Annotated in this window: 52 protein-coding genes and 5 tRNA genes (2 of these 57 cut by a window edge); 21 read left to right on the top strand and 36 right to left on the bottom strand. The window is 70.5% G+C overall.

What is annotated here, in order from left to right; genetic code table 11:
- The 4 genes from ACZ4UU_RS08095 to recG all read right to left on the bottom strand — a co-directional run.
- A protein-coding gene (locus ACZ4UU_RS08095; protein WP_468037553.1) for an ATP synthase F0 subunit B crosses the window boundary here: on the bottom strand, positions 1–312 show its 5' end (the start). 771 nt of this gene lie to the left of the window's left edge; the window shows 312 of its 1,083 coding nt (coding positions 1–312); it begins with the start codon at positions 310–312; the stop codon falls past the left edge of the window.
- A gap of 58 nt (positions 313–370) precedes the next feature.
- Positions 371–850 carry a pantetheine-phosphate adenylyltransferase gene (coaD, locus tag ACZ4UU_RS08090; protein WP_468037900.1) on the bottom strand — a complete coding sequence of 160 codons (480 nt, stop codon included), beginning with the start codon at positions 848–850 and terminating at the stop codon, positions 371–373.
- A 26-nt stretch (positions 851–876) separates the two neighbouring features.
- Positions 877–1,464, bottom strand: coding sequence for a 16S rRNA (guanine(966)-N(2))-methyltransferase RsmD (rsmD, locus tag ACZ4UU_RS08085; RefSeq protein ID WP_468037551.1), 588 nt, complete (start codon positions 1,462–1,464; stop codon positions 877–879).
- A 109-nt stretch (positions 1,465–1,573) separates the two neighbouring features.
- A complete protein-coding gene (recG, locus tag ACZ4UU_RS08080; protein ID WP_468037549.1) occupies positions 1,574–3,790 on the bottom strand; it encodes an ATP-dependent DNA helicase RecG in 2,217 nt (738 codons plus the stop codon).
- A 191-nt stretch (positions 3,791–3,981) separates the two neighbouring features.
- Between recG and ACZ4UU_RS08075 the strand changes: the two genes are divergently transcribed.
- A complete protein-coding gene (locus ACZ4UU_RS08075; protein ID WP_468037547.1) occupies positions 3,982–5,820 on the top strand; it encodes an HSP90 family protein in 1,839 nt (612 codons plus the stop codon).
- Entirely contained in the window at positions 5,817–8,789 is a 2,973-nt protein-coding gene (locus tag ACZ4UU_RS08070) for a tetratricopeptide repeat protein (RefSeq protein ID WP_468037545.1), read from the top strand. Before ACZ4UU_RS08075 ends, ACZ4UU_RS08070 begins: the two co-directional genes overlap by 4 nt.
- 6 nt (positions 8,790–8,795) lie before the next feature.
- Here ACZ4UU_RS08070 and ACZ4UU_RS08065 read toward each other — a convergent pair whose 3' ends face one another.
- Positions 8,796–10,457 (bottom strand): DAK2 domain-containing protein, encoded by a 1,662-nt coding sequence (locus ACZ4UU_RS08065; protein ID WP_468037543.1) that lies wholly within the window; start codon positions 10,455–10,457, stop codon positions 8,796–8,798.
- 256 nt (positions 10,458–10,713) lie between these two features.
- On the opposite strand from ACZ4UU_RS08065, the gene rpmB reads away from it, so the two are divergent.
- A complete protein-coding gene (rpmB, locus tag ACZ4UU_RS08060; RefSeq protein WP_003993230.1) occupies positions 10,714–10,899 on the top strand; it encodes a 50S ribosomal protein L28 in 186 nt (61 codons plus the stop codon).
- Positions 10,900–10,998: 99 nt separating this feature from the next.
- On the opposite strand, the gene thiD is transcribed toward rpmB, so the two are convergent.
- Together thiD and ACZ4UU_RS08050 are read right to left on the bottom strand one after the other, a co-directional pair.
- On the bottom strand, positions 10,999–11,805 hold the full coding sequence (thiD, locus tag ACZ4UU_RS08055; protein ID WP_468037541.1) for a bifunctional hydroxymethylpyrimidine kinase/phosphomethylpyrimidine kinase: 807 nt from the start codon (positions 11,803–11,805) through the stop codon (positions 10,999–11,001).
- On the bottom strand, positions 11,802–12,770 hold the full coding sequence (locus tag ACZ4UU_RS08050; protein ID WP_468037539.1) for a thiamine-phosphate kinase: 969 nt from the start codon (positions 12,768–12,770) through the stop codon (positions 11,802–11,804). The genes thiD and ACZ4UU_RS08050 overlap by 4 nt, the downstream gene beginning before the upstream one ends.
- Positions 12,771–12,976: 206 nt before the next feature.
- Between ACZ4UU_RS08050 and ACZ4UU_RS08045 the strand changes: the two genes are divergently transcribed.
- Both ACZ4UU_RS08045 and ACZ4UU_RS08040 read left to right on the top strand, forming a co-directional pair.
- On the top strand, positions 12,977–13,210 hold the full coding sequence (locus tag ACZ4UU_RS08045; protein WP_003997603.1) for an Lrp/AsnC family transcriptional regulator: 234 nt from the start codon (positions 12,977–12,979) through the stop codon (positions 13,208–13,210).
- Positions 13,211–13,230: 20 nt separating this feature from the next.
- The gene (locus ACZ4UU_RS08040; protein ID WP_468037536.1) at positions 13,231–13,764 is read left to right on the top strand and encodes a DUF3515 domain-containing protein; all 534 of its coding nucleotides are present in this window, start codon (positions 13,231–13,233) and stop codon (positions 13,762–13,764) included.
- On the opposite strand, the gene ACZ4UU_RS08035 is transcribed toward ACZ4UU_RS08040, so the two are convergent.
- From ACZ4UU_RS08035 to ACZ4UU_RS08025, 3 genes are all read right to left on the bottom strand, one after another.
- On the bottom strand, positions 13,757–14,914 hold the full coding sequence (locus ACZ4UU_RS08035; RefSeq protein WP_468037534.1) for a D-alanine--D-alanine ligase family protein: 1,158 nt from the start codon (positions 14,912–14,914) through the stop codon (positions 13,757–13,759). The genes ACZ4UU_RS08040 and ACZ4UU_RS08035 overlap by 8 nt on opposite strands.
- A 180-nt stretch (positions 14,915–15,094) precedes the next feature.
- A complete protein-coding gene (locus ACZ4UU_RS08030) occupies positions 15,095–16,105 on the bottom strand; it encodes an NAD(P)H-dependent glycerol-3-phosphate dehydrogenase (protein ID WP_468037532.1) in 1,011 nt (336 codons plus the stop codon).
- The gene (locus ACZ4UU_RS08025) at positions 16,102–16,902 is read right to left on the bottom strand and encodes a lysophospholipid acyltransferase family protein (protein ID WP_468037530.1); all 801 of its coding nucleotides are present in this window, start codon (positions 16,900–16,902) and stop codon (positions 16,102–16,104) included. The genes ACZ4UU_RS08030 and ACZ4UU_RS08025 overlap by 4 nt, the downstream gene beginning before the upstream one ends.
- Positions 16,903–17,117: 215 nt before the next feature.
- Here ACZ4UU_RS08025 and cofC point away from each other — a divergent pair, with 215 nt between their 5' ends.
- Together cofC and ACZ4UU_RS08015 are read left to right on the top strand one after the other, a co-directional pair.
- Positions 17,118–17,756: a 2-phospho-L-lactate guanylyltransferase gene (gene cofC, locus ACZ4UU_RS08020; RefSeq protein WP_468037528.1), complete on the top strand. Its 639-nt coding sequence runs from the start codon at positions 17,118–17,120 to the stop codon at positions 17,754–17,756.
- 87 nt (positions 17,757–17,843) lie between these two features.
- On the top strand, positions 17,844–18,047 hold the full coding sequence (locus ACZ4UU_RS08015; protein ID WP_468037526.1) for a hypothetical protein: 204 nt from the start codon (positions 17,844–17,846) through the stop codon (positions 18,045–18,047).
- 72 nt (positions 18,048–18,119) lie between these two features.
- Here ACZ4UU_RS08015 and ACZ4UU_RS08010 read toward each other — a convergent pair whose 3' ends face one another.
- From ACZ4UU_RS08010 to leuC, 4 genes are all read right to left on the bottom strand, one after another.
- On the bottom strand, positions 18,120–18,767 hold the full coding sequence (locus tag ACZ4UU_RS08010; RefSeq protein WP_468037524.1) for an HU family DNA-binding protein: 648 nt from the start codon (positions 18,765–18,767) through the stop codon (positions 18,120–18,122).
- A 137-nt stretch (positions 18,768–18,904) separates the two neighbouring features.
- A complete protein-coding gene (locus tag ACZ4UU_RS08005) occupies positions 18,905–19,135 on the bottom strand; it encodes an SCO5555 family protein (RefSeq protein ID WP_019755408.1) in 231 nt (76 codons plus the stop codon).
- A gap of 287 nt (positions 19,136–19,422) precedes the next feature.
- The gene (leuD, locus tag ACZ4UU_RS08000) at positions 19,423–20,016 is read right to left on the bottom strand and encodes a 3-isopropylmalate dehydratase small subunit (RefSeq protein ID WP_468037521.1); all 594 of its coding nucleotides are present in this window, start codon (positions 20,014–20,016) and stop codon (positions 19,423–19,425) included.
- Between the two features lie 6 nt (positions 20,017–20,022).
- Entirely contained in the window at positions 20,023–21,453 is a 1,431-nt protein-coding gene (gene leuC, locus ACZ4UU_RS07995) for a 3-isopropylmalate dehydratase large subunit (protein ID WP_468037519.1), read from the bottom strand.
- 201 nt (positions 21,454–21,654) lie between these two features.
- On the opposite strand from leuC, the gene ndgR reads away from it, so the two are divergent.
- The gene (gene ndgR, locus ACZ4UU_RS07990) at positions 21,655–22,371 is read left to right on the top strand and encodes an IclR family transcriptional regulator NdgR (protein WP_217215073.1); all 717 of its coding nucleotides are present in this window, start codon (positions 21,655–21,657) and stop codon (positions 22,369–22,371) included.
- A gap of 222 nt (positions 22,372–22,593) precedes the next feature.
- On the opposite strand, the gene ACZ4UU_RS07985 is transcribed toward ndgR, so the two are convergent.
- A complete protein-coding gene (locus ACZ4UU_RS07985; protein WP_468037517.1) occupies positions 22,594–23,103 on the bottom strand; it encodes a DUF4188 domain-containing protein in 510 nt (169 codons plus the stop codon).
- Positions 23,104–23,191: 88 nt separating this feature from the next.
- Here ACZ4UU_RS07985 and ACZ4UU_RS07980 point away from each other — a divergent pair, with 88 nt between their 5' ends.
- The gene (locus ACZ4UU_RS07980) at positions 23,192–23,845 is read left to right on the top strand and encodes a MerR family transcriptional regulator (RefSeq protein ID WP_468037515.1); all 654 of its coding nucleotides are present in this window, start codon (positions 23,192–23,194) and stop codon (positions 23,843–23,845) included.
- Between the two features lie 37 nt (positions 23,846–23,882).
- Here ACZ4UU_RS07980 and ACZ4UU_RS07975 read toward each other — a convergent pair.
- The 6 genes from ACZ4UU_RS07975 to ACZ4UU_RS07950 form a co-directional block, all read right to left on the bottom strand.
- Positions 23,883–23,955: transfer RNA gene (locus ACZ4UU_RS07975), tRNA-Glu, on the bottom strand.
- A gap of 28 nt (positions 23,956–23,983) precedes the next feature.
- A tRNA-Gln gene (locus ACZ4UU_RS07970) sits at positions 23,984–24,055 on the bottom strand.
- A gap of 20 nt (positions 24,056–24,075) precedes the next feature.
- Positions 24,076–24,148, bottom strand: a tRNA-Glu gene (locus tag ACZ4UU_RS07965).
- Between the two features lie 29 nt (positions 24,149–24,177).
- Positions 24,178–24,250: transfer RNA gene (locus ACZ4UU_RS07960), tRNA-Glu, on the bottom strand.
- Positions 24,251–24,271: 21 nt separating this feature from the next.
- Positions 24,272–24,343, bottom strand: a tRNA-Gln gene (locus ACZ4UU_RS07955).
- A gap of 91 nt (positions 24,344–24,434) precedes the next feature.
- The gene (locus ACZ4UU_RS07950; protein ID WP_468037512.1) at positions 24,435–25,166 is read right to left on the bottom strand and encodes an HAD family hydrolase; all 732 of its coding nucleotides are present in this window, start codon (positions 25,164–25,166) and stop codon (positions 24,435–24,437) included.
- A 79-nt stretch (positions 25,167–25,245) separates the two neighbouring features.
- Here ACZ4UU_RS07950 and ACZ4UU_RS07945 point away from each other — a divergent pair, with 79 nt between their 5' ends.
- Positions 25,246–25,530 (top strand): hypothetical protein, encoded by a 285-nt coding sequence (locus ACZ4UU_RS07945; RefSeq protein WP_468037510.1) that lies wholly within the window; start codon positions 25,246–25,248, stop codon positions 25,528–25,530.
- Between the two features lie 61 nt (positions 25,531–25,591).
- Here ACZ4UU_RS07945 and gltX read toward each other — a convergent pair whose 3' ends face one another.
- The 3 genes from gltX to ACZ4UU_RS07930 all read right to left on the bottom strand — a co-directional run bounded on the left by gltX (position 25,592) and on the right by ACZ4UU_RS07930 (position 28,169).
- Complete coding sequence (gene gltX / locus ACZ4UU_RS07940; protein ID WP_468037508.1) at positions 25,592–27,076, bottom strand: glutamate--tRNA ligase; 1,485 nt, start codon at positions 27,074–27,076, stop codon at positions 25,592–25,594.
- Positions 27,060–27,845: a fumarylacetoacetate hydrolase family protein gene (locus tag ACZ4UU_RS07935; protein WP_468037506.1), complete on the bottom strand. Its 786-nt coding sequence runs from the start codon at positions 27,843–27,845 to the stop codon at positions 27,060–27,062. The genes gltX and ACZ4UU_RS07935 overlap by 17 nt, the downstream gene beginning before the upstream one ends.
- A gap of 138 nt (positions 27,846–27,983) precedes the next feature.
- Entirely contained in the window at positions 27,984–28,169 is a 186-nt protein-coding gene (locus ACZ4UU_RS07930; protein WP_383454235.1) for a hypothetical protein, read from the bottom strand.
- 598 nt (positions 28,170–28,767) lie between these two features.
- Between ACZ4UU_RS07930 and ACZ4UU_RS07925 the strand changes: the two genes are divergently transcribed.
- The 8 genes from ACZ4UU_RS07925 to ACZ4UU_RS07890 all read left to right on the top strand — a co-directional run bounded on the left by ACZ4UU_RS07925 (position 28,768) and on the right by ACZ4UU_RS07890 (position 39,302).
- A complete protein-coding gene (locus ACZ4UU_RS07925) occupies positions 28,768–32,532 on the top strand; it encodes a sensor histidine kinase (protein ID WP_468037504.1) in 3,765 nt (1,254 codons plus the stop codon).
- Between the two features lie 9 nt (positions 32,533–32,541).
- Complete coding sequence (locus tag ACZ4UU_RS07920; protein ID WP_030051302.1) at positions 32,542–32,955, top strand: roadblock/LC7 domain-containing protein; 414 nt, start codon at positions 32,542–32,544, stop codon at positions 32,953–32,955.
- A 114-nt stretch (positions 32,956–33,069) separates the two neighbouring features.
- Complete coding sequence (locus tag ACZ4UU_RS07915; RefSeq protein ID WP_003997626.1) at positions 33,070–33,468, top strand: DUF742 domain-containing protein; 399 nt, start codon at positions 33,070–33,072, stop codon at positions 33,466–33,468.
- On the top strand, positions 33,449–34,024 hold the full coding sequence (locus tag ACZ4UU_RS07910; protein ID WP_030051303.1) for a GTP-binding protein: 576 nt from the start codon (positions 33,449–33,451) through the stop codon (positions 34,022–34,024). Before ACZ4UU_RS07915 ends, ACZ4UU_RS07910 begins: the two co-directional genes overlap by 20 nt.
- 390 nt (positions 34,025–34,414) lie before the next feature.
- A complete protein-coding gene (locus ACZ4UU_RS07905; protein WP_468037501.1) occupies positions 34,415–37,642 on the top strand; it encodes a nitrate- and nitrite sensing domain-containing protein in 3,228 nt (1,075 codons plus the stop codon).
- A 10-nt stretch (positions 37,643–37,652) separates the two neighbouring features.
- Complete coding sequence (locus ACZ4UU_RS07900) at positions 37,653–38,066, top strand: roadblock/LC7 domain-containing protein (protein WP_004983065.1); 414 nt, start codon at positions 37,653–37,655, stop codon at positions 38,064–38,066.
- 95 nt (positions 38,067–38,161) lie between these two features.
- The gene (locus ACZ4UU_RS07895) at positions 38,162–38,740 is read left to right on the top strand and encodes a DUF742 domain-containing protein (protein ID WP_234765771.1); all 579 of its coding nucleotides are present in this window, start codon (positions 38,162–38,164) and stop codon (positions 38,738–38,740) included.
- Positions 38,721–39,302, top strand: coding sequence for a GTP-binding protein (locus ACZ4UU_RS07890; protein ID WP_026248371.1), 582 nt, complete (start codon positions 38,721–38,723; stop codon positions 39,300–39,302). Before ACZ4UU_RS07895 ends, ACZ4UU_RS07890 begins: the two co-directional genes overlap by 20 nt.
- Positions 39,303–39,556: 254 nt before the next feature.
- Here the strand turns inward: ACZ4UU_RS07890 and ACZ4UU_RS07885 are convergent, their stop codons facing one another.
- From ACZ4UU_RS07885 to ACZ4UU_RS07875, 3 genes are all read right to left on the bottom strand, one after another.
- Positions 39,557–39,751, bottom strand: coding sequence for an acyl-CoA carboxylase subunit epsilon (locus ACZ4UU_RS07885; protein WP_468037499.1), 195 nt, complete (start codon positions 39,749–39,751; stop codon positions 39,557–39,559).
- A gap of 57 nt (positions 39,752–39,808) precedes the next feature.
- A complete protein-coding gene (locus tag ACZ4UU_RS07880; RefSeq protein WP_468037497.1) occupies positions 39,809–41,392 on the bottom strand; it encodes an acyl-CoA carboxylase subunit beta in 1,584 nt (527 codons plus the stop codon).
- Positions 41,393–41,546: 154 nt separating this feature from the next.
- Positions 41,547–43,877 carry a polysaccharide lyase 8 family protein gene (locus tag ACZ4UU_RS07875; RefSeq protein WP_468037495.1) on the bottom strand — a complete coding sequence of 777 codons (2,331 nt, stop codon included), beginning with the start codon at positions 43,875–43,877 and terminating at the stop codon, positions 41,547–41,549.
- 140 nt (positions 43,878–44,017) lie between these two features.
- Here ACZ4UU_RS07875 and ACZ4UU_RS07870 point away from each other — a divergent pair, with 140 nt between their 5' ends.
- A complete protein-coding gene (locus ACZ4UU_RS07870) occupies positions 44,018–44,572 on the top strand; it encodes a YceI family protein (RefSeq protein WP_468037493.1) in 555 nt (184 codons plus the stop codon).
- A 33-nt stretch (positions 44,573–44,605) separates the two neighbouring features.
- On the opposite strand, the gene ACZ4UU_RS07865 is transcribed toward ACZ4UU_RS07870, so the two are convergent.
- The gene (locus tag ACZ4UU_RS07865) at positions 44,606–45,175 is read right to left on the bottom strand and encodes a YdeI/OmpD-associated family protein (protein WP_468037491.1); all 570 of its coding nucleotides are present in this window, start codon (positions 45,173–45,175) and stop codon (positions 44,606–44,608) included.
- Positions 45,176–45,227: 52 nt separating this feature from the next.
- A complete protein-coding gene (locus ACZ4UU_RS07860) occupies positions 45,228–45,797 on the bottom strand; it encodes a TetR/AcrR family transcriptional regulator (protein ID WP_468037898.1) in 570 nt (189 codons plus the stop codon).
- Between the two features lie 134 nt (positions 45,798–45,931).
- Here ACZ4UU_RS07860 and ACZ4UU_RS07855 point away from each other — a divergent pair, with 134 nt between their 5' ends.
- Entirely contained in the window at positions 45,932–47,017 is a 1,086-nt protein-coding gene (locus tag ACZ4UU_RS07855; protein WP_468037896.1) for a DMT family transporter, read from the top strand.
- A 114-nt stretch (positions 47,018–47,131) separates the two neighbouring features.
- Positions 47,132–47,914: a S1 family peptidase gene (locus ACZ4UU_RS07850; RefSeq protein ID WP_468037489.1), complete on the top strand. Its 783-nt coding sequence runs from the start codon at positions 47,132–47,134 to the stop codon at positions 47,912–47,914.
- Between the two features lie 102 nt (positions 47,915–48,016).
- On the opposite strand, the gene ACZ4UU_RS07845 is transcribed toward ACZ4UU_RS07850, so the two are convergent.
- The 7 genes from ACZ4UU_RS07845 to ACZ4UU_RS07815 all read right to left on the bottom strand — a co-directional run.
- A complete protein-coding gene (locus ACZ4UU_RS07845; protein ID WP_468037487.1) occupies positions 48,017–49,360 on the bottom strand; it encodes a hypothetical protein in 1,344 nt (447 codons plus the stop codon).
- 67 nt (positions 49,361–49,427) lie between these two features.
- Positions 49,428–49,862, bottom strand: coding sequence for a VOC family protein (locus ACZ4UU_RS07840; RefSeq protein WP_468037485.1), 435 nt, complete (start codon positions 49,860–49,862; stop codon positions 49,428–49,430).
- A gap of 55 nt (positions 49,863–49,917) precedes the next feature.
- Complete coding sequence (gene cimA / locus ACZ4UU_RS07835) at positions 49,918–51,522, bottom strand: citramalate synthase (protein WP_468037483.1); 1,605 nt, start codon at positions 51,520–51,522, stop codon at positions 49,918–49,920.
- Positions 51,523–51,997: 475 nt separating this feature from the next.
- Entirely contained in the window at positions 51,998–53,092 is a 1,095-nt protein-coding gene (locus ACZ4UU_RS07830) for a TolB family protein (RefSeq protein WP_468037481.1), read from the bottom strand.
- 62 nt (positions 53,093–53,154) lie between these two features.
- Positions 53,155–54,369: a hypothetical protein gene (locus tag ACZ4UU_RS07825; protein WP_468037479.1), complete on the bottom strand. Its 1,215-nt coding sequence runs from the start codon at positions 54,367–54,369 to the stop codon at positions 53,155–53,157.
- 26 nt (positions 54,370–54,395) lie between these two features.
- Entirely contained in the window at positions 54,396–55,448 is a 1,053-nt protein-coding gene (locus ACZ4UU_RS07820; protein ID WP_468037477.1) for a protein TolB, read from the bottom strand.
- A gap of 141 nt (positions 55,449–55,589) precedes the next feature.
- On the bottom strand, positions 55,590–55,804 hold the end of the coding sequence (locus ACZ4UU_RS07815) for a TetR/AcrR family transcriptional regulator (RefSeq protein ID WP_468037894.1). 334 nt of this gene lie beyond the right edge of the window; only the last 215 of its 549 coding nucleotides appear in the window; its start codon lies beyond the right edge, outside the window — the gene reads right to left on this strand; the stop codon is at positions 55,590–55,592.

Here is a 55,804-nt window from a genome sequence, read left to right as displayed (position 1 = left end):
GGCCTCGGCGAGGATGCGGTCGGCCTCGGCCTGGGAGCGGCGGGCGACCTCGGTGTCGGAGATCAGGGAGCCGCGCTCGGCGTGCGCGCCCTGGATGATCCGCTCGGCCTCCTGGCGGGCCTGCTCGACCATCTGCTCACGGCCGCCGATCAGCTCCTCGGCCTGGGCGAGGGAACCGGGCAGGGCCGCGCGGACCTCTTCCAGCATCGAGAGCAGTTCGGCGCGGTTGACCACGCACGAGGCCGACATGGGCATCGACCGGGCACCTGAGACCGCCGAGACGATCTCGTCGAGCTTCTTCTGCACGTCCACCGTGTGCTCGCCACTCTCTACAGCTGTGATGGAGACGGACGGGACGACTGTAGCCCCATCAGTCCTTGCGCAGGCGCTCGTTGAGGGCCTCCAGTACCACCGGCGGCACGAGGTGGGAGACGTCGCCGCCCCAGGTCGCCACCTCCTTGACGAGGGAGGAGGACAGGAAGCTGTAGGTGGGGTTGGTCGGGACGAAGAGGGTCTCCACGCCCGAGAGGCCGTTGTTCATCTGGGCCATCTGAAGCTCGTAGTCGAAGTCGCTGACCGCGCGCAGGCCCTTCACGATGGCCGGGATGTCGCGCTGCTTGCAGAAGTCGACGAGGAGGCCGTGGAAGGCCTCGACCCGGACGTTCCCGTACTCCGCCGTGACCTGGCGGATGAGGTCGAGTCGCTCGTCGACCTCGAACAGGCCCTTCTTGGCCTTGTTGATCATGACGGCGACGTAGACCTCGTCATACAGCCTTGAGGCGCGGGAAATGATGTCGAGGTGTCCGTTGGTGATCGGGTCGAACGACCCGGGACAGACGGCGCGGCGCACTGGTGATCCCTCGCTCTCGGGTCCGGTCATCGTGCGTCTTCGCACGTGGAGGCGGCGCGACCGTACCAAAACGTTCCCTCGCCGTAACGACGGGCCCGGATCGCTTCGAAACCGTCCGGCCACCGGAATTCGCCACCTCTGGTGCTGCGCTCCACGGTGACGAGTGCCTCGGGCGCGAGCCAGCCCTCTGAGCGGAGTGTGAGCAGAATCTCGCGAAGATCGTGATCTGTGACTCGGTACGGGGGGTCCAGGAAGACGAGGTCGTACGGCTCGGTCGGCGCCGGGGTCTGGATGATCTGTTCGGCTTTGCCCGATCTCACCTCGGCGCCGGGGAGGCCGAGGTTCTTGACGTTCTCGCGGACGGTGCGTGCCGCTCGCGCGTCGGCCTCGACCAGGAGGGTGTGGCTCGCGCCGCGGGACAGGGCTTCGAGGCCGACTGCGCCCGAGCCCGCGTAGAGGTCGAGGACACGTTCGCCGTCCAGGGGGCCGCCCAGGAGGGACTGCCAGGTGGAGAAGAGACCTTCGCGTGCGCGGTCGGAGGTGGGGCGGGTTCCCGTGCCGGGGGGCACGGCCAGGCGACGTCCGCCGGCTGCGCCGGCGATCACGCGGGTCATCTTTGGTCCTTGGTTGTGAGCGGCTTTAGGTTCAGTGTGGCTGGTCGCGCCCCCGCGGCGGTAGCCGCATGGTCCATACAGCCCCGCGCCCCTTGAGGGACGTTATCGCTCACCCCTTTTCCAAGTACTGCTCCCTCTCCTCGTCCAGGAGGGCGTCCAGGGCCGTGCGTAGGCCGGGGAGCTGCTCCAGCTCCGGGTCCGCCGCCACCACGGCCGCCGCCTCGTCCCTCGCCTCCGCGATGATCTCCTCGTCCTCGATGACGGCGAGGACCCGCAGCGAAGTACGGGCTCCCGACTGGGCCTGGCCCAGGACGTCGCCCTCGCGGCGTTGTTCGAGGTCGATGCGGGAGAGTTCGAAGCCGTCGAGGGTGGAGGCGACCGCGTTCAGGCGCTGGCGGGCGGCGCTGGCCTCCGGCATCTCGGTGACCAGGAGGCAGAGCCCGGGTGCCGAGCCTCGGCCGACGCGGCCGCGGAGCTGGTGGAGTTGGGAGACGCCGAAGCGGTCGGCGTCCATGATGACCATCGCGGTGGCGTTGGGGACGTTCACGCCGACCTCGATGACGGTCGTGGCGACCAGGACGTCGGTCTCGCCGGCGGCGAAGCGGCGCATGACGGCGTCCTTGTCGTCGGGGTGCATACGGCCGTGCAGCACCTCTACGCGCAGGCCTTGGAGGGGGCCCTTGGCCAGCTGGTCGGCCACCTCCAGGACGGCGAGGGGCGGGCGCTTCTCGGCCTCGTCCTCCGGGGACTTCTTCTTGCCGGACTTCTTCGGGTCGTCCTCCTCGTCGCCGATGCGCGGGCAGACGACGTACGCCTGATGACCGCCCGCGACCTCCTCGCGCACCCGCTCCCAGGCGCGGGCCAGGAAGTGGGGCTTGTCGGCGGCGGGGACGACATGGGAGGCGATGGGTGAGCGGCCGGCCGGGAGCTGGTCGAGGACCGAGGTCTCCAGGTCGCCGAAGACGGTCATGGCGACGGTGCGCGGGATGGGCGTGGCCGTCATCACGAGCAGGTGCGGAGGCTGTTTGCCCTTGCCGCGCAGGGCGTCGCGCTGCTCCACGCCGAAGCGGTGCTGTTCGTCGACCACGACCAGGCCGAGGTCGTGGAACTGCACCTTGTCCTCGATCAGCGCATGGGTGCCGATCACGATCCCCGCCTCGCCGGTGACCAGGTCGAGCAGGGCCTGGCGGCGGGCTGCCGCGCCCATGGAGCCGGTCAGCAGCACCACCTTGGTGGCCTGCTCGGCGCCGCCCAGCATGCCGCCCTCGGCCAGCTCGCCCATCATCTCGACGATCGAGCGGTGATGCTGCTGGGCGAGGACCTCGGTGGGCGCGAGCATGGCGGCCTGACCGCCGGCGTCGACCACCGCGAGCATGGCGCGCAGCGCCACCATGGTTTTTCCGCTGCCCACCTCTCCTTGGAGCAACCGATGCATCGGATGCTCGGTCGCGAGGTCGTCGAAGATCTCCTTCGAGACCTTCTGCTGGCCCTCGGTGAGGGTGAACGGGAGACGGTCGTCGAAGGACGTCAGGAGGCCGTCCGGCTTGGGCCTGCGGGCCACCGCGGGGAGTTGGGCGTCCGCGTGGCGGCGGCGGGCCAGGGCGACCTGGAGGACGAAGGCCTCGTCCCACTTGAGGCGGGAGCGGGCGTCCTCGATGTCGGCCTTGGTGTGCGGGCGGTGGATCTTGAGGAGGGCCTCGGGGAGGGTGACCAGGCCGCGGCCCGCGCGGAGGGTGTCCGGGAGGGGGTCGACGGCCTCCTGGGCGCTGGGCAGGACCGTCTGGATGGCCTTGCCGATCTTCCAGGACTCCAGTTTGGCGGTGGCGGGATAGATCGGGATCAGGGCGCCGGCCCAGGTCTCGACCGTCTCCACCGCCTCGTTGTCGGCGCCGCGCAGCAACTCGTACGCCGGGTGTGCCAGTTGCAGTCGGCGGTTGAATACGGAGACCTTGCCCGCGAACATCGCGCGGGTGCCCGGCAGGAGCTCCTTGTGGGGCTTGTGAACGCCGGCGCCGAAGAAGACCAGTTGGAGGCGGCCGCTGCCGTCCGTGATCGTGACTTCGAGGCGCTGGCCCTTGCCTCGGGGGGCCTTCGAGGAGGCGAAGGAGTGCAGGCGGGCGTCCGCGACCATGGCGACCACCGTGACGTGCTCGTCCATGGGGAGGTCGGCCAGGTGCGTGAGCTGGCCGCGCTCCTCGTATCTGCGCGGGTAGTGGTGCAGAAGGTCGCCGACGGTGTGCAGGCCGAGGTGCTCGGCCATCACCTTGGCGGTGGGAGGGCCGAGCACTTTCTTCAGTGGTTCTTCCAGTGCGGGCACGAGATCCATTCCACACCACGGCACTGACAATGCCGTAGAGGTCGCGGCGCCCGTCCCGGTAAACGTCCCGGAAACCCCTGGTCAGACGTTTGGTTTCGGCTCTAGGATGGCGCGCTCCGGCCATCCTTTCGCGGTCACCGCCTCACCGGGACCGCCCGACCCCGCGCCGTCCGCCAAGTCCCCCCAACGGCGCCGTGACGATGGACTCCCAGACCTCACAGTCATCCCAGGTACCTCAGCCGCCCCAGTCACCTCATACGTTCCAGGTCGACCTGCGTGGTCTGGTGGACCTGCTCTCCCACCATCTCTACTCCAGCCCGAAGGTCTACCTGCGCGAACTGTTGCAGAACGCCGTCGACGCCATCACCGCCAGACGCGCCGAGGAGCCGGACGCGCCGGCCAAGGTGTGGTTGCACGCCGCGGCGGGCGCCCTGCGGGTCGAGGACTCCGGGGTCGGGCTCACCGAGGCGGACGTGCACAGCCTCCTCGCGACCATCGGGCGCAGCTCCAAGCGTGCCGAGGGACTTCAGGAGGCGCGGTCCGACTTCCTGGGGCAGTTCGGCATCGGTCTGCTGGCCTGTTTCGTGGTCGCCGAGCGGATCCGGGTGGTCAGCCGCAGCGCCCGTACGCCGGACGCGGCGCCCGTGGAGTGGACGGCGACGGACGACGGTTCGTACACCGTGCGGACGCTGCCGGACGACGCCCGTACCGAGCCGGGCACGACCGTGCACCTGGTGGCGCGGGCCGGGGCCGCCGAGTGGCTGGCCGAGGACCGGGTGCTGGCGCTGGCGCGGGACTTCGGCTCACTGCTGCCGTACGACGTCCGGGTCGGCGGCGAGGCGGTCACCGACCTGCCCGCGCCCTGGGACCGGCCGTACGCCTCCCCCGCCAACCGCAGGGTGGCCCTGGCGCGGCACTGTCACGACCTGTTCGGCTTCACCCCGCTGGACTCGATCGACCTGGACGTGCCGCTCGCCGGGATCCGTGGCGTGGCGTACGTCCTTCCCTCGTCGGTCAGCCCGGCCCAGCGGGCGGGTCATCGCGTCCATCTCAAGGGCATGCTGCTGACCGAGCGCGCCGAACAGCTGCTGCCCGACTGGGCGTTCTTCGTGCGCTGTGTGCTCGACACGGACAGCCTGCGGCCCACCGCCTCGCGCGAGTCGCTGTACGAGGACGAGACGCTGGCGGCCGTACGGGAGGCGCTCGGCGAAAGGATTCGGTCCTGGCTGACCGGGCTCGCTGCGGGTGATCCGGAGCGGCTGGCCGCCTTCCTGGCCGTGCACCATCTGGGCGTGAAGTCGCTCGCGCGGCACGACAAGGAGATGCTGCGGACGATGCTGCCGTGGCTGCCGTTCGAGACGACCGACGGGCGGCTGTCCCTGGAGGAGTTCGCGCAGCGGCACCCGGTGGTGCACTTCACGCGGACCGTCGAGGAGTACCGGCAGGTCGCGCCGATCGCGTCCGCGCAGGGCGTCGGGGTGATCAACGGCGGTTACACGTACGACAGCGAGCTGGTCGAGGCGCTGCCGTCGGTGCGGCCGGGGACGGTCGTCGCCGAGCTGGACGCCGACACCGTGACCGCGCATCTGGACGCCGTCGACCCGGCCGAGGAGCTGGCCCTGGCCGGCTTCCTGGCGGCCGCGCGGGCGAAGCTCGACCCGCTGGGCTGTGACGTCGTGCTGCGCGCCTTCCACCCGCTGTCCGTGCCGGCGCTGCACCTCGACGACCGCGCGGCCCGCCACGAGCAGGCCCGCGCGGAGGCCGAGGAGCAGGCCGACGACCTGTGGGCCGGCATCCTCGGCTCGCTGCGCGGCAGCGCGCCACGCGCGCGTCTGGTGCTCAACCACCTCAACCCGCTGATCCGGCGGATCAGTTCCCTGGGCGACCCGGAGTTGATCGGCACCGCCACCGAGTCCCTGTACGGGCAGGCCCTGCTGATGGCGCAGCGCCCGCTCAGGCCCGCGGACTCCGCGCTGCTGAACCGGGCCTTCATCGGCCTGCTGGAGTGGGCCACGAACGGCGAGGAGGGCCGCCGATGAGCGACGTCACGGACTTCGACTCGCTGCGCCGGGCGATGGCGGACAACTCCGAGGAGCCGGAGGGTCCCGCCCGCAACGCGCGCGCGGAGCAGCTGCTGGCCGAGGCCGAGAAGCTGAACGTCCCGCTCGCCGTGATCGAGGCGCTCGGACACCAGCTGAAGGTCTACAACTACAGCTCCGAGAAGGACAAGATGTTCGTCCCGTTCGCGCGTCTGCTGCGCATGTGGGACGAGCGCCCCGAGGACTTCGACGAGTACGAGACGCACTCACTGCACTGGGTCTTCAAGTGGATGTCGTCCGGCATGCTCGACCAGCCGCACGTCCCGCTGGCCTCGATCGAGAAGTGGCTCGGCGAGATGGAGCACCGCTACCGGCTCGCCGCGCACTCCGAACGGGCCGTGCGCAGCGCCGAGTTCAGCGTGGCCGCGCATGTCGGGGACGTGGCGCGGGCCGAGCGTGCCTACGCGGCCTGGCTGGCGGCCGACCGGGACAGCATGGCCGACTGCCACGCGTGCGAGCTGCACGTGCAGGGCTGGTGGCAGGCCGAGCGGGGCCGGGACGCCGAGGCGATCCGGCTGTGGGGGCCGGTCCTGGCGGGCGAGTTCACCTGCGCCCACGAACCGCACACCGTCCTCGCGTCCTCCCTGGCGCCGCTGCTGCGCCTGGGCCGCCTGGACGAGGCCCGCGCCCACCATCTGCGGGGCTTCCGGCTCGTACGGGCCATGGAGAGCATGCGCGGCGCCTACGCGGACCACGTGGAGTTCTGCGCGCTCAGCGGCAACGAGGCACGCGGCCTGGAGCTGCTGGCGGAGCGGCCCGCGTACTTCACGGACGACGGGCATCCGCGCAGCAAGCTGGAGTTCATGGCGGTGGTGGCCCTGCTCATGGACCGCCTGAGTGAGCTGGGACTGGGCGATCAGCGGGTGCCCGGCCCGGCGGGCCGTGACTGGACCGCCCGTGAACTCGCCGCACACGCGCGTGGGGAGGCCCTCGCGCTGGCGGCGGGCTTCGACCGGCGCAACGGCACGGCACACGTCAGTGAGCGGGCACGCGCGCGCATGGACCAGCGGCCGCTGGTGGAGCGGCTGCCGCTGGGAGTGCGTACGGCGGCGGCGCGGCCGACCGGGGTGGCGGAGCCCGCGCCGGCCACGGCCAACGTCGCCGGCGGTTCCGAGGGCGCGTCGGCGGAGCCCGACCTGGCCGCGCTCCTCATCGAGGCACGTCGGCTGTCTGACACCTTGCAGCCCCACGCCATCGCGGCCTGGGCGGCCGTCTCGCGAGCCGCCGAGGGCGTTGAGCTGACCGCCCGAGACCGCGCGGAGATCGCCGACCACCAGGCGATGGACCTGGGCCCGCAGGGCATCGTCCTGTTCGAGGAGGCCGCCGGGCTGTACGCGGAGGCCGGCGACCCCGGGGAGGCCCTGGCGGCACACGCGCGTGGGGCGTACGTACGCGCTCTCACCGGCGATGTGCCCGAGGCCCTCGCGGTGGTCGCCGACCTGTACGACCGGGTCCTCGCGCTGTACGCCGAGGACGGCACGGGCGTACGGCAGACGGCGGCCGTGCTGATGAGCCGGGCGCGGATCCTGATGCGGCGGGCGCACGAGGCGGAGGGCGCGACGCAGGAGGCGGCCCTGGCCGACGCCAGGGCCGCCGCGGGTGAGGTGCTCGCGCTCGTCGACGGACGGGCCGGGGACGACGTACGGCTGGCTGCGCGGGCCGCGGAGGGGCAGGCCATGCTCGCGGAGCTGGCGGCGCTCGCCGGGGACGTGGAGCGGGCCGCGGAGCTGTTCGCCCGGGCTTCGGAGGCGTTCGTCGGGGCGGGGCTGCCGTGGTTCGCGGTGGAGTACGAGGCCCGGCTGGCCGGGCTCGCGCACCATCTCGGCGACACGGCCGAGGCCGAGCGGGCGCTGCGGGCGGCCCTGGAGCACGGCGGGCCGCACCTGGAGGCGCCCGGGCGGGCCCAGCTGCACCTCCAGCTGGCCGAGGTGCTCGGTGGCCGGGGGCTGGCCGAGGAGGCCGCGGAGCACGCCCTGGAGGCGGCGCACTGGGCCGACGAGGCGGGCGAGAGCCGGACGCTGGGGGCCTGGGCGCGCCAGCAGCTCGGCGGGTTCCTGCTGCATCAGGGGCGGTTCGCCGAGGCCGCCGAGGTCCTGGAGTCGGCGCTGCCCGACCTGACCGCCGAGATGCACGGCGACGGCGCGATCGTCCAGACCCTGTGGTGGCTCGGCGACTGTCTGAGCGAGCTCGGCGAACACCGCGAGGCCGCCGAACGCCGCCTTCAGGCCGCCGAGATCGCCCGGCACTGGCCCGAACAGCACGACCACGCCACGCTCGCCCACCTCGCCGCCGAGTCCCTCGGCCACGCGGGCCTGCACACCGAGGCCGACCAGGCGTACGCGCGCGCGGGCGCCCTGTGGCGCGAGCTCGGCAACGTCCACGGCCTCGTCCGCTCCCTGCGCGCCCGCGCGTGGCTGGTGTTGCGGCTGGAGGGCACGGAGGGCCGCCGGGACGGCGGGGACGACACGGCGTCCGCGTTGATGGCGAGCGCGATCAACGCGTGCACGGCGGCGCTGGACTCCGCGGACGACGAGGAGGCACGTCGGCTGCTGGTCGCCGAACTGGGCCATACGCACCGGCAGTTCAGCGACCTGCTCGCCCGTTCGGCCACGGAGGACGCCGAGGACGAGTCGATCCGTGCCGCGCTGGAGGCGGCCCTGGCCCAAGTGACCCAGGCCGTCGCGGTGTTCGCCGCCCTCGGCGACGACGCGCTGCACAACCGCACCGGCGCCGAACTCGCCGCGGGCTGGCTGGAGGCCGACCTGAGCCGCCCGGAGCGGGCCGCGGCACGCGCGCGTGCGGTGCTGACGGCGTACGAGGGCCGCGACGAGGCCGACGAGGCGGCGCGGGAGCGGCGCGCCGAGGCCGAGCAGATGCTTCAGGTCATGGAGGAACAGGACGCCGAGTAGCGGGAGCTACTCGACGCCGATGAGCAGCAGCGCTCCTTGCCGCCCACCCCGGTACACCACCGTGTCGACGGCGAGATAGGCCTCACGCACGCGTGCTTCGAGGTGCTCGGCGATCGTCTCGGGTGCCTCGTCGCCGAGGACGAGGGTGACGAGTTCGCCGCCTGCCGAGAGCATCCGGTCGAGGACGGTCTCGGCGGTGGCGGTGACGTCCGTCCCGATCACGGCGACGTCGCCGTCGACGAGGCCGAGGACGTCGCCGGCCTGGCAGATGCCGGCCATGGTCCAGGACTGGCGTTCGGCGACGGCGACCTCGGCGTAGCGGGTCGCGCCGGCCGCCGAGGTCATCGACACGACGTCCTCGTCGAAGCGGCGCTCCGGTTCGTGCACGGCGAGCGCCGCGATGCCCTGGACCGCGGAGCGGGTCGGGATCAGCGCCACCCGGATGCCCTCCGCGCGGGCCTGCTCGGCCGCGGCGGCCGCGGTGTGGCGCAGCTCGGCGTCATTGGGCAGCAGCACGACCTCGCGCGCGTGGGCACGCCGTACGGCCTCCACGAGCTCCCCGCTCGCGGGCGGCTCCCCGGGGCGCGCGAGGACGGTGGTCGCGCCGGCCTCGCCGTACAGCCCGGCCAGTCCCTCGCCCGGCACGACGGCGACGACGGCCCGCTGGGCCCGTTCCCGGGGCGGCCGCTCGGCACCGGTGGTGTGCACATCACCGGCACCGAAGTGGGTGATCCGGATCCGGTACGGCCGTCCGGCCTCGACGCCGGCCTCCACCGCGGCCCCGGCGTCGTCGACGTGCACATGGACGTTCCACAGCCCGTCACCGCCGACGATCACGAGCGAGTCCCCTAGGCCGTCGAGCCGCTCCCGGAGCCGGTCCACGGCGGCGTCCTCGGCCTCCAGCAGATAGATCACCTCGAAGGCGGGACCGCTCTCGTCCAGGGAGTCGGCGCATTCCTCGGCCGTCTCGGGCTCCACGCGCGCGTGCGCCCCGGACACCACCGCGGGGACCGCCACCGCCTTCCCCGTGAACGTCTCCACCAGCGCCCCCAGCACCGCCACCAGCCCTCGTCCCCCGGCGTCGACGACCCCCGCGCGCTCCAGGACCGCCAACTGCCCGGGGGTGGCCGCCAGCGCCGCACGTGCCCCCTCGTAGGCCGCTCGCGCGACCGCCCCGCAGTCGTCGCCCTTCGCCCCGCCTGCCGCGTCGGCGGCGGCCGAGGCGACCGTGAGGACCGTGCCCTCGACCGGGTGGGCCACGGCCTGGCGGGCGGAGTCGGCCGCGTGCCGCAGGGCGAGCCGGAGACCGGAGCCGTCGGTGTGAGCCGTCTCACCGGCGGCGGCGAGCACCTGGGCCATGCCCCGCAGCAGTTGGGCGAGGATCGTCCCGGAGTTCCCCCGGGCGCCGATGAGGGCCCCGTGCGCCATCGCGCGGGCCGCGTCCGCGAGGGTGGGCCTACCGACGTCGTACGCGGTGAACACGGCCTCCACGGCCGCGACCGCCGATTCCACGGTCAGGTACAGGTTCGTCCCCGTGTCCCCGTCGGCCACGGGATAGACGTTGATCGCGTCGATCTCCTCACGCGCCCGACCGAGTGACTCCAGCGCGAGACCGCACCAGGTGCGCACCGCGAGAGCATCGAAGAATGTCTGCGGCACCTGCGCCACCTGCGCCTCCTTGAGCTGCCGACCGTGGCACGCAGCGTAGACCCAGGGCGGGTGCGCGCCGGAAGCGGGCCGGGGGCGGGCCCCTGAGCAGGCATGGTAGTTTCGTTGGACTGGCGCAGTCGTTGTATGCTGCTCCGGTTGCCCGATGAAAATCGGGCCGTTCCCCTGGCAACGCCACTCAGATCTCTGATAGTAGATCTCGATCCCGGCATGCCGGGATTATCCGTAAGAGCATCTGAAGTCTTTGGAGTGACCCGTGGCTGCCAACTGCGACGTCTGCGGCAAGGGGCCGGGCTTCGGCAACAACATCTCGCACTCGCACCGCCGTACGTCCCGTCGCTGGAACCCGAACATCCAGCGCGTCCGTACCGTGGTCGGCGGGACGCCGAAGCGCGTGAACGCCTGCACCTCGTGCATCAAGGCCGGCAAGGTCTCGCGCTGACGCCCACAGCTGAGCGCGCGGCCACTGCTGGTTCGCTGCAGTAAGCCGGTCCACCTCGGTGGACCGGCTTTTTGCTGTGCCCGGGCGGCCGCCGGCTCGCTACGAGCCCTCGCGGAACCGCCACCCGTGGTCCACCGGCCCGATCCCCCCGCCGAGCGCGAACCCCGCCCTGATCGCCCCGGTGACGTACTCCTTGGCCGCCGCCACCGCCTCCGGGACCGACAGCCCCTTGGCGAGCCCCGAGGCGATGGCCGAGGCGAGCGTGCAGCCCGTGCCGTGGGTGTGCCGGTTGTCGTAGCGCGGCGCCCGCAGCCAGTGCTCCTCGGAACCGTCCGTCAGCAGATCCACGGCGTCCCCGGACAGATGGCCGCCCTTGATCAGCACCCAGCGCGGTCCGTACGCCAGCACGGCCGCCGCGGCCTGGCGCAACTGCTCCTCCGCCTCGACCCGGACGCCGGTGAGCTGCGCCACCTCGTCGAGGTTGGGCGTCGCCACGGTCGCCACCGGCAGCAGTTTCGTGCGCACCGAGTCCAGTGCGGAGGCCGCGAGCAACGGGTCTCCGTGCTTGGAGACGCCGACCGGGTCGACGACCGCCGGCGCGTCCGTGCCCCCGATCAACTCCGCCACCGTCTCGACCAGTTCGGCGGACGCCAGCATCCCCGTCTTGATCGCCTGGACGCCGATGTCGTCGACGACGCTGCGGTACTGGGCGCGTACCGCCTCCACGGGCAGTTCCCAAGCGCCCTGCACGCCGACGGAGTTCTGCGCGGTGACCGCGGTGATCACGCTCATGCCGTGCACGCCGAGTGCCAGCATCGTCTTCAGGTCGGCCTGGATGCCCGCGCCGCCGCCGGAGTCGGAGCCGGCCACCGTAAGGACGTTGGGGATCCCGAGGTTGGGGATCATGACTCGATGTCCCCGCCGAAGTGGTCCCAGCCGCCCTTCTTGGTCCACGGCGCCCCGTCCACCGTCACTTGGGGCAGCGCGGAGGGGTTGAGGACCTCGCCGATGACCTTCCAGCGGGCCGGGAGCTTCACGTCCGGCGGGAAGGTCGCCACGATCGCGTGGTCCTCTCCCCCGGTCAGCACCCACTGCATGGGATCGACGCCGACGGCCTGCCCGATGTCGTTCATCTGCGTCGGGATGTCGATCGCGCCGGAGCGGATGTCGATCCGGACCTTGCTGGCCTCGGCGATGTGCCCGAGGTCGGCGATCAGCCCGTCGCTGACGTCGCACATCGCGGTCGCGCCGAGCCCCGCGGCGGCCGGACCAGCGTGATACGGCGGCTCGGGGCGCCGATGGGCCTCCACGAAGGCCCGCGGCGAGCGGAAGCCGCGGGACAGCACGGCGTATCCGGCGGCGGACCAGCCCAGCCAGCCGGTCACCGCCACGAGGTCGCCGGGCTGTGCGCCGGCCCGCGTCACGGGCTCCTGGTTGCGCAGATCGCCGAGCGCGGTGATCGACACCATGATCGAGTCGCCCCGTACGACGTCGCCGCCGACCACGGAGGCGCCCGCGACCTGGCACTCGTCGCGCAGGCCGTCCATCAGCTCGGTCGGCCAGGTCACCGGGAGTTCGGCCGGCACGACCAGGCCGAGCAGCAGCGCGGTCGGTACGGCACCCATGGCGGCGATGTCCGCGAGGTTTTGCGCGGCGGCCTTGCGGCCGACGTCGTAGGCCGTGGACCAGTCGCGGCGGAAGTGCCGCCCCTCCAGCAGGATGTCGGTGCTGGCGACCACCCTGCGGTCGGGCGCGGCCACCACCGCGGCGTCGTCGCCGGGGCCCACCCGGACCGCCGGGGTGGTGGTGAGACGGGAGGTGAGCTCCCTGATGAGCCCGAACTCGCCGAGCTCACCAACAGTGCCCTTCATTGCCCTTACGCCCCTTCTGTCCCTGTCCGCACCCGGTCGCGCGTCACTTCGGTCCTCGTTACGGTCGAGGTGTACGTCAACTTCTGTCGTGCCGGTACCCCGGCGCGCAAGCCCCGCCCATCGCAGGTCTCCCCGCGGCGAGCGGCGACGCGATACCGTGGCGTTCCTTTTCCCCACATGATCCTCGTGGCCGCCCTGGAGGTTCCGTGGTACAGGCGTACATCCTGATCCAGACGGAGGTCGGCAAGGCGTCGACCGTCGCCGAGACGATCAGCAAGATCCCTGGAGTCATCCAGGCCGAGGACGTGACAGGACCGTACGACGTCATCGTGCGCGCCCAGGCCGACACGGTCGACGACCTGGGTCGCATGGTGGTCGCGAAGGTCCAGCAAGTGGACGGCATCACCCGCACCCTGACCTGCCCGGTCGTACATCTGTAGCCCCCGTCTACCCTTGGCCGGTGAACTCTTTCCGTCACCGGCACACTTCTGTCCTCGGGCTGCCCGCGCTCGTGCTGCTGATCACCGCTGCGGGCTGCTCATCAGCAGACGGCAGCGCGTCGGCGGCGGTTCCCAGTCCCGGCAGGACGGCGGCGAAGCTGTGTCAGAACCTGGACAAAGCACTGCCGGCCAAGGTCGACGGTGAGCGCCGTGCGGATCCCTCGCCCGCGTCCCCGCTGACCGCGGGCTGGGGGGACGACCCGGCGATCATACTGCGCTGCGGTGTCGTACGGCCGCCGAAGATGATCGACCCCAAGGTGGCCGAGGGCCGGGATCCGGACGCGGTGGCCGGAGGTGTGGAAGGCGTCAAGTGGCTGATGGAGAAGCAGGACGGCGGGGGGTACCGGTTCACCTCCGCGAGCCGCCGCGCGTACGTCGAGGTCACCGTGCCCGAAGGACTGGACAGCTCGGGAGCGCTGATCGACCTGGCTCCGGCCATCAAGAAGGCGATCCCCACGGGGATCGCCGACCTGACCGTGGCGGACCCTACCTGAGCCCGGTGGACCGCCTCAGCGCCGCCTGGATCAGCCGGTCCACCAGTTCCGGGTAGCTGATCCCGCTCGCCTGCCACATCTGCGGGTACATCGAGATCGGTGTGAAGCCGGGCATCGTGTTGATCTCGTTGATCACGAACTCCCCGTCCTCGGTGAGGAAGAAGTCCGCGCGCACCAGCCCCTCGCAGGAGGCCGCCTCGAAGGCGTCCACCGCGAGCCGCTGGACCTCGGCCGTCTCATCGGGCGTCAGCGGGGCCGGCACGATGCCGGGCGTGGAGTCGATGTACTTGGCCTCGAAGTCGTAGTACGCGTGCGCGTCCGGCGGCGGGATCTCGGCCGGGACGGAGGCGCGCGGGCCGTCCTCGAACTCCAGCACCCCGCACTCGATCTCACGGCCGCGCAGGGCCGCCTCGACGAGGATCTTCGGGTCGTGCCGCTGGGCCTCGGCGATGGCCTCGTCCAGACCGGCCATGTCCTCGACCTTGGTGATGCCGATCGACGAGCCCGCGCGTGCGGGCTTCACGAAGAGCGGCCAGCCGTGCTCGCCAGCCAGGTCGACGATCTTCTTGCGGGCTGCCGACTCGTCCCGCTCCCACTCGCGCGGCCGGATCACCACGTACGGGCCCACCTTGAGCCCGAACGAGGTGAACACCCGCTTCATGTACTCCTTGTCCTGGCCGACGGCCGAGGCGAGCACGCCCGAGCCCACGTACGGGGTGCCGGAGAGCTCCAGGAGGCCCTGGAGGGTGCCGTCCTCGCCGTACGGGCCGTGCAGCACCGGGAAGACCACGTCGACGTCACCGAGGGCCTTGGGCACCGATCCGGGCTCGCTGTAGACCACTTCGCGGCTCGCCGGGTCGACGGGGAGCACCACGCCGCCCTCGCTGGACTCCGCGAGGTCGTCGACCTCGGGCGTACGGCGGTCGGTGATCGCCATGCGTTCGGGATCGTCGGCGGTGAGCACCCAGCGGCCGCCGCGGGTGATGCCGATCGGCAACACGTCGTACCGCGTCCGGTCGATCGCGCGCAGCACGGCGCCGGCTGTGACCATGGAGATCCCGTGCTCGGAGCTGCGACCGCCGAACACGACGGCCACGCGCGGCTTGCGGGGCGGCTGGTCAGGGCTCTGGGGGAGGTTCTCGGTGCTCATATCGCGTTGAGAGTACCCGGTGGTAGGGGCCGGAGTCAGCGTCCGTTGACGATGGCGGTTCGCGCAGCGCCCCCAAAGGGGCGCGGGGCTCTATCCACCTGCGGCTCCGCCGCGCGGGCGCGAGCAACCACAACGGCGCCGCAGCCGCCCGACGACACTCCCCGGCACCCAGCGGAGCGCCTAGCGGCGCTCGGGCTTCGCGCTGCGCGACATGAGCTCCTTGAGGGCGACCACGGGCGGCTTGCCCTCGTGGACGATGCCGACGACGGTCTCCGTGATGGGCATGTCGACGCCGTGCCGGCGGGCCAGATCCAGCACGGACTCACAGGACTTGACGCCCTCGGCGGTCTGCTTGGTGACCGCGATGGTCTCCTGGAGGGTCATGCCCTTGCCGAGGTTGGTGCCGAAGGTGTGGTTGCGGGACAGCGGCGAGGAGCACGTCGCCACCAGGTCGCCGAGGCCCGCGAGTCCGGCGAACGTCATCGGGTCGGCGCCCAGCGCGACACCGAGCCGCGCCGTCTCGGCGAGTCCGCGCGTGATGAGTGAACCCTTGGCGTTGTCGCCGAGGCCCATGCCGTCCGCGATGCCGACGGCGAGCCCGATGACGTTCTTCACGGCACCGCCCAGCTCGCAGCCCACCACGTCGGTCTCGGTGTACGGCCTGAAGTACGGCGTGTGACAGGCGCCCTGGATGCGCTGCGCGACGGATTCGTCGGTGCAGGCGACCACGGCGGCGGCCGGCATCCGCGCGGCGATCTCGCGGGCCAGGTTGGGCCCGGTGACCACGGCGATGCGGTCCTGGCCGACCTTGGCCACGTCGTCGATGACCTCGCTCATCCGCATGGCGGTGCCGAGTTCGACGCCCTTCATCAGGGACACCAGGACCGTGCCCGGCGCCAGCATCGGCGTCCACTCGGCGAGGTTGGCGCGCAGGGTCTGGGAGGGGACGGACAGCACGGTGAAGTCCGCGCCGGCCATGGCCCGGGCCGGGTCGGTGGTCGCCCGCATGCCCTGCGGGAGCTCGACGCCGGGGAAGTAGTCCGGGTTCGTACGGGTCGAGTTGATGGCGTCGGCGACCTCGGGGCGACGCGCCCACAGGGTGACCTCGCATCCCGCGTCGGCGAGGACGATGCCGAAGGCGGTCCCCCACGAACCAGCACTCAGAACTGCCGCCTTGACGGGCTTGCTCACGTGCCCTGCCCCTCTTCCTGCTCGGCCTTTTCCTGCTCGGCCCTCGGCTGCGTCTGCCGGTTCTGCGCGGCAGTGCGGCGTCGCTGCTCGATGCGCTCCTGACGCGGATCGTACGGCGTCTTCGGCGCCTTCTCGCCGCGGATCTGCTCCAGCTGGGCCGTGACGGCGGCCATGATGACCTCGGTCGCCTCCTTCAGCAGCTCCGGGGTCATCTCCTTGTCGTAGAAGCGCGCGAGATCCACGGGCGGGCCGGCGAGCACCTGGTGGGTCTTGCGCGGAAGGAGGTTGAGCTTCTTGGCGTAGGGCGGCAGCAGTTCGTTGGCGCCCCACTGCGCGACCGGGATCACCGGGCATTTGGTCTGCAGGGCCACGCGCGCGGCGCCGGTCTTGCCGGTCATGGGCCACTGGTCCGGGTCGCGGGTGATGGTGCCCTCGGGGTAGAACGCGACGCATTCGCCGCGCTCCACGGCGTCGATCGCGGCCCGGAAGGCGCTCAGCGCGTCCGTGGTCTCCCGGTAGACGGGGATCTGTCCGGTGCCGCGCATGGCGGCGCCGACGAATCCCTTCTTGAAAAGTCCACTCTTCGCCAGGAATCGCGGAACCCGGCCGGTGTTGTACTGAAAGTGCGCGTACGCGAAGGGATCGATGTGCGAATTGTGGTTCACCGCGGTGATAAATCCGCCCTCGGCCGGAATGTGCTCCATTCCACGCCAGTCCCGCTTGATCAGAACCACCAGCGGCGGTTTGCAGATCACCGCGGCGAAGCGGTACCAGAAGCCGATTCTGCGGCGGGGCACGCGTGCACCTTCCTCTAGAGATCAAGGACATCGGGCCGGGGGGCCGCACAAGTGTCGCCCCAGGCCGCCGGTCTGTCGAGAACACCGTACGCCCGCCCGTCTCCCACCCCCACCCTTGCAAGGAGCTTCGCAGGCCTCCCATTACCGTCACCGCCAGATGACGCCGGTGACGGCTGAGTGACAATGGCCGGGACTAGAGAGGGAGCGAAACGCTCGTGCAGTGGACCTTGGTCATACCCCTGAAGCCCTTGGCGCGGGCGAAGAGCAGGCTCTCGGACACCGCGTCGGACGGGCTGCGCCCCGGCCTCGCCCTCGCGTTCGCGCAGGACACGGTGGCGGCGGCGCTGGCCTGCCCGGCGGTCAAGGATGTGGCAGTCGTCACGAACGACGCCCTGGCCGGCCGCGAGCTGGGCGCACTTGGCGCGCATATCGTCCCCGACGAGCCGGGAGGCGGCCTGAACGCGGCACTGGCACACGCGACGGCCGTCGTACGCTCCTTGCGCCCCGAAAGCCCCGTAGCGGCCCTGAACGCCGATCTTCCGGCACTGCGCCCCCTGGAATTGGCCCGGGTCCTGGATGCGGCAACGGAATTCCCCCGCGCTTTCCTTCCCGACGCGGCAGCCATCGGCACCACATTGCTCGGGGCTGCGCCCGGCCAGGAATTACTGCCCGAATTCGGCGAGGATTCGCGGTTCCGGCACCGCGCCTCGGGGGCAGTGGAACTCGGCCTCGAAGACGTCGGCTCCGTACGCCAGGACGTGGACACCGGCGAGGATCTACGGGCGGCACTGGCTCTGGGAGTGGGCCCACGAACGGCGGCGATGGCAGCACGGCTACTGATCAAGGAGCCGTGACGGCAACCCCGCCAAGGGGCGGGGGAACTGCCCGACCAGTCCCCACGGCCCCGCACGCGAAACACAACCCGTCGTAGGGTTACCGCCATGCAGGCCACCGCGTACACCTACGACGAGAACACCCGCTCCGGCAGCGTCCTCCTGGACGACGGCACCCCCGTCCCCTTCGACGCCCCCGCCTTCGACGCCGGAGGCCTACGGCTGCTGCGCCCCGGGCAGCGGGTCCGTATCGAGACGGAGGGCGAGGGCGAGTCCCTGCACATCACGCTGGTGACCCTGCAAACGCTCTGAGCAGCGGCTCCAACACGCCGCGGGCCGGACTCCACACGGAGTCCGGCCCGGCGCGTGAGTGCCCCTGCGGTCCTACCTCTTGCGGGCGGTCGCCTTCTTGGCGATGGTCTTGCGAGCCGTCGACTTCTTGGCGGGCGCCTTCTTGGCGGTCGCCTTCTTCGCCGGGGCCTTCTTGGCCGTCGCCTTCTTGGCGGTCGTCTTCTTCGCCGCGGTCGTCTTCTTGGCGGCCGTCGTGGTCTTCTTCGCCGGAGCCTTCTTCGCGGTGGTCTTCTTCGCGGCGGCCGTGGTCTTCTTCGCCGTCGTCTTCTTCGCGGTGGTCTTCTTCGCCGCGGCGGCCTTGGTGGTCTTCTTCGCGGCGGCCTTCTTGACCGTCGCCGCGGCACCACCGGTCAGGCTGCCCTTGGGCGCCTTCTTGACGGCGACCTCGCCGCCCCGCGGGAGCTTCTTCGAGCCGCTGACCAGGTCCTTGAAGCCCTGACCGGCGCGGAAGCGCGGAACGGAGGTCTTCTTGACCCGAACCCTCTCGCCCGTCTGGGGGTTACGGGCGTAACGAGCAGGTCGGTCGACCTTCTCGAACGAACCGAAGCCGGTGACCGAGACCCGCTCACCCGCGACGACCGCGCGGACGATGGCGTCCAGTACATGGTCGACAGCATCGGCGGCCTGCTGGCGGCCGCCCATCTTGTCGGCAATCGCTTCTACGAGCTGCGCCTTGTTCACGTCTTCCCCTTCGGAGACATCGCCAGAACGAAAGTGTTCAAGCTTTTTCGCACGTTAGGCAGATATATACCGCAAATCAAACACGAAACGGGCTAATCACCCTTGTGCCGCAACAGACTCGACTGTCTCGAAGGTGTTCAGCGTTCCTCTTCGGGGAATCGCCCCGCGTCGAGATCCGCCATGAACCGCTCCAGACGCCTTGTCGCTTCGGCGACGTCGTGCTTGGCCGCGGCCGTAATGACCAGCAGCTTCCGGGTCAGCGCCATCCGTACGCCCTCCGGGACTTGCAGTGCGCGCACCCTTGTGTGCGCTTCCTTCAGTTGGTCCGCGACTGCCGCATAGAGCTCGAGTTGGCCGTCGTGTTCCATGCACAGATTGTGCCATCTGGGGCGAGTTGTCGCCTGCCAGGGGTGCAACTCCGGCCTCAAATGGCCTTCCGGGCACTTGCGGAAGTCACGGTTACACCACTCGCGTACCCCCGCAACATCCCTCGTAACGTGGGAAGTTGAGTCCGGCACGTAAGCCGCGCAGGGCCGTTCGGGTGCAGACATGGCAGTACCCCCGATCGGGCTGATCGGGGGTACTGAGGGGGTGTTGCGGTGTCCGAAAGTCGCCTTGCGCTCAGGCCTCGGTGCGAACCGGAGCGATCTCGGGCTCAGGTCTGAAGCGTGCGCGGCTTGAACGACGGCCGCTTCGCCTCGTAGGCGGCGATGTCCTCTTCGTTCTGGAGGGTGATCGAGATGTCGTCGAGGCCGTTGAGCAGCCGCCAGCGGGAGTTCTCGTCCAGCTCGAAGGAGGCGGTGATGCCCTCGGCGCGCACCTCGCGGGCCTCCAGGTCAACGGTGATCTCGGCCTGCGGGTCCTTCTCCGTGAGCTCCCACAGCGCGTCCACGATCTTCTGCTCCAGAACCACCGTGAGCAGGCCGTTCTTGAGCGAGTTGCCGCGGAAGATGTCGGCGAAGCGGGAGGAGATGACCGTCTTGAAGCCGTAGTTCTGCAGCGCCCACACGGCGTGCTCACGGGAGGAACCGGTACCGAAGTCGGGACCGGCGACCAGGACCGTGGCGCCCTGCCGCTCGGGCTGGTTGAGGATGAACGTCTCGTCCTTGCGCCAGGCCTCGAACAACCCGTCCTCGAACCCGTCCCGCGTGACCTTCTTGAGCCAGTGAGCAGGGATGATCTGGTCGGTGTCGACGTTGGAGCGGCGCAGCGGGACGGCCCGGCCGGTGTGCTTGGTGAATGCTTCCATGGCTGATCAGACTCCAGCGGGCGTACGGGTCTCGGCGTCGGACAGGTCGGCCGGGGAGGCCAGGTGGCCCAGGACCGCGGTGGCCGCGGCGACCTGCGGCGACACCAGGTGGGTACGACCGCCCTTGCCCTGCCGGCCCTCGAAGTTGCGGTTGGAGGTGGACGCGGAGCGCTCACCCGGGGCCAGCTGGTCGGGGTTCATGCCCAGACACATCGAGCAGCCCGCGTGCCGCCATTCGGCGCCGGCCTCCTTGAAGACGACGTCCAGACCCTCGGAAACGGCCTGGAGACCGACCCGCGCGGAGCCGGGGACGACCAGCATCCGTACCCCGTCGGCGACTTTGCGGCCCTTGACGAGCTCGGCGGCGGCACGCAGGTCCTCGATGCGGCCGTTGGTGCAGGAGCCTACGAAGACGGTGTCCACCTTGATGGAGCGCAGCGACTGACCGGCCTCCAACCCCATGTACTCCAGGGCCTTTTCGGCGGCGAGGCGCTCCGAAGCGTCTTCGTACGAAGCAGGGTCGGGGACGGACGCCGAAAGCGGGGCGCCCTGGCCCGGGTTGGTGCCCCAGGTGACGAAGGGCGACAGTTCGGCGGCCTCGATGACGACCTCGGCGTCGAACTCGGCGTCGTCGTCCGTCTTCAGCGTCTTCCAGTACGCGACGGCCGCGTCCCAGTCCTCGCCCGTGGGCGCGTGCGGGCGGCCCTGAAGGTAGTCGAAGGTGGTCTGGTCGGGGGCGATCATGCCCGCGCGGGCACCGGCCTCGATCGACATGTTGCAGATGGTCATCCGGGCCTCCATCGAGAGCTTCTCGATGGCGGAGCCGCGGTACTCCAGGACATAGCCCTGGCCGCCGCCCGTGCCGATCCTGGCGATGATCGCCAGGATCAGGTCCTTGGCGGTGACACCGTCGGGCAGTTCGCCGTTGACGGTGATGGCCATGGTCTTGGGGCGGGCCATGGGCAGCGTCTGGGTGGCCAGCACGTGCTCCACCTGGGAGGTGCCGATGCCGAACGCCAGGCCGCCGAAGGCACCGTGCGTGGAGGTGTGGGAGTCACCGCAGACGACGGTCATGCCGGGCTGGGTCAGACCCAGCTGCGGGCCGACGACGTGCACGACGCCCTGCTCGACGTCGCCCAGCGGGTGCAGGCGCACACCGAACTCGGCGGCGTTCGCGCGCAGCGTCTCCAGCTGCACGCGGGAGACCGGGTCGGCGATGGGCTTGTCGATGTCGAGGGTCGGGGTGTTGTGGTCCTCGGTGGCGATGGTCAGGTCGAGCCGGCGCACCTTGCGGCCGCTCTTGCGGAGGCCGTCGAAGGCCTGCGGGCTGGTCACCTCGTGCAGCAGGTGCAGATCGATGAAGAGGAGGTCGGGCTCGCCCTCGGCGCGCCGGACGACATGGTCGTCCCAGACCTTCTCCGCGAGTGTCCTACCCATCGCTTTCCCTCCGGCCGGCTTACGGTCCGCCGGCCCAACTAGAGATCTTGAGAAGGCGGCCACCGCCCGCGCCCCTGCTTCCGGGCGTCCGCCGCCAGGCCCGTTCGGTTTACGGGCCGCTCTGCCTTCGTTCTTCCAGAGTGGCGTGTTCCACGGAAAATTGAACTTGCGTTTCACAGAGTGAGACGCGAGTATCGTTGCATGGACAACAGTAGCGGCGTCGGCGTTCTGGACAAGGCAGCCCTTGTCCTGAGCGCCCTGGAGTCCGGTCCGGCCACCCTCGCAGGGCTCGTCTCGGCCACCGGACTGGCACGACCCACGGCCCATCGACTGGCCGTGGCTCTGGAACACCACCGCATGGTGGCGCGTGACATGCAGGGCCGTTTCATTCTCGGCCCTCGGCTGGCGGAACTGGCCGCGGCAGCGGGTGAGGACCGTCTCCTCGCCACCGCCGGCCCGGTCCTCACCCACCTCCGTGACGTCACCGGCGAGAGCGCACAGCTCTACCGCCGCCAGGGCGACATGCGCATCTGCGTCGCCGCGGCGGAGCGCCTGTCCGGCCTTCGGGACACGGTCCCGGTCGGCTCGACGCTCACGATGAAGGCGGGCTCCTCGGCCCAGATCCTCATGGCCTGGGAGGAGCCGGAGCGTCTGCACCGCGGCCTCCAGGGCGCCCGCTTCACGGCCACGGCCCTCTCGGGCGTACGGCGCCGGGGCTGGGCCCAGTCGATCGGCGAGCGCGAGCCGGGCGTCGCGTCCGTCTCCGCGCCCGTGCGTGGCCCGTCGAACCGCGTGGTGGCCGCAGTGTCCGTCTCCGGCCCCATCGAGCGCCTGTCCCGGCACCCCGGCCGCATGCACGCCCAGGCGGTCATCGACGCCGCGGCCCGCCTCTCGGAGGCCCTGCGCCGCACGGGCTGACGGCATCGCCGTACGTCGGGAAAGGGCAGCCTCAACGCCGCGGCGGCCCTCCTCCGACGGTCAGGTGACGCACCCAAGGGGCGCGGAGAACTGCGCGACCAGCCACAGTCGGCCCGCACGCACCCGCCCCTTACCCGAAGATCCCACGGCGCAGAATCTGCCACCACCAGCTGTCCGCCGACGACCGCGCCATCGTGGCTGATCGCGCAGTTCCCCGCGCCCCTAGGACGTCGCACTCCCGGACCTGTGAGCGAACCGGTCCTTCGCATACCGGCCCCGCGACTCCACGGGCACTTGCCCATGCGCCGCCGCCAGCCCGAACGCCGGCATGTCCGCGTAGATCGACTCGTACGCCCCCTCGGGCACCACGTAGGCCTCGTGCCACAGCCCCACGTGCCCCCGCACCTTCCCCGCCCGCTCCTTGCGGTTGATGATCCCCCACACCCGGTGATGGAACATGTCCGGCGAGGCGGCGTACGCGTAGAGCTTCTCCTTGGACTCCCAGTACTGGACGACGTAGTACGTCCGCGGTGAAGCAGTCAGCAGTACACGCCCCAGCAGCCCCCGGTCGCCGTCCCGCGCAAGCTCCCCCAGCATGCGGAACATCGACAGCATGACCGGGAGCCACTGGTGCACCGCCCAGAAGTGGTTGATCCGCATCCCGATGAGCAGGACCACCACATCGCCCTCGGCATCCGCGGTCGTACGACCCAGCACCGGCTTGGCGAACATGAGGCCCCCTGGCTCCGCAACCGGATAGCGGCACTATCCTTCTGATCGGTGTTTGGATAGTGGCACTTCCCAAGGAGGGGCGCAAGAGATGCGGCTGGCGGAGCTCAGCGAGCGCAGTGGGGTGCCCATCGCGACGATCAAGTACTACCTGCGCGAAGGCCTGTTGGCGCCCGGCCGCCAGATCAACGCCCGCACCGCCGAGTACGACGAGGAGCATCTGCGCCGGCTGCGTCTGGTGCGCGCGATGATCCAGGTCGGACGGGTGCCGGTGGCGACGGTCCGGGAGGTGCTCGGGCATGTCGACGACGACGCCCTCCCCCGGACGATCCGGCTGGGTGCGGCCCTGTGGGCGTTGCCGCAGGTCCCGGAGCCGGACGAGGACGACGAGTACGTTCGGGCCGCGCACGACGTGGCGGACGAACTGCTGGAGTCCCTGGGCTGGTCGAACGCCAAGGCGCTGGTGACGATCTCGCCCTCCTACCGTTCGCTGGTGGTGGCCATGGCGGCGCTCAGACGGCTCGGTTACGACTGGGATCCTCAACTGCTGCTGGAGTACGCCCGGTTGATGCACGGGGCGGCGGTTCTCGACCTGGACTTCGTCGAGACCCATGCGTCGGAGGCCGAGAAGGTGGAGACGGCGGTCCTGGGGGCGATCCTCGTCGAGCCGATGCTTCAGGCACTGCACCGGCTGGCACAGGAGGAGGAGTCGGCGCGCCGGTACGGCTTCGGTGACCAGGAATGACGAAGGCCCCCCACCGAAGTGGAGGGCCTTCACTGTGTACCCCCGACCGGATTCGAACCGGCGCTACCGCCTTGAGAGGGCGGCGTGCTAGGCCGCTACACAACGGGGGCGAGGATCTTACGTTTCCGCAGATCCGAGCTGGTCTACCTGGACTCGAACCAAGACTAACTGAACCAGAATCAGTCGTGCTGCCAATTACACCATAGACCAATGTGGTTTAGACCAGTTTGTACCCCCGACCGGATTCGAACCGGCGCTACCGCCTTGAGAGGGCGGCGTGCTAGGCCGCTACACAACGGGGGCCCTAGCGATCCCGAGCTGATCGAGATCAGTACCCCCGACCGGATTCGAACCGGCGCTACTGCCTTGAGAGGGCAGCGTGCTAGGCCGCTACACAACGGGGGCTTTGCAGATGAGCTCTGCGAGCTGGCCTACCTGGACTCGAACCAAGACTAACTGAACCAGAATCAGTCGTGCTGCCAATTACACCATAGGCCACTGGAACGCAAGCCCCTGAGGGGATCTTGTTCTAGTTTGCTCCTCCGGGTTCCGGCCTTTCGGCCCGCTCCTCGGCGGCGCAGGAAGAACATTACCCGAAGGTGGACGGGGCTCCAAAACGGGTATCCGCGCCGAGGAGCGCGGGGAGTTCGGAGAGGGAGGCGATCCGGTGCGGTCCGCCGAGGGCGCCCGCGCTGGTGTACACGCCCGCACGGTCGATCCAGACCGACAGCAGCCCGGCCTCCGCGGCACCCCGCCCGTCGATCTCCGGGTGATCGCCGACGTACGCCACCTGGTGCGGGGCGAGCTCCAGGGCGGCGCAGGCGGCGTGGAAGGCACCGGCCTCCGGCTTGGAGACGCCGAGCTCGGCGGCGCACAGGATGGCCTCGAAGCGGTCGTGCACACCGAGGACGCGGAGTTTGCGGTCCTGGACGTGGATGCTGGAGTTCGACAGCACCGCGTGCCGGTGGCTGGCTGCTAGCGCGTCCAGGACGGGCAGGACGTCCGGGAACAGGGCCCAGGCGGTCTCGTAGTGCGCGATGTAGCGCTCGAACCATGCGTCGGCCTCGGCGTCGGTCAGCTCCGTGCCCAGGAAGACCCGTACCCGATCACGCCGCTGGTCCTCGAAGGTCGTCTCCCCGACCGAGAACCGTGCCCACTGGGCGTCCGTGACCTGCCGCCACCGCACGAGGGCCTGCTCGGCGTCGCCGTACGCGCCGAGCAGGCCCTCGGCCAGCAAGTGCTCCCGCATTCCCGCGCGGTCGGCGGTGGTGTAGTCGAAGAGGGTGTCGTCGACGTCCCAGACCACGGCCCGAATGCTCATGATCCGACGGTAACCCGGGGTGCGGGGCCCCGTCCGGCGATCGCGGTCGTCAGTAGACGTGGACTGGCACACTGGGGGCATGACCGAGTACCGCGTCCAGTTCACCGTCGAAGCCCGTGCGGCGTACGACGCCTTGCCCGAGGAGCGTCGAGTCCATCTGGACAGGGCCGTACGGATACTGGCGCGTGACCCGTTCCGCAAGAACGCCACCGCGCAGCTCGGTCCCGACGAGCACCTGCGCAAGGCGTACGTGGCACCCGGTGTGATGCTGGAGTACATGGTCGCGGGCGCCGTCATGGTCATCGTCGTGCTGGAGATCTTCGACGAGTTCGCGTACCTGATCGACGAGGCCGACACGGTCTGAGACGGACGCGTGAGGGGCGGCACCCGGGATCCGGGTGCCGCCCCTCACGTGCGTGGGGGTACTACGCCGCCAGCCTCGCCAGCGCCGCGTCGATCCGGGCCAGGGTCGTGTCCTTGCCCAGCACCTCAAGGGACTCGAACAGGGGCAGGCCCACCGTGCGGCCGGTGACGGCTACGCGGACCGGGGCCTGGGCCTTGCCGAGCTTGAGGCCGTGGGCCTCGCCGGCGGCCAGGACGGCCTCCTTGAGGGACTCGGGGGAGGTCCAGTCGGCCGCGTCCAGCTTCTCGCGGGCCGTGCGCAGGAGAGCGTCCGAGCCCTCCTTCATGGCCTTCGTCCAGGACGGCTCGTCGAAGACCGGCTCCGGCAGGAAGAGGAAGTCGACGTTGTCCGTGATCTCCGACAGCACCTTCAGCCGGGTCTGGGCGTGCGGGGCGATCGCGTGCCACTTGGCCTCGTCGAAGGCCTCCGGGGCCCAGGGGGCGAAGGGGGCCTTCAGCCAGGGCGCGCAGCGCTCCGTGAAGTCCTTCACGTCCAGCAGGCGGATGTGGTCGCCGTTGATCGACTCGCACTTCTTCAGGTCGAAGCGGGCCGGGTTGGGCTGCACGTCGGCGACGTCGAAGGCCGCGACCATCTCGTCCATCGTGAAGATGTCCTGGTCGGCCGAGAGCGACCAGCCGAGGAGGGAGAGGTAGTTGAGCAGGCCCTCGGGGAGGAAGCCGCGCTCGCGGTAGAGGTTCAGCGACGACTGCGGGTCGCGCTTGGAGAGCTTCTTGTTGCCCTCGCCCATCACGTACGGCAGGTGGCCGAACTCGGGGATGCCCTTGGCGATGCCCAGCTCCATCAGCGCCTTGTACAGGGCGATCTGACGGGGCGTCGAGGAGAGCAGGTCCTCGCCGCGCAGGACGTGGGTGATCTCCATGAGGGCGTCGTCGACCGGGTTGACGAGGGTGTAGAGCGGGGCGCCGTTGGCGCGGACGATGCCGTAGTCCGGGACGTTCTCCGGGGTGAACGTCAGCTCGCCGCGGACCAGGTCCGTGAAGGTGATCGTCTCGTCGGGCATCCGGAAGCGGACGATCGGCTCGCGGCCCTGGGCCTTGTACTCCTCGACCTGCGCGTCGGTCAGGTCGCGGCAGTGGCCGTCGTAGCCGGACGGCTTGCCGGCCGCGCGGGCGGCCTCACGGCGGGTGTCCAGCTCTTCCTGGGAGCAGTAGCAGCGGTAGGCGTGGCCGGCGTCGAGGAGCTTGGCCGCGACATCCTTGTAGAGGTCCATGCGCTGCGACTGACGGTACGGCGCGTGCGGGCCGCCGACCTCGGGGCCCTCGTCCCAGTCGAAGCCCAGCCAGCGCATCGAGTCGAGCAGCTGGGTGTAGGACTCCTCGGAGTCGCGGGCCGCGTCGGTGTCCTCGATGCGGAAGACCAGGGTGCCCTGGTGGTGCCTGGCGAACGCCCAGTTGAACAGGGCGGTGCGGACCAGGCCCACATGGGGGTTACCGGTGGGCGAGGGGCAGAAACGTACGCGGACGGGTGCGCTAGCCACGCTTGACAACCTTGTTGGTGAGAGTGCCGATGCCTTCGATGGTGACGGCGACCTCGTCGCCGACGGTGAGCGGCCCGACGCCTGCCGGGGTGCCCGTGAGGATCACGTCGCCGGGGAGCAGCGTCATGGCCTCGGAGATGTTGACGATCAGATCCTCGATCGGGTGGATCATCTCGCTGGTGCGGCCGAGCTGGCGTTGTTCGCCGTTGACCGTGAGCTGGATGGTCAGGTCGGCGGCCGTTTCGAGGGCCAGGCCGGTCTCCACCCAGGGGCCCAGCGGGCAGGAGCTGTCGAAGCCCTTGGCCCGGGCCCACTGCTTCTCGCGCTTCTGGACGTCCCGGGCGGTGATGTCGTTGGCGCAGGTGAAGCCGAAGATCACGTCCTTGACGCGCTCGCGCGGGACCTCGCGGCACATGCGGCCGATGACGACGGCCAGTTCGGCCTCGTGGTGGAGGTCCTCGGTGAAGGACGGGTACTGGATCTCGTCGCCGGGGCCGATGACGGAGGTCGACGGCTTGAAGAAGGCGAACGGGGCGTCGGGCACCTCGTTGCCGAGTTCGCGCGCGTGCTCGGCGTAGTTGCGGCCGAAGGCCACGACCTTGTTGGGGAGCACCGGGGGCAGCAGACGCACCTTGCTGAGCGGGACCTTCGTACCGGAGAGCTCGAAGTCCGCGAACGGGATGCCCTTGATGATGTCGAGCACGAGCTCGTCCGGCTTGTCGCCCTCGACCGCGCCGAAGGCGACGTTCCCGTCGATGGAGAATCTGGCGATGCGCACGGGATGCTGCGCCCCTCACTTGAGCCGGCTGGAGTCTGACGCTCCAGGCTAACGCGGGGAGGGGCGAGGGCCGCGCGTATGACCGCCGTACACGGCACTTTGGCGGGCGCCTTGAGTGATCCGGGCCCGGTGCGCGTATTACCCGGCGACGGAGGCCGTGGCGGGGGCCTCCACGAGGATGGTGCGCCGCGGGTTGGCGGTCTGGGTGGGGAGGTCGACGGAGTGCTCCTGCTCCGGGGTCTGCAGGGCGTCGGCGTCCTCGAGGTGCGCCAGCGTCGTGCGCCGCGGGTTGGCTATGTTGTGGAACATCATCGTCGTCTTCACGGTTGTACGTGACCCTGTCGTGTCGGGGCGCCGGTGGAGCCTGGTCTCGCGCGGGCGCGGGGTTGTCAAAGTCTTACATCATGTAAAGCGCCAGGCTAAACACGCGATTCCCCTCCGAGGTCGCGGGGACCCTTGATGTGCGTGTGAGTTTGCTCACGAACCTGCAAACAAAAGGGTCAATTCGGGCTCGCAACTCACCCCCACGAAACGGACATTCGCCACCTGAACCCATCATTCCGCTCCCGATCATGGCGACTGGGACACCTGCCGCACCCGGGCGGCTCGCGGGCATAAGTCCGTTATGGCCTGGATCAGTTTCTACGGCAGGTAATCTCGCCCTCACGTGGTGTCACGTATGTCACGGCTCGACCTACGGGCCTTGTTGGAGATCCTGCACTGTGCTGGAATTCCACGGACCGCCGCAGGATCGAGCCGGCGCACAGGGGGCGCACCGAGCGCCTGGTGGCGGCGAGATAGGGGGAACCAGCGCCGGTCACTCACGACCACCGGGGAGCGTGTTCAGGACGCTCCCCATGACGCCGACACCGTGCCCGTCCGTTCATGCGGAGGGGCGCCTGGTCCAGAGGTTGCGACGCTAGTGCAGGGACGTTTCAAGAGGGATGGCAGCGCTTCGGCGGAGCCGGAGCACGGCGGGACCGACCGAGGTCCCTCGACCCAGCACGCCCAGAACCAGGGAGGACCGGCCCTGTCCGCCGACGGTGGTGAGCGCTCCGGGCACCCGGCCGTGTCGGCGTCCGCGGGGGCGTCGAGCCCTTCCACGCCGGCCCCGAAGAAGGCCCCCAAGGGCACCGGTGGGCCGGGCACGCGAATAGCCCTGCGCAACTGGCGTATCTCCACGCGTCTGGTGGCGCTGCTGACGCTTCCGGTGGTCGCGGCCACCTCGCTGGGTGCCCTGCGCATCAGCGACAACATGGACGACATCCAGCAGCTCGACAACATGAAGCTGCTGACGGACATGACCAAGCGGGCCACCGAGCTCGCGGCCGCGCTCCAGGAGGAGCGCGACCAGTCCGCCGGTCCGCTGGCGCACGGTGCCAAGGCGACCGACTACACGGTCAAGGGCTACCGGGACAAGACCAACCGGGCCCGCGACAGCTTCATCGAGGCGTCCGAGGAGATCGACGACTCCAGCAAGGACGGCAACCTCAAGGGCGTCCGCGAGAACCTCGTCCAGCTCGTCGGCGACCTGGGCACCATCGAGAAGATCCGCAGCAACGCCTACGAGGCCAAGGACAACTCCACGCAGACCGTGGAGGCCTACCACCGGCTGATCACCAACCTGCTCGGTCTCTCGCAGGACATGGCGGAGGCGACCAGCAACCCGGAGATGATCCAGAGCACGCGTGCCCTGGCGGCCTTCTCCACCGCCAAGGAGTACGCGTCCATCCAGCGCGCGGTCCTCGCCGCGGCGCTGCCCGCGAACAACGACAGCGTCGGCGACCTCTCCGAGAACGACCGGCTGTACGCCGAGTCCGCGCTGGCGAGCCAGCGCTCCGAGCTGAAGAGCTTCCGGAGCATCTACGGCACCCAGGGCGCCGCCGACCTGCTCAAGTCGATCGAGAAGGGCAACCCGACGATCACGGCGAGCGACAAGTACGCCAACCGTGCGCTCGGCAACCCCAACGCCCTGGACGACCTGGAGAAGCGCTCGTACCGCGACTGGGTCGACGACAGCACCACCAAGATCCAGCAGATGCGCGCCATCGAGACGACGCTGCTGGAGGACATGGAGCAGAAGGCCCGCGAGCTGCGCAACGAGTCGGAGCGCGAGGCGATCATCTCCGGTGCGCTGATCCTGCTCGTGCTCGGTGTCTCGCTGGTCGGCGCCTTCGTCGTCGCCCGCTCCATGATCCGCTCGCTGCGCCGGCTGGAGGAGACCGCCACCAGGGTCGCCCAGGACCGGCTGCCCGAGCTGGTCAAGCAGCTCTCCGAGTCCGACCCGCAGGATGTCGACACCTCCGTCGAGTCGGTCGGTGTGCACTCCCGGGACGAGATCGGCCAGGTGGCCGCGGCCTTCGACGACGTGCACCGCGAAGCCGTCCGACTGGCCGCCGAGCAGGCCCTGCTGCGGGGCAACGTCAACGCGATGTTCACCAACCTCTCGCGTCGCTCCCAGGGCCTCATCCAGCGCCAGCTCTCGCTCATCTCCGAACTGGAGTCCCGCGAGGCCGACCCGGACCAGCTGTCCTCCCTCTTCAAGCTCGACCACCTCGCGACGCGTATGCGCCGTAACGGTGAGAACCTCCTCGTCCTCGCGGGTGAGGAGCCCGGTCGTCGCTGGACCCGCCCGGTCCCGCTGGTCGACGTGCTCCGCGCCGCCGCCTCCGAGGTGGAGCAGTACGAGCGCATCGAGCTGGCCTCCGTGCCGACCACCGAAGTGGCCGGCCGCGTGGTCAACGACCTCGTGCACCTGCTCGCCGAGCTGCTGGAGAACGCCACCTCGTTCTCCTCCCCGCAGACCAAGGTCAAGGTCACCGGTCACGCGCTGCCCGACGGCCGTGTGCTGATCGAGATCCACGACACCGGCATCGGCCTCTCCCCCGAGGACCTCGCCGCGATCAACGAGCGGCTCGCCTCGCCGCCCACCGTGGACGTCTCGGTCTCCCGCCGCATGGGCCTCTTCGTGGTCGGTCGGCTGTCCCAGCGGCACGGCATCCGCATCCAGCTGCGCCCCTCCGACTCCGGTGGTACGACCGCGCTGGTCATGCTGCCCGTCGACGTCGCCCAGGGCGGCAAGAAGCCGGCTCCGGGCAAGCCCGGTCAGGGCGGCCCCGCCGGCTCCGGTGGTCCCGCCGCCGCGCAGGCCGCCGCGGGTGCGGCCGCCGCTCGTCGTCAGGCCCAGGCCGGTGGCGGCCCGCTCGGCGCGGGTGCGCCGGGTGGCGGTGCCCTCGGTGCCGGTGCGGCCGGTGGTGGCCGGCTCGGTGCCGGTCAGGGTCCGCGGGCCGCGCTGCCCGGACGTGAGGGTGGCGGGCTTCCGGGCGGACCGGGTGCCCCGCGTGGTCCGCAGGGCCAGGGCGGCGCGCCGTCGCAGGGCCGGCCGGCTCCCGCGGGTGCCGGCGCCGGCTTCGGTGGCCAGGCTCCGGGTGCCCCGCAGGGGTTGCAGGCCGCGGGCACGGGTCAGGACCCGTTCGGCGGCGGCCAGGACGCCTTCGGCGGCTCCCGTGGCGCGGGCCCCGGCCGTGAGCAGTCCCGGCCGGGCGGACCGTCGGCGCCGCAGTCCCCGCCCGCCGGCGGTGAGAAGGGCCGCCGTGGCCGTCAGCCGCAGCTTCCGCCGCGCGGTGGTCCGCGTGCCGAGCTGCCCGGCGGCAACCAGCCGTCCCGCCCCAGCTGGAGCGACGAGAACGCGCAGCCGCCGGTGCCGCGCGCCTCGCTCGACACCCCGCGCGGACACGACGAGGACCCCTCGCAGACCTCCCGGATGCCGCGGATCGACGACCGTCAGGGCCCCGGCTCGACGGCGGAGATCCCGGCGGTCCCGCGCCTCGACGCCCGCCCGGACTACGACGCCGCGGGCCCGGCCTCGTACAACCCGCAGAGCACGGGCCAGTTCGCCCGCCCCGCCGGGAACGAGCCGCAGGGCACGGGTCAGTTCGTCCGCTCGGACGTCTTCGGCGCCCCGAACGGGCAGAACACTCCGGCGCAGCAGGGCCGGCCGACGGCTCCGCAGGCGTACGACGGCAGCTCCACGGGCCAGCACGCGCTGCCCGGCCGCCAGAACCCCGAGTCCACCGGACAGTTCGAGCGGCCGCAGGTCAACGGCACCTACGGCGGCAATGGCGGCTACGGCGCCCCGCAGCCCCCGGCTCCGGCCCCGGCGCGTCCGCAGCAGCGGCCCGCGCGGCAGGAGCCCGAGGCGCTGCCGCCCGCGACGGGTCCCGGTGACGGGCGTACGCCGCTGTACGACACGTTGGAGACCAACTGGTTCCACGGCGGTCCGCAGGGACGTCAGTCCGGTGCGGGCGGCTCGGCTCCGGCCTCCGCTCCCCAGGAGCCGCAGGCTCCCGCGGCTCCCGCGCAGTCGTCCTCCGCTTCCCAGCGGACCTCATCGACCGCCTGGCGCAGCTCGCCGAACGACGATCTCGTCCGGCAGGCGGAACGCGTCCGGCAGCCGGCCGCGGGCGGGGTCACCACCTCCGGCCTGCCGCGCCGGGTACCCAGGGCGAACCTCGTCCCGGGTACGGCTCAGCAGCAACAGCACCAAGCCGGTCCGCAGGTCTCGCGTGCGCCTGACGACGTACGCGGCCGGCTGACCAATCTCCGTCGGGGTATCGCGCAGGGTCGTGAAGTCCGTAACGGCCAGACCGGCAGCTTCCCGAACCCCACTCACCAGCAGGAGCGTTAGTTGAGCCAGATGAGCCAGGCGGCACAGAACCTCAACTGGTTGATCACCAACTTCGTGGACAACACCCCCGGGGTGTCCCACACCGTCGTCGTGTCCGCCGACGGTCTGCTGCTGGCGATGTCGGAGGGCTTCCCCCGCGACCGTGCCGACCAGCTGGCGGCCGTCGCGTCGGGCCTGACGTCGCTGACCGCGGGAGCCTCCCGGATCTTCGACGGTGGCAGCGTGGCACAGACCGTCGTCGAGATGGAGCGGGGATTCCTCTTCCTCATGTCCGTCTCTGAGGGTTCGTCCATCGCCGTCCTGGCACACCCCGAATGCGACATCGGCCTCGTCGGCTACGAGATGGCGCTGCTGGTCGACCGGGCGGGTGCGGTACTCACGCCGGACCTGCGCGCCGAACTCCAAGGCAGTCTGCTCCACTGATCACCCCCGGATCCACCCGTCTCACCAAATCACCGTCCGGCCGCCACAATCCCCGCACTGGCCCCCACCCAGACGGCTTGACTGACCGACTTGCTGTCCCCGCCCGGAGGATTCATGACCCCGCCCACCGCCTCTCATGATCCGTACGCGGAGCCGTACGAGGATGAGGGCGACCAGCCGCTGGTACGTCCGTACGCGATGACCGGCGGCCGGACCCGGCCGCGCTACCAGCTCGCCATCGAGGCGCTGATCAGCACCACGGCCGACCCGGCAGCGCTCATGGGGCTCCTCCCGGAGCACCAGCGCATCTGCCACCTGTGCCGTGAGGTGAAGTCGGTCGCCGAGGTCTCCGCGCTGCTGTCCATGCCGCTGGGCGTGGCCAGGATCCTCGTCGCGGACCTCGCCGAGGCCGGCCTGGTCGCCATCCACCAGCCGGGCGGCGACGAGAACAACGGCGGCGCTCCGGATGTGACGCTGCTCGAAAGGGTGCTCAGTGGACTTCGCAAGCTCTGAACCAGGCCGGGCGACCACCTCCGCGAAGATCGTGGTGGCGGGTGGCTTCGGCGTGGGCAAGACCACGTTCGTCGGCGCGGTCTCGGAGATCAATCCGCTGCGCACCGAGGCCGTCATGACGTCCGCGAGCGCGGGCATCGACGACCTCACGCACACCGGTGACAAGACCACCACCACGGTGGCGATGGACTTCGGTCGTATCACCCTGGACCAGGACCTGATCCTGTACCTCTTCGGTACGCCCGGCCAGGACCGCTTCTGGTTCATGTGGGACGACCTGGTGCGCGGCGCGATCGGCGCCGTCGTGCTGGTCGACACCCGCCGGCTCGCCGACTGCTTCCCCGCGGTCGACTACTTCGAGAACAGCGGGCTCCCGTTCGTCATCGCCCTCAACGGTTTCGACGGACACCAGCCCTACACGCCGGACGAGGTGCGCGAGGCGCTTCAGATCGGTCCGGACGCGCCGATCATCACCACCGACGCCCGGCACCGGGCCGATGCCAAGAGTGCGCTGATCACGCTGGTCGAGCATGCGCTGATGGCCCGGCTGCGGTAGGGCAAGTCGGTAGCGCCATACGGCAGTTGTCGTAGATGTGCCGGAGCCGGCTGTGGCCTTTGACACGGTCGGCTTCGTTGTTCATAACGTTTCGGCAGAGGAATCGGGTGGTATGGCCACTCGTCGCGGTCAACCGGTGTCGCTGCGCGCACGAATGCCCCGTCTTTTGACGGGGCTCGCTCTTTATGACCGTTTTATCTGGGGCTTACATCACGTGGAATGATGCGCTTCAACTGTTTGGAAGAGCGCAGGCCGACGTGCTGGAATGCGAGAACTGCCCAATAGTCAAAGACGTACTCAGCAGTACTGCGTACTACTCGATGGCGAACTGGGCTCTGAGACACAGCGGCACAACGTAGGTGCCGACCCCGCCGGAAGGTTGTTGGTCGAGTGAGGCGAAGCAAGAACAGTCCCGAGCCGTCGGCCCGGGGCAACTTCACCCCGCCGCCGCGCGGAGCGGCGCCCGCCCCTGTGCCCGGATCGGAACCGACGACGGCGCCCGCGCCAAGCGGCGGCCGTCTCTCCCCGCGCAACTGGCGCGTGCCGACCCGGCTGAACGCGATCCTGCTCATACCCGTGCTGGTCGGCCTCGTCATGGGCGGCTTCCAGGTGAAGAGCTCGATCGACACCTGGCAGGAGGCCGAGGACGCGGAGAACACCGCGCGTCTGGTCGCCGCCGCCCTCACCTACGGCGATGCCCTGCTGGAGGAGCGCGACTCGACCGCCGCTCCCCTGCTCCAGGGCAAGGGCGAGGACGACCCGTCGGTCGTGGCCGCCCGCAAGAAGACCGACGACGCCGCCGACGCCTTCGACGTGGCCGCCCAGAGCATGCCCGACCGGGCGAACCTGGTGCGCCGTCTGGAGCGCTTCCGTGAGGTCGAGCCGGATCTGACGGACCTGCGCGCGGCCGCCTACACCAACAAGCTCACCGGCGTACAGACCGAAGAGGGCTATGTCGAGATCGAGCACCGGCTGCTGGAGTTCTCCAACGAGCTGGGCCTGGGCACCGGCAACATCACCAGCTACGGCCGTACCGTCTACGCCATCTCGCTGACCAAGGGCGCCCTCTCCCTGGAGCGCTCCATCGGTATGCACATGCTGGTCAAGCCGGGCCCCAAGGCCACGGACCTGGCCCGGCAGCGCATCGCCCTGTCCTCGTACGCCTACCTGGAGGGCATCGCCATCCAGGAGTACCAGAGCGGTGGCACCGAGCAGGACATCCAGAAGCTGCAGGACGCCACGAACAAGATCAAGACCGAGGGCGCCGCCATGGCCGCCGCGGCCAAGCAGAAGAACCCGGACTACGTGGCGCCGCCGGCCGACCCCACCAAGATGGTCGGCGCGCTGGCCCAGCTGAGTTCCACGGACACCAGTGAGCGTGCGGCGCTCGCCCAGCAGGGCATCACCGCCGAGAACTGGTGGGCGGTCAACACCCTCAAGTACAACGCCTACCGCGACATCGAGAACAACCTCGCGAACACCGCGGTGAACGAGGCCTCGGTCATCTCCGACGACGCCAAGCGCGACGCCCTGATCACCGGTGCCGCCGTCGTGGTCGCCCTGCTCGCCGCGTTCATCCTGGCCGGCATGGTCGCCCGCCAGATGTCCCGCTCGATGCGCCAGCTGCGCAACGCCGCCTTCGGCATCGCCGAGCAGCGGCTGCCGATGCTGGTCGACCAGCTCTCCCGTACCGACCCGGGCCGCGTCGACACCCGCGTCCAGCCCATCCCGATCAACACCCGGGACGAGATCGGCGAAGTCGCCCGCGCCTTCGACCAGGTCCACCGCGAGGCCGTCCGGCTCGCCGCCGAGCAGGCCCTGCTGCGGGGCAACATCAACGCGATCTTCACCAACCTGTCGCGCCGCAACCAGTCGCTGATCGAGGGCCAGCTGACCCTGATCACCGACCTGGAGAACAACGAGGCCGACCCGGACCAGCTGGAGAACCTCTTCAAGCTGGACCACCTCGCGACCCGTATGCGCCGCAACGGCGAGAACCTCCTGGTCCTCGCCGGTGAGGAGCCCGGCCGCCGCTGGGACCAGCCGGTGCCGCTGGTCGACGTCCTGCGTGCCGCCTCCTCCGAGGTGGAGCAGTACGAGCGCATCGAGCTCTCCGGCGTCCCCGAGGCCGAGATCCACGGCCGTGCCGTCACCGACCTCGTGCACCTGCTCGCCGAGCTGCTGGAGAACGCTACGACGTTCTCCTCCCCGCAGACCAAGGTCCGTGTCACCGCGACCCGTCTCCCGGACGGCCGCGTGATGATCGAGATCCACGACAAGGGCATCGGCCTCACCGCCGAGGACTTCGCGGACATCAACCACAAGCTGGCCAACCCGCCGACCGTGGACGCCGCGATCTCGCAGCGCATGGGCCTGTTCGTGGTCGGCCGGCTGTCCGACCGGCACGGCATCCGCGTCCAGCTGCGGCCCTCGGGCGAGCAGGCCGGCACCACCTCGCTGGTCATGCTGCCGGACGCGATCACGCACGGTGGCGGCGGCGAGCAGCAGCCGGCCCAGGACGAGTTCACCGTCTCGCAGATCATCCCGGAGCAGCAGTTCCAGGGTGAGAACTTCAACCAGCCGCAGCTGCGCACCGCCGCCGAACTGGGCTTCGACGACAGCCGCTACGAGGTCCCGGACGACCTTCGCGACCTGGACCCCGTCGGCCGCTCCCTGATGCGCGAGGAGCGCCGGGCGGCTCTGGAGGCCCAGAACCACGGCCAGGCGCCCGCGCTGGAGAACCCCGAGACGCCGGCGTACGACGAGTTCACCGGTCAGCCGGCCTACGACGACCGGGGCGGCTTCGCGGAGCAGCCCGGCGGATACGACCCGCAGCAGGCGCAGCCGACGTACGAGGAACAGCGGCAGACGCAGTACGAGGAGCAGCAGCGTCCGTCGTACGACGACACGTACTACGCGCCGAACGGCGGCCTGCCGCAGAACGACACCTTCTCGTCCAACGGCGGCTACCCGGAGCCCTCCTATCCGGAGCCGGTCCGTGAGGAGCCCGCTGCAGCGAGTGCCTCCGCCCCGGAGACCTTCCCGGCCTTCGAGCAGCGGCGTCACCAGGACGACTGGCCGCAGCAGAACGGCTACCGCGACGGCTACCAGGACCAGTACGCTCCGGAAACGGAATCCGCGCAGGCCGATGACGCAAGCGAGCGCGACCGCGTAGGCTTCGACCGTCCGGAACCGGCCTCCCCCGCCGCCCACGCACTGACCGACGCCGGCCTTCCCCGCCGCGGATCCGCCGCGAGCGGCACCAACGGCGCCCGGCCGGTGCGGCAGGAGTCACCGGCCCCCACGCCGGAGAGCAACGGCGACAGCAGCTGGCGTTCGGCGAACGACGACCGCTGGCAGCAGGCCGCGCAGCTCCGGAAGCCCAAGGCGGGCGGGGTGACCTCCTCCGGCCTGCCGCGGCGGGTACCCAAGGCCAACCTGGTCGAGGGAGCCGCCGAGACCACCCCCCAGGGAGGTCCACAGATCTCCCGCGCTCCCGAGGATGTCCGGGGCAGGCTGAGCAACCTGCGCCGCGGTGTCCAGCGGGGACGCAGCGCGGGAAGTGAAACGAACGGTCAGGGCTTCGGTTCTGACAGCACCTACAACCAGGAGCGTTAGTGTGAGCCCGATGAGCCAGGCGGCACAGAACCTGAACTGGTTGATCACCAACTTCGTGGACAACACCCCCGGGGTGTCGCACACGGTGGTGGTCTCCGCCGACGGACTCCTTCTGGCGATGTCCGAAGGGTTTCCCCGCGACCGCGCCGACCAGCTCGCGGCCGTCGCCTCCGGTCTGACCTCGCTGACCGCGGGTGCCTCGCGGATCTTCGAGGGCGGCAGCGTGAACCAGACGGTTGTGGAGATGGAGCGGGGATTCCTGTTCATCATGTCCATCTCCGACGGATCGTCGCTCGCGGTTCTCGCACACCCCGAGGCGGACATCGGCCTCATCGGGTACGAGATGGCACTTCTGGTCGACCGTGCCGGTACGGTCCTGACGCCGGATCTGCGTGCGGAGCTCCAAGGGAGCCTGCTCAACTAACAGACAGTCGGTGCGTTTTGGCGTCCCGTAGCCGTAAGGTTTCGGGACGCGGCTCCACATGATGGGTGCCAGGCACAGTCGGAGGAGGAGAGAAAGTGGCAACACCCCCAGGCGGTTCATCGTCGGGTAATTGGTCGTACGGCCCTGGCCAGGGCCAGAACGACGGTTCCCAGAACCCGAACCGTTACAACTTCCCCTCCACGCCCAGCCAGCGGCAGCCGTACGCTCCGCAGGGCCCCGGGCCCTCGCCGTACGACCAGCCGCCCGCGCCGCGCATCCAGCCCGTGCAGCCGCAACGACGCGCCCCTGAGCCGGCGCCCGCCGGGGCGTCGAACAACCCCCTGGTGCGCCCGTATGCCATGACCGGCGGACGGACGCGCCCCCGCTACCAGCTCGCCATCGAGGCGCTGGTGCACACCACCGCGCAGCCGCACCAGATGCAGGGCCAGTTGCCCGAGCATCAGCGGATCTGCAACCTCTGCCGTGAGATCAAGTCGGTCGCCGAGGTCTCGGCCCTGCTGACGATCCCTCTCGGCGTGGCCAGGATCCTCGTCGCCGACTTGGCGGAGGCGGGCCTGGTCGCCATCCATCAGCCCGGCGGCGACGAGAACGCCGGCGGCCAGCCAGACGTGACACTGCTCGAAAGGGTGCTCAGTGGACTTCGCAAGCTCTAGCGGAGGGCCTTCCCGCTCCACCACGTCCGCGAAGATCGTGGTGGCTGGCGGCTTCGGCGTGGGCAAGACCACGTTCGTCGGCGCCGTCTCGGAGATCAACCCGCTGCGCACAGAGGCCGTCATGACGTCTGCTTCGGCGGGCATCGACGACCTCACCCACACCGGAGACAAGACGACCACGACGGTCGCCATGGACTTCGGCCGTATCACCCTGGACCAGGACCTGATCCTGTACCTCTTCGGTACGCCCGGCCAGGACCGCTTCTGGTTCATGTGGGACGACCTGGTGCGCGGTGCGATCGGCGCGATCGTCCTCGTGGACACGAGGCGCCTTGCCGACTGCTTCCCGGCGGTCGACTACTTCGAGAACTCGGGGCTTCCGTTTGTGATCGCCCTCAACGGGTTCGACGGGAACCAGCCGTACAACCCTGACGAGGTCCGTGAGGCCCTGCAGATCGGGCCTGACACGCCGATCATCACGACGGACGCGCGGCATCGGGCCGATGCGAAGTCGGCGCTGATCACGCTGGTCGAGCATGCTCTGATGGCTCGTCTGCGGTAGGTAGTTGCTTTTGCGGCCACTGGGCTGCCACGGACGGTTGTCTGCCGTCTGCGGCAGCCCAGTGGCCGTTCGCGCAGTTCCCCGCGCCCCTGAAGGTCGGGCCGCTGGTCCTACTCAAGGGGCGCGGGGAACTGCGCGAACAGCCCACGACTGCCCGCAGCCGCCCATCAGACAAGGCCTCCCGAGCTCCCGGGCGCAAAAACCAACGGCCCCGCCCTCCCTACGGGAGAACGGGGCCGCTCAAGCGCCGCAGGCTACCGCCAGCTGTGCGGTGCGCGGAAGCCGCCCTCGCGCTCCAGGCGGCGCCAGCCGGCCCTGGGGCGGCCGCGGTGGGCCGGGGCGGAGTCGGACGGCTGGGCGGCGGCGCGGGCCAGGAGGATGGCCGTGATGGCGGCGACTTCCTCGGGCTCGGCGTGGCCCTTCTCGACGCGGATGTCAGGGGAGTTCATAGGTCACAGTCTCCGTGAGAGAGGTTTCCGCGGGGGTACCGCGAAGGATCCGCTGGGTTACTGCGGGGGGTTGCCGTGCTTGCGGGACGGCAGGTCGGCGTGCTTGGTCTGGAGCATCGCCAGGGACCTGGCGAGCACCTCGCGGGTCTCGGCGGGGTCGATCACGTCGTCCACCAGGCCACGCTCGGCCGCGTAGTAGGGGTGCATGAGCTCGGACTTGTACTCCTTGACCATGCGGGCCCGCATGGCCTCGGGGTCCTCGGCCTCGGCGATCTGCCGGCGGAAGATGACGTTGGCGGCACCCTCCGCGCCCATCACGGCGATCTCGTTCGTCGGCCAGGCGAAGGTGAGGTCGGCGCCGATGGACTGGCTGTCCATGACGATGTACGCACCTCCGTACGCCTTGCGAAGGATCAGCGAGATCCTCGGCACGGTCGCGTTGCAGTAGGCGTACAGGAGCTTCGCGCCGTGCCGGATGATTCCGCCGTGCTCCTGGTCGACGCCGGGAAGGAACCCGGGGACGTCCAGGAAAGTGACGATCGGGATGTTAAAAGCGTCACACATCTGGACAAAGCGCGCAGCTTTTTCCGATGCCTCGATGTCCAGGACGCCTGCGAGGACCTGCGGCTGGTTGGCGATGATGCCGACGACCTGGCCGTCGATCCGGGCGAGCGCGCAGATGATGTTCCGCGCCCAGCGCTCGTGGACCTCCAGGTACTCGCCGTCGTCGACGATCTCCTCGATGACCTTGGCCATGTCGTACGGCCGGTTGCCGTCCGCCGGGACCAGGTCGAGCAGGACGTCCGAGCGGCGGTCGGCGGCGTCGCTGGCCTCCACCCGGGGCGGGTTCTCGCGGTTGTTCTGCGGGAGGAGCGAGAGGAGGTAGCGGACCTCCGCGATGCACGTCTCCTCGTCGTCGTACGCGAAGTGGCAGACGCCGGAGGTCTCGGCGTGCACGTCCGCCCCGCCGAGGCCATTCTGGGTGATCTCCTCGCCCGTCACGGCCTTGACCACGTCGGGGCCGGTGATGAACATCTGGGACGTCTCACGGACCATGAACACGAAGTCCGTCAGGGCCGGGCTGTACGCAGCGCCGCCCGCGCACGGGCCGAGCATCACGCTGATCTGCGGGATGACGCCGGACGCCCTGGTGTTGCGCTGGAAGATGCCGCCGTAGCCGGCGAGCGCCGAGACGCCCTCCTGGATACGGGCGCCGGCGCCGTCGTTCAGGGAGACCAGCGGGGCACCGGCCGCGATGGCCATGTCCATGATCTTGTGGATCTTCGTGGCGTGGGCCTCGCCCAGCGCGCCGCCGAAGATCCGGAAGTCGTGGGCGTAGACGAAGACCGTGCGGCCCTCCACCGTGCCCCAGCCGGTGATGACACCGTCGGTGTACGGCTTCTTGGCCTCCAGGCCGAAGCCCTGGGCCCGGTGCCGGCGCAGCTGCTCGACCTCCTGGAAGGAGCCCGGGTCCAGGAGCAGCTCGATGCGCTCCCGGGCGGTCAGCTTGCCCTTGGCGTGCTGCGCCGTGGTCGCCTTCTCGCTCGGGCCGGCCAGCGCCTGAGCACGGATCTCGTGCAGCTCGGCCGTCCGCCCGCGGGCGTCGATCGGCTCACCCGGTGCCTCATCCAAAACGGTCATGTAGCGACCTTACGAAGGACACCAAGGAAAGCGAGCCGTTGACTCCGTACAGTCCTCGGCCCCTTTTCCTGGTACCCCTGAACAGAACCATCGGGGCGTGCAGCCTTTCCGACTGCTCAGAGGGCGTCCGTGTTGTGGGGGTCGCACAAAGGTGTCAGCTGAGAAGCACCTCACATCGATGGGTGGCACATACCATCCCCGGAGTGACACGGAGGCGCAGTCGGCGGCCGGTCGAGAGGATTTCGACCGGGTCGTCCGCGCGCAGGACGCGGGGTACGGGGTGGTCCCAGGTGATCTCCAGCGGCTCGCCCGTGCGCGGTGGCTCGCTGACGCAGAGCGTAGCGGTACGGCCCCGGCGGCGGAGCAGCACACTCGCCCCGGCGGACGCGGTGAGCGGACCGGCCGTGCCCGGCTGCCAGAAGTTGGCGGCCGTCAGCCCCAGGGACGGGACGCGCACCGCCTGGCGCGTGCTGTCGTTGGCCAGGACCGACAGCCAGTGGCGGCCCTGCGCGGCCCGGACGGCGACCTCTCGGCGGCGGGCGCCGGGCATGAGCAGGTAGACGTAGGTCGCGTCCGTCGGGTCGGTGCCGTGGTCCAGCCAGAGGGTCTGCCAGCGGCGGGTGCGGGCCTCCGTCGTGCTGGTGGTGTTGATGTCGGCCCAGGCGCCGGTGCGGTCCTCGCGCAGGGTGCGCAGATCGCCGTACGGCACCACCCAGCCGCCGTGGCCCTCCAGGTGCGCCCAGCCCGCGCCGCGTACGAAGGCCTGTGTGCCACCCTCCCCCAGGTTCCGGTTGTCGACGATCGTCTCGACGGGGACGCCGTCGGCACAGCTGATCCCGGCGCCGAGGCAGATCACGGCGTCGTCGACGCAGAACCACGACTTACGGGCTCGGAGCGTCGACCCGAGGCCCTTCAGGTGCTGTCCGATCGCCGCGTACACGCCGTCGGTCGTGCCGCCGACCCAGCGCACGTCGGGCTTGGGCTCGCCCCATTCACCGCCGGCCTTGTCGGGGAGGCGGAGCGTGGAGACGGTCGTGCCCGGGAGGCGGTACCAGTCGACGGTCGGCCAGTACCAGTCGGTGTACTGGTCACCGAGGCCGTCGGCCCACCAGGAGAGCATTCCGGCGCCGGTGTGCCAGCCGCGCGGGTTCTCGCCGTTGCCGCACTCGTAGTGGGCGATGCGGTCGCTGGCCATGGCGATGTTCGCGACGAAGCGCGGGCGGCGGTGGACGGCTCGGTCCATGGCCGCGAAGAGGTGGTGGCCGGTCGGTTCGGGGGCCGCGGGGACCGGCGACTCGGCGACGGCGTGCAGGCGGGCCAGGTCGGCGACGCCGAACTGAGGCGCCGTCAAGATCGGGGTGACCGTGTCCCGTTCGATCCATCCCTTGATGCGGCCGTACCAGCGCTCGCGTTCCGCCGCGCTCGCGCCGCCCGCGAGCAGGGCCATGGCGGCGATGACGCCCTGGCCGTGGAAGTGGTCGCTGCGCATGACGTGGCGCTCGTCGCTCTTGAGGTAACCCCGGCTGATGGCACGGCCGTTGACGCTGTCCATCATCAACCCGTCGTGGATGAGCGGGGCGTAGGCGTGCTCGACGCTGTCGAGGATGATCTGCCGGGCGGGGTCGGTCACCTCCCAGTCGGATCCGGCGAGCAGGGCGAAGAGGCGGCCGAGGCCGTCGAGGAGGACCTGGCCGTAGGTGCCGGAGTAGGCGACCCAGGTGTGCTGGACGAACGAGCCGTCGGCGTAGAGGCCGTCGCCCTCGGTGACGTACGGGAAGACCGGGGAGAGCGCGTCCCGGGCGAGGGCGATCTTCGCCGGGGCGCGGCCGAGGATGCCGCGCAGGGCGACGCTGCGGCAGAGGTCGACGCGGTTGGCGCCGGTGGAGGTGCCGGAGTAGTCGGTGAGCATCGCGTCCGGTACGAAGTGGTCGACGGCCGCGCAGGCGGCGGCGACCTGCTCCTCGGTGAGCTGGTCGTACAGGGCGGCCGTGATGTCCATCAGCAGGCGCGGGCTGCCGATCTGCCATTCCCACCAGTTGCCGTAGCGGGTGGTGGCGGGGTTGTAGACCGTGGCGGAGAGGTGGTCGAGGCCGCGCAGGACGTCGGCGAGGAGGGCCTGGTCGGCGGTGGAGCCGGTGCCCTGCTGGACATAGGCCTGGGTCATCGTCCACAGGCGGCCGTAGCTCTGGGTGATGCCGGCGGGCGGGTCGTAGGCGTGACCGGGCCAGAGCGAGGTGGGGGTGGGCGCCATGGTGGCCCGGAAGCCGCGGGCGAGGGTGCCGGTTTCGGCGAGGCGGGCGGCGTACGGCTCGGCGGCGGGGTCGTAGCCGGTGCCGAGGGCGATGTCGAGCCAGCGGAGGCGGAGGGCGTCGTAGGCGTCGGCCGGGGCCGCGCGGGCGGCGGGGGCGGTGGTGGCCAGGAGCGCCGCCGCGAGGAGGACGGATCGGCGGGTGGGTCTCGTGAGGCCTGTGCGCTGAGAGGTCATGCCATGGGCGTCTACCACCTCACCGTAATCACGCCAACACTTTGCGGATGATGTTGAATCCCGAACGGAATAGGTCTACGGTCGGTCGCGTTGATGTAGTTAAAGATTCAACATCACCCCATCTTCCGAGGGAGCACGTCATGACGAACGCCGACCTGACCGCCCTGACCGGCGACTACACGATCGACACCGCCCACTCCACGATCGGCTTCACCGTCCGCCACGCCATGGTCACCAACGTCAAGGGCAAGTTCCTCGACTTCAGCGGCTCGCTGCACCTGGACGGCGGCGACCCGTCCGCTTCCACGGCGTCCATCGACGTCAAGATGGACAGCATCGACACCGGCTCCGCCGACCGCGACGGCCATCTGAAGAGCGCGGACTTCTTCAAGATCGAGGAGTTCCCGACGATGACCTTCCGCTCCACCTCGGCGGAGGCTCTCGGCGACGACGACTACCGCATCACCGGCGACCTGACGATCCTCGGCACCACCAAGCCGCTCACCATCGACCTCGAGTTCAACGGCGCCGCGAAGGACCCCTTCGGCAACGAGCGCGTCGGCTTCGAGGGCAAGGCGGAGATCAAGCGATCCGAGTGGGGCCTGACCTGGAACGCGGCGCTGGAGACCGGCGGTGTGCTGATCTCCGACAAGATCAAGCTGAACTTCGACATCTCGGCGATCCGGAACGCGTGACGTTTCCTCTCAGGGCGCCGGTGAGCGATCGGCTCACCGGCGCTTCGCCAACTCCCGCAGGATCGCCGCGACTTGAGCATTCCGGCTGCGCGGGGTCCGAGCCCGTAGCAGGCCGAGCATGACCTGGTAGCGGTCGGTGCGGCCCAGCCGCTGGAACACCGCCCGAGCCTCGGGGTTCTCCTCCAGGGCGGCGGTCAGCTCGGCCGGGACGCGCGCGTTGCTCTGCGACTCGTACGCGGCCTGCCATCGCCCGTCGGCCTTGGCGGCGTCCACTTCGGCGAGGCCGCAGGGGTGCATCCGCCCCTCGGCGGTCAGTTCCGCCACCCGCCGTACGTTGACCATCGACCAGAGGCTGCCGGGCCGGCGCGGGGTGATCCGCTGTGCGTAGTACGACGCGTCGATCCCCTTGCGCTGTCCCGTGATCCAGCCGTGGCACAGGGCCACGTCGTTGACCTCGGCGGCGCTGACCGAGGGGATGCCGGTGCCCTTCTTGGCGACCTTGACCCAGAGCCCGGGGTGCGGGGCGGGGTGCTCGGTCAGCCACGCGTCGAGGGCGGCGGCGGAGTCGAACGGGAGGGGCGCTTCGGCGTCGGAGGGGGTCATACGGGCACGTTAGGCGGGGAAGAGGTCAGATCCCGGCCTATAGGTCCAGCCTTCAGTCGAGGAGCGCTTCCGCTTGTGCGCGGGCGTGGGCGATGGGGTCCGGGAAGACGTTCAGGCCGTGGGCGACCAGGGCGCCCTCGTGCAGGAGCATGAGCGTGCGGCCCAGCCGGTCCGCGTACTCCGGGGAATCCGGTGCCACGTCCCGGGCGAGGCCCGTGAACAGGGCGAGCATCCACTCCTTCTGGCCGGTGATGACCGAGTGGGCCGGGTGGGCCGGGTCGCTGATCTCGGCGTGCGCGTTGACCATGCTGCACCCCTTGGGGCCCTGCTCGGACGACCATGCCCGTGAGGCGTCGAACACGGCCAGGATGCGGGCCCGGGGCGTCGCGTGCGCCGCGTCGAGGTGGTCGTCGACGTACTGCGCGAGGAAGGCCCGCCAGCGTTCGTCGCGGCCCGCCAGGTACTCCACGACGATCCGCTCCTTGGAGCCGAAGCGGTCGTAGAGCGTCTTCTTGGTGACCCCCGCCTCCGCGGCGATGAGGTCCACCCCGACGGCATGGATGCCGCGCTCGTAGAACAGCCGCTCGGCGGCTTCCAGGACCCGCCTCGCGGCAGGCGTCATCGTGGCTCGCCGCGGCTGCTCCGCGCGGTCCGTTCCCTTGCTCGCACCACTGCCCATGCCCAAAAGTATACCGATCTGTATAGTGGGAGTCCGGAGCCAGGTATACCGATCTGTCTAGTGGGTGGGTGATCCCCGTGGTCCCGGCGAACGTTCTGCTCTCGATCGCCTTCGTACTCTGCTGGAGCTCGGGGTTCATCGGGGCCAAGCTCGGCGCGGGGAGCGCGGCGGCGGTCACGGTCCTGATGTGGCGGTTTCTGCCGCTCGCCGCGATCCTGATCGTCGTCGCCGCCACGGTGGGGCGCGCGTCCTGGCGGGACCTCACGGCGCGGGCCGCCGCGCGGCAGGCCACGATCGGCGTGCTGTCACAGAGCGGCTATCTGCTCACCGTGTACTACGCCATCCAGCTCGGCGTCTCCAGCGGCACCACGGCCCTGATCGACGGGGTCCAGCCGCTCGTCGCCGGCGCGCTGGCGGGGCCGCTGCTGCGGCAGTACGTCTCACCCCGGCAGTGGTTCGGGCTGTGCCTGGGGGTGAGCGGCGTCGCCATCGTCACCCTGGCCGACGCCGCGGCCGCGACCGGGGTCGCCCCCTGGGCCTATCTCGTGCCGTTCCTCGGCATGCTGTCGCTGGTTGCGGCCACGTTCCTGGAGAGCCGCTCCCCCGCGCCGGTCGCTCCCGGGGTGGCGATGACCGTCCACTGCGCCACCAGCGCCGTGCTGTTCACCACGCTCGCCGTGAGCACGGGAGCGGCCGCGCCGCCCGCCGAGGCCGGCTTCTGGGTCGCGATCGGCTGGCTCGTCGCCCTGTCCACCTTCGGCGGCTACGGGCTGTACTGGATCATCCTGCGCCGCTCCGGAGTCACCCAGGTCAACGCGCTGATGTTCCTGATGGCTCCGGTCACGGCGGTCTGGGGCGCGCTCATGTTCGGCGAGCCGTTCGGCGTACAGACGGCGCTTGGCCTCGGCGTCGGCCTGGCCGCGGTGGTGGTCGTGCATCGTGAGCGCGGGGGCAGGGGTGAGCGCGGAGGCGGTACGTCGCGCGTGCGTTCCGTACATCGCCACCGGCAGGCAAAGGCCTGCGACTCCCGTCCCCAGACAGGGCCCGGACCCCGTACAGCCCCTGTCCGGAACGGGCCTGGCCGGATTTGGGCCCTTGTCCGGAGGCTCACAGGATCCACAATGGCCAGCAAACAGAATTTGACCGGCGCATGCCATAAGTAGGGGCTTCGGTCGCTACCGTCACCCGGCTCCCCCCCGCGGCCCATGCATGACATGCCCCTGACATCTCAGCGCTCTCCACGTTCGTATGTCCAACCCCCCACGGAAGGCATCACGTTGAAGAAGCTCCTCACCGCGCTCAAGAGATGCGCGGCCCTCGCCGCCGCCGCTCTCGCGATCGTCAGCCTTCAGCCCGTCTCGGCCGCGCACGCCGCGGATTCCCGTGTCGTCGGCGGAACCCGTGCCACGCAGGGCGAGTTCCCGTTCATGGTCCGGCTCTCCATGGGCTGTGGCGGCGCGCTCTACACCCAGCAGATCGTGCTCACCGCCGCGCACTGTGTGGGTTCGACCGGCCCCAACACCGGCATCACGGCCACCGCCGGCGTCGTGGACCTCCAGTCCACCAGCGGCCGGGTCCAGGCCCGCTCCACGTACGTGTACCGGGCCCCCGGCTACAACGGCACCGGCAAGGACTGGGCCCTCATCAAGCTCGCCCAGCCGATCAACCTGCCGACGCTGAAGATCGCCACCACGACGCAGTACAACACCGGCACCTTCACCGTCGCCGGCTGGGGCGCGGCCCGTGAGGGCGGTGCCCAGCAGCGGTACATGCTCAAGGCCAACGTGCCGTTCGTCAGCGACGCCCAGTGCCGTTCCTACAGCGGCTACAGCGGACTCGTCGCGAGCGAGGAGATCTGCGCCGGCTTCCCGTCCGGCGGCGTGGACACCTGCCAGGGTGACTCCGGCGGCCCGATGTTCCGCCGGGACGCCAGCAACGCCTGGATCCAGGTCGGCATCGTCAGCTGGGGCATAGGCTGCGCCCGGCCGAACGCGCCCGGCGTCTACACCGAGGTCTCGACGTTCGCCTCCGCCATCGCGTCGGCCGCGTCCTCTCTGTGACCTGACCTCCGCCGCGGGACCGCGGGCCCGGTGTCCCAGGACGCCGGGCCCGCGCCGTGTGCTCGGGCGCCCGTCAGCCGCAGAGGTCAGAAGTCCTAGCGGTCAGAAGCCCCCGCCGTCGAAGCCTCCGCCACCGAAGTCGCCTCCGCCGAACCCGTTCCCGAAGTCCCCGGTGTCGAAGTCCGCCCCCGACACGTCGCCGCCCTCGTAACCGCCGTCGCCGTAGCCGTAGCCCGCGCCGTAGTCGGCCGCGTAGGCGGGGCCGGCCATCATGCTGCCCAGCATCGTGCCGATGAGGAGGCCGGGGAGGATGCCGCCGCCGAAGTAGCCGCCCGCCCAGGGGCCGTAGGCCGGTCCGGCGTCCCAGTACGGGCGGCGGCCGTACTCCGTGTCGACCTCGCGGATCACGGGGTCGCGGCCCTCGGACAGCCGGGTGCGGTCGGCCGCGCAGACCGGGACCTCGCGGGCGGTGCCGCCGGGCGGCGTCCAGGTCTCGTCGGCCACCGCGGTGCCGTGCCGGGGGTCGAAGAAGCACGGCGGGCGGCGCTCTGGAAGGGGCCGGCCCTCCCGGCGGGCGGCGAGCTGGGCGAGGGAGAAGCGGCCGTCCGCCAGGGCCTGGGTGACGGCCTTGACCTCCTCCGGCCTGCGCGCGGAGTCCATGAGCCGTTTCGCCTGGTCATAGGCGTCCAGAGCGTGCTCGTAATCCTCGCGCATCGCGTCGTCGGCCTCGGGCGCGGCCGGGTGGAAGTCCAGGCGGTCCAGTTCCTCGCCGAAGGCGGTGATGTCCTCGTCGACCACGACCCGCAGCTTCGCCAGTGCCGCCTGCCGCTCCGCCTCGTGGCGGCGCCGGTTGCGCTTCACCAGCGCGTAGGCGCCCGCGCCGCCCGCCACCAGCACCGCGCCGGCCGCGATCAGTCCGCTGACGTCCACGCCGTCGCCGCCTGATCCCTCGCTCCAGCTCGCGGGTGCCGTGCCGCCCACGTTGCGCAGCGCCGCGTCGACGAAGTCGTTGAGCTGGGCCTTGGGGTCGCCGGCGCTCTGCACCGAGGTGACCAGGTTGTCCACCGCCTGCCGGGACATCACGGAGGCGTCGGCCGCCGCGTCGAAGCGATCGTCCACGCGGACGCCGTAAAGGCCCGTGACACCGGTCTCCGTACGGAGGTTCAGCAGGAGGTTCTCGGTCGGCTGGTCGGCCGGGAGGACGGCGACGAAGACGGGCTTGTCGGCATCCTTGATCTTGTCGGCGAGCGCTTCGGCGTCAGCCGACGACAGCTGGCCGGAGGCGGCGGGGTCCACGTAGACGGGTTCCTCGCGCAGCGCCTCGGCGACCTTCGAGAGGTCCGTGGCCGCATGGGCGCCGGGCGCGCCGGCCGTGAGCACCGCGACCGTCGCGGCGACCGGCACGATCAGCAAGCTCATGAGGCCCCGGAAGAGCGGAGTCCTCATACTTCGAAGCTACCTGATGAGCCGGGAAAAGGCGGCGGCCGCAGTGGCCGGAATCCTCCGGGCCGGCTCAGGCGTACGGCTCGCCGACGCCCAGCAGGTTGCCCTCGCTGTCATGGAACCAGGCGGCCCGTTCGCCCCGGAAGCCCTTGGTCGGGTAGTGGCCCTCGACGTCGGCGATGCCGTTCGTGGTGTGGAAGCCGGGGACGTCGACCTCCTCGAATCGCACCCCGCGCCGCCTGAGTTCCGTCACCACCGCCTCGACGTCCTCGACCTGCCAGCCCATCTGGGTGAAGGTGCCGGGCGACGTTCCGGTCGACCGGTACACGGCGAACTCCGTGCCGCCGCAGCGGTACAGCAGCCCGCCGGGCCGTTCGTCGACCGGTTCCAGCCCCAGTTTCTCGGAGTAGAAGCGCCGGGCCCGCTCCAGGTCCTGGGCGGGCAGGCGGGTCGCCACCTGCCCCCGGGCGAGGAAGTGTCGGGAGTCCGCGTCCTTGTCGTCCATGGCTCAACTGTGCCGTGGACGCCCGGCCCGGGGGTGGGGGCGAGGTCCGTTCGGCCTACTCGGCCGGCTCGACGCCGGCCCGCAGCAGCCCGTAGGTGTAGGCGTCCTCCAGGGCCTGCCACGAAGCCGCGATCACGTTCTCCGCGACGCCGACCGTCGACCACTCCCCTGAGCCGTCCGACGTCGAGATCAAAACCCGGGTCGTGGACTGGGTGCCGTGGACGCCCTCCAGGATGCGGACCTTGTAGTCGACGAGGTCGAGCTTGGCCAGCTGGGGGTAGATCTTCTCCAGGGCCACCCGCAGGGCGCGGTCGAGGGCGTTGACCGGGCCGTTGCCCTCTGCCGTGGCGACGATGCGCTCGCCCTTGGCGAAGAGCTTGACGGTGGCCTCGTTGGCGTGGGTGCCGTCGGGGCGGTCCTCGACGATGGCGCGCCAGGACTCGACGTCGAAGTACTTGAGGGACTTGCCCTCCACTTCCGCCCTCAGCAGCAGCTCGAAGCTCGCGTCGGCCGCCTCGTAGGTGTAGCCCTTGAGTTCGCGTTCCTTGACGCGCTCGACGACCCGGCCGACCAGTTCGCGGTCGCCGCCCAGGTCGATGCCGAGTTCCTTGCCCTTGAGCTCGATGGAGGCGCGGCCCGCCATGTCGGAGACCAGCATGCGCATGGTGTTGCCGACCAGCTCGGGGTCGATGTGCTGGTACAGGTCCGGGTCGACCTTGATCGCGGAGGCGTGCAGACCGGCCTTGTGGGCGAAGGCCGACACGCCGACGTACGGCTGGTGGGTGGAGGGGGTGAGGTTGACGACCTCGGCGATGGCATGGCTGATGCGGGTCATCTCGCGGAGGTGGCCGTCGGGGAGGACCTTCTTGCCGTACTTCAGCTCCAGGGCCGCCACGACCGGGAAGAGGTTGGCGTTGCCCACGCGCTCGCCGTAGCCGTTGGCCGTGCACTGGACGTGGGTCGCGCCCGCGTCGACGGCGGCGAGGGTGTTGGCGACCGCGCAGCCGGTGTCGTCCTGGGCGTGGATGCCGAGGCGGGCGCCCGTGTCCGCGAGGACGGTCGCCACGACCGCCTGGACCTGGGCGGGGAGCATGCCGCCGTTGGTGTCGCAGAGGATGACGACATCCGCGCCGGCCTGCGACGCCGTGCGGACCACCGATTTCGCGTACTCGGGGTTGGCGCGGTAGCCGTCGAAGAAGTGCTCGCAGTCGACGAAGACCCGGCGGCCCTGGGAGCGCAGGTGAGCGACCGTGTCCTCGATCATGGCCAGGTTCTCGTCGAGGGTGGTGCGCAGGGCCAGTTCGACGTGCCGGTCGTGGGACTTCGCGACCAGCGTGATCACCGGGGCGCCGGACTCCAGCAGCGCCTTGACCTGGGGATCTTCGGAGGCCTTGGCGCCCGCGCGGCGGGTGGAGCCGAAGGCGACCAGCTGGGCGTGCCGGAAGTCGATCTCCTGCTGGGCGCGCGCGAAGAACTCGGTGTCCCTCGGGTTGGCACCGGGCCAGCCGCCCTCGATGAAGCCCACGCCGAACTCGTCCAGGTGCCGGGCGATGGCCAGCTTGTCCGCGACGGTGAGGTTGATGCCCTCCCGCTGCGCGCCGTCGCGCAGGGTGGTGTCGAACACGTGGAACGAATCGTCGAGCTCGCTGGTTGCGGTCATGGTGTCAAGGCTCCTGCTGTTGGATCCCGTCGGATCACGGTCGTTACCGGAATGACCGGCTCCACCGTCCCCAATGTTCCCTCGCGCTTTACTCCCGGCTGAAGGTGGGCCAGAAAAGCGAAAAACCCCTCGCGGGTGCGAGAGGTCTGCGCGCGGGTCGAGGACGACGGTGTCCGCCCGTACCTGGTCGTACGTGGCGGTCACTGCGGACCGGCGCGCCTGCTGCCAATAATCATGGCGAACGAGAGCACGGGGGCAGTCTGGCACACACCGCCCCCGGGCTCACCGTCCGTCTCAGGATACGAGCACTGCGTTGATCACCGCCGACGGTGGACGAATCCGTCGTAGTGGCCGTTGGTGTCGTCCGGGACCAGCTGGGCCGAGTGGCTGCCGAGGCCGATCCGTTCGCCGGTGCCCACCTCGTAGAGCGTCACGTACTCGTCGGTGACCGGTCCACCGCTGACGGACGTGCTGATCAGACGGGTCTCGTCGGTGCGCAGATCGCGGAGGTAGACGTTGTCCGGCCCGTACTGTCCGTCGGCCAGGCGCGGTTGCGCCTCGTAGGCCAGGTGGCGGCCGTCCGGGCTGAGCCGAGGGTTGTCCGGCAGTCGTTCGCCGTCGGGGCCGGGGACGATGCGCCGGTCACGTCCGCGCGCAGGTCGCGGACGTAGAGGTCGGTGCTGTCGCCGGGGGCGTCGTCCGGGAGCAGGTCGTCGCCGTCGTACTTGAACGCGACCGTCCTGCCGTCCGCCGAGAGGGAGACCGGCATCGCGTAGCGCCGGGCCGGAGTGCCGTCGGCCTTGACGTTGACCTGTTCCTCGGTGCCGGTGCGGCGGTCGTGCACCCAGGTGACGCCGTCCCCGCTGCGCGGCACCAGCTGGGTGTACGCCACATAGCGGCCGTCGGCGCTGATGTCCTCCAGGAGCGCGGGGTTGGTCGGGCGGTCGCCGTTGCTGATCCGCCGAGTGGTGCCGGTGCGCCGGTCGAAGTCGTACACGGCACCGAAGAGGTCGCGTGCGCCGGGCTCCATGCGGTCGGCCTTGGCGTTGAAGACGATGCGGCGGGCGTCCGCGGACAAGTGGGCGCCCGCCGCGAAGGCCGAGCCCCCGTCGTGGGCGACGCTGATCCGCTCCGTCCTTCCGGTGCGGCGGTCGTGCAGGTAGATGTCCTCGGCCGCGTCGTTCGTGGGCGGCTGGTCCCAGTGGACCAGGTTGCGGGCGTTGGAGCGGAACAGGACGTAGCGGCCGTCGGCGCTGATGGCGGCCAGGGTGGAGGGCTTGTCCGCCGGTGTGCCGTCCGACGCCACGCTGACCCGTTCCACCGTCCCCTTGCGCAGGTCGCGCACGAAGACGTCCGCGTGGCCGCCTGTGTCGCCCGGCACCAGGTTGGTCGCGTAGGCCGTGAAGGCCGCGAACCGGCCGTCCGCGCTGAACTGCGGGCCGTACGAGTCGCCGTCGCCCTGTTCGCCCGTCGCCGAGAGCGTGATCCGCTCGGTGCCCCGCGGCGGTGCCGGTGCCGCCGAGGTGGCCGTCAGGGCGACCATCGCCCCGGCGAGGACGGCGACGGACATGCCGCGCATGGTTCTGAACACGATCTCCCCCGTGGTTCGAAGTGGTCGCCCGCTGTTCCCGCTCACCGCAGGTGCCGTACGAAGACGTCGGTGCCGTCATTGGTGTCGCCGGCCGGGATCAGGGTCGGGTCGGTGGACTGGAAGAGGATGCGGCGGGCTCCGTCGGCGATGCGTCCCGGAGGGACGTCGGCGGTGGCGGTGCCACCGGCGGTGTCCGGGGTGACCAGGGTGGTGGTGCCCTTGCGCAGGTCCCGCAGGTAGACGGGCCACTCCTTGCCGTAGCGGCTGCCGGGCTCCGCGATCTCCGACATGAAGGTGACGTACCGGCCGTCGGCGCTGACCGCGGGGTTGCGGGTGTAGACCTCGCCGGGGCCGCCCTGGGTGCCGTGAACGCGCTGGTTGGCGCCGGTGGCGAGGTCGTGCACGAAGACGTTCCAGCTGACGTCGTTGTCGTCGGGCACCAGGTGGGTGTCCCGGGACTCGAAGACGACCGTACGGCCGTTGCCGCTGATGGACGGCCTCAGGGACTCCTTCTCGGTCCGGGAGCCGTCGTAGGAGCGGTCGACCTGGGTGCGCTCGCCCTTGGCGCGGTCGTACATCCAGATGTCGCCCCAGTCGTCGCCGCGCGGGCCGTTGGCGTAGCTGTACTGGTAGACGACGCGGCGCCCGTCGTCGCTGACCGTCGGGTCGTAGGCGTTGCGGGGCTCCCAGCCGGGCTTGGGGTGGCTGACGCGCTCGGTGGTGCCGGCGACGCGGTCGCGCAGGAAGACGACGCTGGTGCCGCCGTCGGCCTCGCGGAGGGTGTAGACCGCGTAGCGGCCGTCGGGGCTCACGGAGACCTCGGCGGGCTGCCCGGTGAAGCCGTCCGGGACCTCGATGCCGAAGCCGACCCGCTCGCCCGTGTCGCGGTTGTGGATCCAGACCTCCGCGGACGTCGGGCCGTACTCGGTGTAGACGTAGCGCCCGTCGTTCAGGACCGCCACGAGGCCTCCGAAGCCCGCGAAGCGGAGCTTGCCAGTGTGCGGGTCGCGCAGGTACATGCCGCCGTGCGGCATGTTCGGGTCGAGGTCCTCGGCGTCCGATGTCAGCGCGATGTGGCGCCCGTTACGGCTGATGACGGCTGTGCGCGAGACTCCGTTGCCCGCCTTTCCCTCGGGTGTGACGCTGATCGGCTCGGTGCGCGGGGCGCCGGGTGCGGCGTCCGCCGCCGGGACGGCGAGTGCCGCCGTGGCGACGGCCGCCAGGACAGCGGCGGCCAGGCGCTTCTTGCTGTGCATGGTTGTTCCCCCGTGGTTGGTCGCTGTCATCGCACTGTCCGCAGGAAGACGTCGTACACGCCGTTCGTGTCTCCGGGGACGACGTCCGTGTCCTGCGTGGAGTAGACGACGGAGCGGCCCCTGTCGGAGACCGATCCGTCGATGGCGCTGCCGTGTCCGACGAGGACCTGGCGTCCGCCGTGGAGGTTGCGCAGCCACAGGTTCGACTGCGCGTCCTGGAGGAGGATCCGGCGCCCGTCGGGGCTGACGGCCCGCACGTCGACGCCGGGGAAGTGCTGGACACGGCCGGTGCGCAGGTCCCGTACGTACGAACCGTCCGCCGAGTCCATGACCAGGACGCGGCCGTCGGCGCTCAGCTGGACCACGGTCGAGAACGTGCCGTCGTCGGCCTCGGTCCGGGTTCCGGTGGTGCGGTCGGCCACCCACACGTCCCCGCCGCCCTCGTCCTCGTAGGCGACATAGCGGCCGTCGCCGCTGATCGACGCGTCGTCCATGTCCCGGCTCTCGTCGTCCTGCGGGCCGGCGCTGACGGTCTCGCGGGTGCCGGTGACCCGGTCGTAGAGGTCGATGCGGTTCGGGTACTGCGGGTGTCCGGACCAGGTGTAGGCGACGTAGCGGCCGTCCGCGCTGATGTCCGGGGCGGACGCGCTGTCCTGGGCGTCGCCCCCGGCCCGGATCCGCGTACCGGTGCTCAGGTCCATCAGGAAGACGTTCATCTTGCGGACGCCCCAGTCGGTGTACGTGGCCCAGCGGCCGTCGGAGCTGAGGCGGGGTGTGCTGAGCGCGGCCTCGATCTTGGTGAGGTGGCCGGTTCTCAGGTCACGGATGTAGGAGTAGGTGCCCGGGTGGGTGATGCCCTCGGGCACGAGATTGGTCGCCGAGGAACGGAACGACACGAAACGGCCGTTCGGCGTGGTGTGGGCGGCGCTGGAGGCGGCGTCGCCCTGGGTGCCGTCGGCTGCGGTGCTGACCCGCTCGACGTGCGGTGCGGGCGGCGCGGCGGACGCGGTCGTGCCGGTGAGCGCGAGCAGCAGCGCCGCCGCCAAGGAGCCTCCGGACACACGTGCGGCTCTGGACATGTTCCCCCCTGTGGTCCCCGTGGACGCTTTCCCCCGGCCCCCTTCCCTTCGGCTCACTCGCCGCCGGGGGCGCCTATCGAGGCAAACGCACCACGCGTGACAGGGTCAATCCGACGTATTGCGTACAACCTGGACGTGAGCTCAGGAGTCCGCGAGGAGGCTGTCGTCGAGGAACTCCCTTACGTGGCCGAGAACTTGTGCCCGGTCCGTGCCGCGCAGGCCGATCGCCACATGGATGGAGAACCCGTCGAGCAGCGCCCGCAGCCGGGCGGCGAAACGGTCCGGGTCCACCGCCCGGAACTCCCCGCGCGAGACGCCCTCCGCGACCAGCGCCACCAGGTCGCGGTGCCAGGCGC

The sequence above is a fragment of the Streptomyces sp. NPDC028907 genome (assembly GCF_055564995.1).
Note: the sequence above shows the minus strand (reverse complement) of the source record. Positions and strands in the feature narration are given on the sequence as shown.

What these genes read in the sequence shown, in the direction of transcription:
- rsmD (WP_468037551.1), bottom strand. Translation starts at nt 1,464, where the DNA reads ATGACCCGCGTGATCGCCGGCGCAGCCGGCGGACGTCGCCTGGCCGTG.
- recG (WP_468037549.1), bottom strand. Translation starts at nt 3,790, where the DNA reads ATGGATCTCGTGCCCGCACTGGAAGAACCACTGAAGAAAGTGCTCGGC.
- ACZ4UU_RS08075 (WP_468037547.1), top strand. Translation starts at nt 3,982, where the DNA reads ATGGACTCCCAGACCTCACAGTCATCCCAGGTACCTCAGCCGCCCCAG.
- ACZ4UU_RS08070 (WP_468037545.1), top strand. Translation starts at nt 5,817, where the DNA reads ATGAGCGACGTCACGGACTTCGACTCGCTGCGCCGGGCGATGGCGGAC.
- thiD (WP_468037541.1), bottom strand. Translation starts at nt 11,805, where the DNA reads ATGATCCCCAACCTCGGGATCCCCAACGTCCTTACGGTGGCCGGCTCC.
- ACZ4UU_RS08050 (WP_468037539.1), bottom strand. Translation starts at nt 12,770, where the DNA reads ATGAAGGGCACTGTTGGTGAGCTCGGCGAGTTCGGGCTCATCAGGGAG.
- ACZ4UU_RS08035 (WP_468037534.1), bottom strand. Translation starts at nt 14,914, where the DNA reads ATGAGCACCGAGAACCTCCCCCAGAGCCCTGACCAGCCGCCCCGCAAG.
- ACZ4UU_RS08015 (WP_468037526.1), top strand. Translation starts at nt 17,844, where the DNA reads ATGCAGGCCACCGCGTACACCTACGACGAGAACACCCGCTCCGGCAGC.
- ACZ4UU_RS08005 (WP_019755408.1), bottom strand. Translation starts at nt 19,135, where the DNA reads ATGGAACACGACGGCCAACTCGAGCTCTATGCGGCAGTCGCGGACCAA.
- leuD (WP_468037521.1), bottom strand. Translation starts at nt 20,016, where the DNA reads ATGGAAGCATTCACCAAGCACACCGGCCGGGCCGTCCCGCTGCGCCGC.
- leuC (WP_468037519.1), bottom strand. Translation starts at nt 21,453, where the DNA reads ATGGGTAGGACACTCGCGGAGAAGGTCTGGGACGACCATGTCGTCCGG.
- ndgR (WP_217215073.1), top strand. Translation starts at nt 21,655, where the DNA reads ATGGACAACAGTAGCGGCGTCGGCGTTCTGGACAAGGCAGCCCTTGTC.
- ACZ4UU_RS07985 (WP_468037517.1), bottom strand. Translation starts at nt 23,103, where the DNA reads ATGTTCGCCAAGCCGGTGCTGGGTCGTACGACCGCGGATGCCGAGGGC.
- ACZ4UU_RS07980 (WP_468037515.1), top strand. Translation starts at nt 23,192, where the DNA reads ATGCGGCTGGCGGAGCTCAGCGAGCGCAGTGGGGTGCCCATCGCGACG.
- ACZ4UU_RS07950 (WP_468037512.1), bottom strand. Translation starts at nt 25,166, where the DNA reads ATGAGCATTCGGGCCGTGGTCTGGGACGTCGACGACACCCTCTTCGAC.
- ACZ4UU_RS07945 (WP_468037510.1), top strand. Translation starts at nt 25,246, where the DNA reads ATGACCGAGTACCGCGTCCAGTTCACCGTCGAAGCCCGTGCGGCGTAC.
- ACZ4UU_RS07920 (WP_030051302.1), top strand. Translation starts at nt 32,542, where the DNA reads ATGAGCCAGGCGGCACAGAACCTCAACTGGTTGATCACCAACTTCGTG.
- ACZ4UU_RS07915 (WP_003997626.1), top strand. Translation starts at nt 33,070, where the DNA reads ATGACCCCGCCCACCGCCTCTCATGATCCGTACGCGGAGCCGTACGAG.
- ACZ4UU_RS07900 (WP_004983065.1), top strand. Translation starts at nt 37,653, where the DNA reads ATGAGCCAGGCGGCACAGAACCTGAACTGGTTGATCACCAACTTCGTG.
- ACZ4UU_RS07885 (WP_468037499.1), bottom strand. Translation starts at nt 39,751, where the DNA reads ATGAACTCCCCTGACATCCGCGTCGAGAAGGGCCACGCCGAGCCCGAG.
- ACZ4UU_RS07880 (WP_468037497.1), bottom strand. Translation starts at nt 41,392, where the DNA reads ATGACCGTTTTGGATGAGGCACCGGGTGAGCCGATCGACGCCCGCGGG.
- ACZ4UU_RS07875 (WP_468037495.1), bottom strand. Translation starts at nt 43,877, where the DNA reads ATGACCTCTCAGCGCACAGGCCTCACGAGACCCACCCGCCGATCCGTC.
- ACZ4UU_RS07870 (WP_468037493.1), top strand. Translation starts at nt 44,018, where the DNA reads ATGACGAACGCCGACCTGACCGCCCTGACCGGCGACTACACGATCGAC.
- ACZ4UU_RS07865 (WP_468037491.1), bottom strand. Translation starts at nt 45,175, where the DNA reads ATGACCCCCTCCGACGCCGAAGCGCCCCTCCCGTTCGACTCCGCCGCC.
- ACZ4UU_RS07860 (WP_468037898.1), bottom strand. Translation starts at nt 45,797, where the DNA reads ATGACGCCTGCCGCGAGGCGGGTCCTGGAAGCCGCCGAGCGGCTGTTC.
- ACZ4UU_RS07845 (WP_468037487.1), bottom strand. Translation starts at nt 49,360, where the DNA reads ATGAGGACTCCGCTCTTCCGGGGCCTCATGAGCTTGCTGATCGTGCCG.
- ACZ4UU_RS07840 (WP_468037485.1), bottom strand. Translation starts at nt 49,862, where the DNA reads ATGGACGACAAGGACGCGGACTCCCGACACTTCCTCGCCCGGGGGCAG.
- cimA (WP_468037483.1), bottom strand. Translation starts at nt 51,522, where the DNA reads ATGACCGCAACCAGCGAGCTCGACGATTCGTTCCACGTGTTCGACACC.
- ACZ4UU_RS07830 (WP_468037481.1), bottom strand. Translation starts at nt 53,092, where the DNA reads ATGTCCGTCGCCGTCCTCGCCGGGGCGATGGTCGCCCTGACGGCCACC.
- ACZ4UU_RS07825 (WP_468037479.1), bottom strand. Translation starts at nt 54,369, where the DNA reads ATGCACAGCAAGAAGCGCCTGGCCGCCGCTGTCCTGGCGGCCGTCGCC.
- ACZ4UU_RS07820 (WP_468037477.1), bottom strand. Translation starts at nt 55,448, where the DNA reads ATGTCCAGAGCCGCACGTGTGTCCGGAGGCTCCTTGGCGGCGGCGCTG.